At 59.6% G+C, this 44,704-nt stretch carries 58 protein-coding genes, 2 other RNA genes and 1 pseudogene; 11 read left to right on the forward strand and 50 right to left on the reverse strand.

Annotated elements, in window-relative coordinates:
• Positions 1-191: 191 nt before the first annotated feature.
• The 50 genes from ACW9IB_RS21525 to ACW9IB_RS21770 form a co-directional block, all read right to left on the reverse strand.
• Positions 192-608 carry a tail fiber assembly protein gene (locus tag ACW9IB_RS21525; RefSeq protein WP_457415437.1) on the reverse strand — a complete coding sequence of 139 codons (417 nt, stop codon included), beginning with the start codon at positions 606-608 and terminating at the stop codon, positions 192-194.
• On the reverse strand, positions 608-1,654 hold the full coding sequence (locus ACW9IB_RS21530; protein ID WP_457415439.1) for a hypothetical protein: 1,047 nt from the start codon (positions 1,652-1,654) through the stop codon (positions 608-610). Before ACW9IB_RS21530 ends, ACW9IB_RS21525 begins: the two co-directional genes overlap by 1 nt.
• Entirely contained in the window at positions 1,654-2,229 is a 576-nt protein-coding gene (locus ACW9IB_RS21535) for a YmfQ family protein (RefSeq protein WP_457415440.1), read from the reverse strand. The genes ACW9IB_RS21530 and ACW9IB_RS21535 overlap by 1 nt, the downstream gene beginning before the upstream one ends.
• Positions 2,226-3,296, reverse strand: coding sequence for a baseplate J/gp47 family protein (locus ACW9IB_RS21540; RefSeq protein ID WP_457415442.1), 1,071 nt, complete (start codon positions 3,294-3,296; stop codon positions 2,226-2,228). The genes ACW9IB_RS21535 and ACW9IB_RS21540 overlap by 4 nt, the downstream gene beginning before the upstream one ends.
• Before the next feature lies 1 nt (position 3,297).
• A complete protein-coding gene (locus ACW9IB_RS21545) occupies positions 3,298-3,564 on the reverse strand; it encodes a phage GP46 family protein (RefSeq protein ID WP_457415443.1) in 267 nt (88 codons plus the stop codon).
• 554 nt (positions 3,565-4,118) lie between these two features.
• Positions 4,119-4,679: a phage baseplate assembly protein domain-containing protein gene (locus ACW9IB_RS21550; protein WP_457415444.1), complete on the reverse strand. Its 561-nt coding sequence runs from the start codon at positions 4,677-4,679 to the stop codon at positions 4,119-4,121.
• A complete protein-coding gene (locus ACW9IB_RS21555; protein WP_457415445.1) occupies positions 4,679-5,800 on the reverse strand; it encodes a phage baseplate assembly protein in 1,122 nt (373 codons plus the stop codon). The genes ACW9IB_RS21550 and ACW9IB_RS21555 overlap by 1 nt, the downstream gene beginning before the upstream one ends.
• Positions 5,790-7,115: a DNA circularization protein gene (locus ACW9IB_RS21560; protein WP_457415447.1), complete on the reverse strand. Its 1,326-nt coding sequence runs from the start codon at positions 7,113-7,115 to the stop codon at positions 5,790-5,792. Before ACW9IB_RS21560 ends, ACW9IB_RS21555 begins: the two co-directional genes overlap by 11 nt.
• On the reverse strand, positions 7,112-9,334 hold the full coding sequence (locus tag ACW9IB_RS21565; RefSeq protein WP_457415448.1) for a phage tail tape measure protein: 2,223 nt from the start codon (positions 9,332-9,334) through the stop codon (positions 7,112-7,114). Before ACW9IB_RS21565 ends, ACW9IB_RS21560 begins: the two co-directional genes overlap by 4 nt.
• A 177-nt stretch (positions 9,335-9,511) precedes the next feature.
• The gene (locus ACW9IB_RS21570) at positions 9,512-9,898 is read right to left on the reverse strand and encodes a hypothetical protein (RefSeq protein ID WP_457415449.1); all 387 of its coding nucleotides are present in this window, start codon (positions 9,896-9,898) and stop codon (positions 9,512-9,514) included.
• A gap of 4 nt (positions 9,899-9,902) precedes the next feature.
• Positions 9,903-10,274, reverse strand: a complete 372-nt coding sequence (locus tag ACW9IB_RS21575) for a phage tail protein (protein ID WP_457415450.1) — start codon at positions 10,272-10,274, stop codon at positions 9,903-9,905.
• 12 nt (positions 10,275-10,286) lie between these two features.
• Positions 10,287-11,387: a phage tail sheath subtilisin-like domain-containing protein gene (locus tag ACW9IB_RS21580; RefSeq protein WP_457415452.1), complete on the reverse strand. Its 1,101-nt coding sequence runs from the start codon at positions 11,385-11,387 to the stop codon at positions 10,287-10,289.
• On the reverse strand, positions 11,384-11,575 hold the full coding sequence (locus tag ACW9IB_RS21585) for a hypothetical protein (RefSeq protein ID WP_457415454.1): 192 nt from the start codon (positions 11,573-11,575) through the stop codon (positions 11,384-11,386). The genes ACW9IB_RS21580 and ACW9IB_RS21585 overlap by 4 nt, the downstream gene beginning before the upstream one ends.
• Positions 11,575-12,141 carry a phage protein Gp37 gene (locus ACW9IB_RS21590; RefSeq protein WP_457415455.1) on the reverse strand — a complete coding sequence of 189 codons (567 nt, stop codon included), beginning with the start codon at positions 12,139-12,141 and terminating at the stop codon, positions 11,575-11,577. Before ACW9IB_RS21590 ends, ACW9IB_RS21585 begins: the two co-directional genes overlap by 1 nt.
• Positions 12,141-12,632: a phage protein Gp36 family protein gene (locus ACW9IB_RS21595; RefSeq protein WP_457415457.1), complete on the reverse strand. Its 492-nt coding sequence runs from the start codon at positions 12,630-12,632 to the stop codon at positions 12,141-12,143. The genes ACW9IB_RS21590 and ACW9IB_RS21595 overlap by 1 nt, the downstream gene beginning before the upstream one ends.
• Positions 12,629-13,156, reverse strand: a complete 528-nt coding sequence (locus ACW9IB_RS21600; protein WP_457415459.1) for an HI1506-related protein — start codon at positions 13,154-13,156, stop codon at positions 12,629-12,631. The genes ACW9IB_RS21595 and ACW9IB_RS21600 overlap by 4 nt, the downstream gene beginning before the upstream one ends.
• Before the next feature lie 9 nt (positions 13,157-13,165).
• The gene (locus ACW9IB_RS21605) at positions 13,166-14,059 is read right to left on the reverse strand and encodes a Mu-like prophage major head subunit gpT family protein (RefSeq protein ID WP_457415461.1); all 894 of its coding nucleotides are present in this window, start codon (positions 14,057-14,059) and stop codon (positions 13,166-13,168) included.
• 28 nt (positions 14,060-14,087) lie between these two features.
• A complete protein-coding gene (locus ACW9IB_RS21610) occupies positions 14,088-15,062 on the reverse strand; it encodes a phage protease (RefSeq protein WP_457415462.1) in 975 nt (324 codons plus the stop codon).
• A gap of 251 nt (positions 15,063-15,313) precedes the next feature.
• The gene (locus ACW9IB_RS21615) at positions 15,314-15,877 is read right to left on the reverse strand and encodes a phage virion morphogenesis protein (RefSeq protein ID WP_457415463.1); all 564 of its coding nucleotides are present in this window, start codon (positions 15,875-15,877) and stop codon (positions 15,314-15,316) included.
• Positions 15,878-15,887: 10 nt separating this feature from the next.
• Entirely contained in the window at positions 15,888-17,150 is a 1,263-nt protein-coding gene (locus ACW9IB_RS21620; protein ID WP_457415465.1) for a PBECR2 nuclease fold domain-containing protein, read from the reverse strand.
• 2 nt (positions 17,151-17,152) lie between these two features.
• Positions 17,153-18,709 carry a DUF935 domain-containing protein gene (locus ACW9IB_RS21625; protein WP_457415466.1) on the reverse strand — a complete coding sequence of 519 codons (1,557 nt, stop codon included), beginning with the start codon at positions 18,707-18,709 and terminating at the stop codon, positions 17,153-17,155.
• Positions 18,709-20,262, reverse strand: a complete 1,554-nt coding sequence (locus tag ACW9IB_RS21630; RefSeq protein WP_457415468.1) for a hypothetical protein — start codon at positions 20,260-20,262, stop codon at positions 18,709-18,711. The genes ACW9IB_RS21625 and ACW9IB_RS21630 overlap by 1 nt, the downstream gene beginning before the upstream one ends.
• Complete coding sequence (locus tag ACW9IB_RS21635; RefSeq protein ID WP_457415469.1) at positions 20,259-20,771, reverse strand: DUF3486 family protein; 513 nt, start codon at positions 20,769-20,771, stop codon at positions 20,259-20,261. The genes ACW9IB_RS21630 and ACW9IB_RS21635 overlap by 4 nt, the downstream gene beginning before the upstream one ends.
• 4 nt (positions 20,772-20,775) lie before the next feature.
• A complete protein-coding gene (locus ACW9IB_RS21640) occupies positions 20,776-21,084 on the reverse strand; it encodes a hypothetical protein (RefSeq protein ID WP_069557235.1) in 309 nt (102 codons plus the stop codon).
• Positions 21,084-21,392: a hypothetical protein gene (locus ACW9IB_RS21645; RefSeq protein ID WP_010564659.1), complete on the reverse strand. Its 309-nt coding sequence runs from the start codon at positions 21,390-21,392 to the stop codon at positions 21,084-21,086. The genes ACW9IB_RS21640 and ACW9IB_RS21645 overlap by 1 nt, the downstream gene beginning before the upstream one ends.
• A complete protein-coding gene (locus tag ACW9IB_RS21650) occupies positions 21,389-21,610 on the reverse strand; it encodes a TraR/DksA C4-type zinc finger protein (protein WP_457415472.1) in 222 nt (73 codons plus the stop codon). Before ACW9IB_RS21650 ends, ACW9IB_RS21645 begins: the two co-directional genes overlap by 4 nt.
• Positions 21,597-22,241 carry a DNA-packaging protein gene (locus ACW9IB_RS21655; protein WP_457415474.1) on the reverse strand — a complete coding sequence of 215 codons (645 nt, stop codon included), beginning with the start codon at positions 22,239-22,241 and terminating at the stop codon, positions 21,597-21,599. Before ACW9IB_RS21655 ends, ACW9IB_RS21650 begins: the two co-directional genes overlap by 14 nt.
• Positions 22,238-22,834: a transglycosylase SLT domain-containing protein gene (locus ACW9IB_RS21660; protein WP_457415475.1), complete on the reverse strand. Its 597-nt coding sequence runs from the start codon at positions 22,832-22,834 to the stop codon at positions 22,238-22,240. Before ACW9IB_RS21660 ends, ACW9IB_RS21655 begins: the two co-directional genes overlap by 4 nt.
• 43 nt (positions 22,835-22,877) lie before the next feature.
• Positions 22,878-23,129, reverse strand: a complete 252-nt coding sequence (locus ACW9IB_RS21665; RefSeq protein ID WP_457415476.1) for a putative holin — start codon at positions 23,127-23,129, stop codon at positions 22,878-22,880.
• Positions 23,130-23,167: 38 nt separating this feature from the next.
• Complete coding sequence (locus tag ACW9IB_RS21670; protein WP_457415477.1) at positions 23,168-23,512, reverse strand: hypothetical protein; 345 nt, start codon at positions 23,510-23,512, stop codon at positions 23,168-23,170.
• A gap of 117 nt (positions 23,513-23,629) precedes the next feature.
• Complete coding sequence (locus ACW9IB_RS21675; protein ID WP_457415478.1) at positions 23,630-24,124, reverse strand: DUF4339 domain-containing protein; 495 nt, start codon at positions 24,122-24,124, stop codon at positions 23,630-23,632.
• Complete coding sequence (locus ACW9IB_RS21680) at positions 24,124-24,570, reverse strand: Mor transcription activator family protein (protein WP_457415480.1); 447 nt, start codon at positions 24,568-24,570, stop codon at positions 24,124-24,126. The genes ACW9IB_RS21675 and ACW9IB_RS21680 overlap by 1 nt, the downstream gene beginning before the upstream one ends.
• Positions 24,567-24,983, reverse strand: a complete 417-nt coding sequence (locus ACW9IB_RS21685) for a gp16 family protein (RefSeq protein WP_457415482.1) — start codon at positions 24,981-24,983, stop codon at positions 24,567-24,569. Before ACW9IB_RS21685 ends, ACW9IB_RS21680 begins: the two co-directional genes overlap by 4 nt.
• A complete protein-coding gene (locus tag ACW9IB_RS21690; protein WP_339457224.1) occupies positions 24,980-25,258 on the reverse strand; it encodes a hypothetical protein in 279 nt (92 codons plus the stop codon). Before ACW9IB_RS21690 ends, ACW9IB_RS21685 begins: the two co-directional genes overlap by 4 nt.
• An RNA gene (locus ACW9IB_RS21695) (hammerhead ribozyme type II) lies at positions 25,259-25,329 on the reverse strand.
• Positions 25,328-25,999 carry a DUF2786 domain-containing protein gene (locus ACW9IB_RS21700; protein ID WP_457415484.1) on the reverse strand — a complete coding sequence of 224 codons (672 nt, stop codon included), beginning with the start codon at positions 25,997-25,999 and terminating at the stop codon, positions 25,328-25,330. The genes ACW9IB_RS21695 and ACW9IB_RS21700 overlap by 2 nt, the downstream gene beginning before the upstream one ends.
• A 47-nt stretch (positions 26,000-26,046) precedes the next feature.
• Complete coding sequence (locus tag ACW9IB_RS21705) at positions 26,047-26,244, reverse strand: hypothetical protein (RefSeq protein ID WP_457415485.1); 198 nt, start codon at positions 26,242-26,244, stop codon at positions 26,047-26,049.
• A 17-nt stretch (positions 26,245-26,261) separates the two neighbouring features.
• Positions 26,262-26,332, reverse strand: an RNA gene (locus ACW9IB_RS21710) — hammerhead ribozyme type II.
• The gene (locus ACW9IB_RS21715; RefSeq protein WP_457415487.1) at positions 26,331-26,552 is read right to left on the reverse strand and encodes a hypothetical protein; all 222 of its coding nucleotides are present in this window, start codon (positions 26,550-26,552) and stop codon (positions 26,331-26,333) included. The genes ACW9IB_RS21710 and ACW9IB_RS21715 overlap by 2 nt, the downstream gene beginning before the upstream one ends.
• An 8-nt stretch (positions 26,553-26,560) precedes the next feature.
• The gene (locus ACW9IB_RS21720; protein ID WP_457415488.1) at positions 26,561-26,977 is read right to left on the reverse strand and encodes a hypothetical protein; all 417 of its coding nucleotides are present in this window, start codon (positions 26,975-26,977) and stop codon (positions 26,561-26,563) included.
• A gap of 2 nt (positions 26,978-26,979) precedes the next feature.
• Positions 26,980-27,192 carry a hypothetical protein gene (locus ACW9IB_RS21725; RefSeq protein ID WP_457415489.1) on the reverse strand — a complete coding sequence of 71 codons (213 nt, stop codon included), beginning with the start codon at positions 27,190-27,192 and terminating at the stop codon, positions 26,980-26,982.
• Position 27,193: 1 nt separating this feature from the next.
• Positions 27,194-27,388 carry a hypothetical protein gene (locus ACW9IB_RS21730; protein WP_457415490.1) on the reverse strand — a complete coding sequence of 65 codons (195 nt, stop codon included), beginning with the start codon at positions 27,386-27,388 and terminating at the stop codon, positions 27,194-27,196.
• Position 27,389: 1 nt separating this feature from the next.
• Positions 27,390-28,010 (reverse strand): DUF3164 family protein, encoded by a 621-nt coding sequence (locus ACW9IB_RS21735; RefSeq protein WP_371359892.1) that lies wholly within the window; start codon positions 28,008-28,010, stop codon positions 27,390-27,392.
• Positions 28,011-28,021: 11 nt separating this feature from the next.
• Positions 28,022-28,345 carry a hypothetical protein gene (locus tag ACW9IB_RS21740; RefSeq protein WP_457415492.1) on the reverse strand — a complete coding sequence of 108 codons (324 nt, stop codon included), beginning with the start codon at positions 28,343-28,345 and terminating at the stop codon, positions 28,022-28,024.
• The gene (locus ACW9IB_RS21745; RefSeq protein WP_457415493.1) at positions 28,329-28,709 is read right to left on the reverse strand and encodes a hypothetical protein; all 381 of its coding nucleotides are present in this window, start codon (positions 28,707-28,709) and stop codon (positions 28,329-28,331) included. Before ACW9IB_RS21745 ends, ACW9IB_RS21740 begins: the two co-directional genes overlap by 17 nt.
• Entirely contained in the window at positions 28,706-29,290 is a 585-nt protein-coding gene (locus ACW9IB_RS21750; RefSeq protein WP_457415504.1) for a hypothetical protein, read from the reverse strand. Before ACW9IB_RS21750 ends, ACW9IB_RS21745 begins: the two co-directional genes overlap by 4 nt.
• A 30-nt stretch (positions 29,291-29,320) precedes the next feature.
• Positions 29,321-30,040, reverse strand: coding sequence for an AAA family ATPase (locus ACW9IB_RS21755; protein WP_301050512.1), 720 nt, complete (start codon positions 30,038-30,040; stop codon positions 29,321-29,323).
• Positions 30,041-30,064: 24 nt separating this feature from the next.
• Complete coding sequence (locus ACW9IB_RS21760; protein ID WP_457415494.1) at positions 30,065-32,116, reverse strand: DNA-binding protein; 2,052 nt, start codon at positions 32,114-32,116, stop codon at positions 30,065-30,067.
• Positions 32,109-32,549, reverse strand: a complete 441-nt coding sequence (locus ACW9IB_RS21765) for a hypothetical protein (protein WP_170059853.1) — start codon at positions 32,547-32,549, stop codon at positions 32,109-32,111. The genes ACW9IB_RS21760 and ACW9IB_RS21765 overlap by 8 nt, the downstream gene beginning before the upstream one ends.
• 2 nt (positions 32,550-32,551) lie before the next feature.
• A complete protein-coding gene (locus ACW9IB_RS21770; RefSeq protein ID WP_170059854.1) occupies positions 32,552-32,890 on the reverse strand; it encodes a helix-turn-helix domain-containing protein in 339 nt (112 codons plus the stop codon).
• Between the two features lie 242 nt (positions 32,891-33,132).
• Between ACW9IB_RS21770 and ACW9IB_RS21775 the strand changes: the two genes are divergently transcribed.
• The 11 genes and pseudogenes from ACW9IB_RS21775 to ACW9IB_RS21825 all read left to right on the forward strand — a co-directional run bounded on the left by ACW9IB_RS21775 (position 33,133) and on the right by ACW9IB_RS21825 (position 44,556).
• On the forward strand, positions 33,133-33,789 hold the full coding sequence (locus ACW9IB_RS21775; RefSeq protein WP_170059856.1) for an XRE family transcriptional regulator: 657 nt from the start codon (positions 33,133-33,135) through the stop codon (positions 33,787-33,789).
• A gap of 991 nt (positions 33,790-34,780) precedes the next feature.
• Positions 34,781-34,877: pseudogene (locus ACW9IB_RS21780) on the forward strand (transposase); the annotation flags it as partial.
• Between the two features lie 268 nt (positions 34,878-35,145).
• Entirely contained in the window at positions 35,146-36,726 is a 1,581-nt protein-coding gene (locus tag ACW9IB_RS21785; RefSeq protein ID WP_457415495.1) for a ShlB/FhaC/HecB family hemolysin secretion/activation protein, read from the forward strand.
• Between the two features lie 24 nt (positions 36,727-36,750).
• Positions 36,751-38,550, forward strand: coding sequence for a DUF2341 domain-containing protein (locus ACW9IB_RS21790; RefSeq protein WP_457369049.1), 1,800 nt, complete (start codon positions 36,751-36,753; stop codon positions 38,548-38,550).
• 11 nt (positions 38,551-38,561) lie between these two features.
• Positions 38,562-38,987 carry an ExbD/TolR family protein gene (locus tag ACW9IB_RS21795; protein WP_065905942.1) on the forward strand — a complete coding sequence of 142 codons (426 nt, stop codon included), beginning with the start codon at positions 38,562-38,564 and terminating at the stop codon, positions 38,985-38,987.
• A gap of 3 nt (positions 38,988-38,990) precedes the next feature.
• Positions 38,991-39,695 (forward strand): energy transducer TonB family protein, encoded by a 705-nt coding sequence (locus tag ACW9IB_RS21800; protein WP_457415496.1) that lies wholly within the window; start codon positions 38,991-38,993, stop codon positions 39,693-39,695.
• A gap of 55 nt (positions 39,696-39,750) precedes the next feature.
• Complete coding sequence (locus ACW9IB_RS21805) at positions 39,751-41,451, forward strand: putative porin (protein WP_457415497.1); 1,701 nt, start codon at positions 39,751-39,753, stop codon at positions 41,449-41,451.
• An 18-nt stretch (positions 41,452-41,469) separates the two neighbouring features.
• Complete coding sequence (locus ACW9IB_RS21810) at positions 41,470-42,096, forward strand: DNA repair protein (protein WP_457369052.1); 627 nt, start codon at positions 41,470-41,472, stop codon at positions 42,094-42,096.
• A gap of 20 nt (positions 42,097-42,116) precedes the next feature.
• Positions 42,117-42,590 carry a YbjN domain-containing protein gene (locus ACW9IB_RS21815; RefSeq protein WP_457415499.1) on the forward strand — a complete coding sequence of 158 codons (474 nt, stop codon included), beginning with the start codon at positions 42,117-42,119 and terminating at the stop codon, positions 42,588-42,590.
• Positions 42,587-43,528, forward strand: coding sequence for a peptidylprolyl isomerase (locus tag ACW9IB_RS21820; RefSeq protein WP_457415501.1), 942 nt, complete (start codon positions 42,587-42,589; stop codon positions 43,526-43,528). Before ACW9IB_RS21815 ends, ACW9IB_RS21820 begins: the two co-directional genes overlap by 4 nt.
• Positions 43,529-43,578: 50 nt before the next feature.
• The gene (locus tag ACW9IB_RS21825) at positions 43,579-44,556 is read left to right on the forward strand and encodes a LysR family transcriptional regulator (protein WP_457415502.1); all 978 of its coding nucleotides are present in this window, start codon (positions 43,579-43,581) and stop codon (positions 44,554-44,556) included.
• The last annotated feature ends 148 nt before the right edge of the window (positions 44,557-44,704 follow it).

Below are 44,704 nucleotides of genomic sequence, written 5' to 3' on the forward strand. Positions count from 1 at the left end.
TCTAACTGATCCACCGCTTTCGCGAGCAAGCCCGCTCCCACAATTTGGATCTCCTGTATCAGGCAGATATCAATCGGCTCTGTGTAAGCGAGCGCCGAATTTGGCACCGCTTAGCGAGAAAATTGGCACTAACGAAGAATCAAAAAAGCTAATTCTTTAGCGATTAATTTGGCACCTTGAGGAACAGAGGATCAAGAAACATCCCCACCAGGAGCGGTCGGCCAGTCAATCGCTAATGGAAAGCCATCCTGTAGATCTATCTCGTTGAGATCGACGCGATAACCTTTCCACTGCTTGAGCTTGACGATTACCTCTGGTGTCGCCCTGCCAAGATCAACAGCATCCTGTAATGGCGCTATACGGATAGTGGCGACAGATAGTAATTGATCACGCTTAGCCAACGCGAAATCCGCCAACTCTGCGGGAGTAGGTTCTGGGATTGGTTCCGGCTGCGGCATTGAGGGCACCGCGACTTTGAATCCACCTTCAATTGTGACCACCAAACCAGAACACACGCCTTCAAGCGCCTCAGCATACTGCTCCGCAGTGATCTTAATTGAACCCGGAAATTCATCCTCGGCAATTACATCATTGGCTGCATAAGGCATCATTTGATCCTCAAAAAATAAGTAACAGCAATAGACTTAACCCTGGTTTCAGCGGCAGTTCTCGCCACCCGACTCGCATCAAAGTCAACGGACACTGATCCCCACGCTCCTCCGCCAGCGATACCTGTAGGCACCCCACCTCTCGCATTAGCTTTAAAGGCACCAGATCCGCTTGTTGGAGACGTGTTCCCCATAGGGAACGTCGATGACTCACCCGTAATATTTTGAAGAGCATCTTGTAGAAGCTCACCTGCTACCACACCCGCTCGCAGCACCCTTTGCTCCGTATTGATCAAATTGACAGCTCGTCCGTGTAAAGGACTACCGGGTGAATTAATCACTGCTGTCGCAGTGACTAGTGGAAATGAGCCTGATACGACCTCGCTTGTCAGGACGCCAGTGTTGTAACTGTCACTCGCAGTCAGCGTGATATAGCGGTAACTCTTGTTCAAAGGTGGGATCTGCGTCGCACCGTCAAGGAGCAAACCTATCGGCACTCCAATAGGCTGCAACCCCCATGAGTCAAAGCCTTGGAGAAGCGCGTCCACCTGGGCTCGGGTGTAGGCATCCAATATGCCGTATCCCGCGAGTGACGTAGCCTTAGCGGCCTTGCTCGCAAGAGCATTTGTTACTGTGGTGGCAAAGTGCGGATCATTGCCCAGCGCGTCGGCCAGTTCTTTGAGCGTATCTAACGCCTCTGGAGAGGCCCCGACCAAGGCCGCTACGGCTTGCTCAATGGCTACCGCTGTTTCCATCCTTGTGTAAGCGTCAGTAATCCCAAACCCAGATATGGTGGTCGGCTTACCGGAGAGCTTCGACCAAGTACTCGCAGCTTCTTGTAACGCCTTAATAGCTTTCAATACCTGGGCATCATCCGCAGGATCCAACGGCTGCCCCGTAGCCTGCGCAACGTTGGCTAGCTCCCGTTGCACTGAGTTTAGCCAGGCCGCCATGATCATGGTTGCGTCAATACCGGAGCCAGGCTGGCCCGAGGTGAACTCACCCGCACCATTCGCCGTAGAAGTGCTGTGTCCGATTTTCTGCATCAGTTGTCTCCATAACCAAATAGCAAAGTGGACTCGGCCGGTTTCATCTGGCTAAGTCGACATTCAAGTATTTTATTGCCCCACGACGCCAAGGGATCGCCTGCGGCGGTTAGCCCCGCCCTGGCATAGTTGACGGTTACGGCCGGGGCATTGACCCGCCAGGCATAGTCCCAATCACCTCCATAGAGCCTGTCGCCCGCACGGGAGATACCTGCACGCGCAGGACGAAAAGTGGTGATAGTGATGTCGTAGCCGAGGGCTTTCGCCAGAGCGATAAAGAATGGTCGGCTCTGTCCCCCACGTGCCTGGAGCTTGCTGACAACAGCCTGTACACGCTGACGCACTGATTGAGACACACCGACCAGGCATGGGTCCGGCAGTGCAAGCACGCGCTCCCAGTCAGCCAGCCCCATGCCTGAGTCGGCAAAGATCGCGCTGTAGACAGCCTCGGCCTGGGCGTCGGACTGCGTCAGAGCATTAGCCTCAGCCTCAATAACGGCAGATAGCAGCGGCGCCAGGCCGTCGTAAGAGACGGGAGGCAGCAGCAACCGAAGCTGGTCCGCGAGGGCAGTCATTCCAGCAGACCCAGAGTAATGGTGCCTGGCCGAATCCAGCCGATCAGGAGCGGATCGTCGGAAGCTTTGACGTTGCCCAGGGGCTCTGTAACCGACCTGTCAATGACGCCTGCCAAGTTGTTGATCATGGCTTCTATCTGAGAGCGTTTGAGTGTCTCGCGTGGCTTCATCGCACCCAGCAACGCGTTATAACCCGCCTGCGCAGCAGCCTGCACTTCTGCCAAGGTGTAACCGTCGGCCACTTCAACCAGTGCAACGGAGTCGACGCTACGTATGGTTGGGGCGAAGACCCACACGTCCGCAATGACCGAACACAGACTGAGCACATGCTCCTTGCAGAGGGCGATGACTTCGGCGGAGGGATTGCCGGTGCTGGCGGTGATGACGAGGTCAACGGTGCCACCGCCTCTACGGCCGGGAAGGACCAGGGCGTCTGCAACACCATCAACCTCTTTGGCCCAGCGCTTGAAGTCATAAACGGTGCCGCCCGCTGGTGGCGACTGGATGATGTCGAGCAGCCGGGCGAGTAGCGACTCAGGCTTCTCCAGATCCTCGCCACCGGTTGTTGCCTCAATGAAACTAGCGTTTGCGTCCATGCCCAACGGTGGGCTAGTGAGAACCAAGTCGCCGGTCAAGCCGTTGAGTGAGGCGCCCACGGTTTGAGCCCTAACCTGGACTGTCGCGGTGCCATCGGTGCCAAGTGTCGCGCTTACCAGGCTATTGAACTGTTCCCCGGTCGTGCGATGGGTCAAGGTCGAACCAAGCAGCAGCTCAACACCTTGAGCGCCCTTCAAGCCCACGGTGCCAGTGGCAGTAACCGGATCCTTGCGCGGAACACCACGAATACCAGCGGCATGCACCAGCTCTTCCTCATCGGCAGTGTCCGGGAAGATCTGGCGATAGAGCCAGGCCAGCTTCTGATAGAGGCCTTCGATAGCAGCGGCAATGGCCGCAGACCGGATGTAGTGGTCACTATCGCTGCCGATGTCGGCTTCATCGTTGAGCGCTTTAATGTCCCGCAGAATGCCTGCCAGGATGGTCTCAAGATTGGGAGCGGAAAAGGCCATGTCAAATCACCCTTACAGGTTGGCGGAACACCTGCGAATTGCCGGTGGCGTCGATGATGTCAATTTGCAGCGTGAGCCAGCCGTTATGGGGCTGCTCGGCAGTTACGGTGATCGCCTTGGCGCGGCCGTCATCCAGCAGGGGCTTGAGCGCTTGCTCGGCGTATTGCTTGGCAAGGATGCCCACCCGAGGGAGGTCTTTTTCACGGCGAAGTTCGTGCAGGCGGGAGCCCAGGGTGGGATCTTTCCACCAGGTTCCGAGAGGGGTCATAAGGCGTACGTAAACGGCGTTTGCCAGCGTTTTGATACGCTGGCCCGTCAAGTCGCCTGTAGCTGGGTTTATGCCTGCGTCCATAGGCTGGCATGTTGTCGCGCAGGCGCGATCATTTGAGTATCAGCGGGGTTTAAGGTTGCTGGCCTATTCACCGAATTATCGTCTAGGCTGCGACTGATCCATGCGATCAACGCCGCCTACCTTACCTTCGGAGTTACACCATGCGGTCCAACCTTTACCACGTAGGGCTTTTACTCTTAGTCTCTTCAAGCTCATGGGCTGATGAAGCGCCCCCAGTCTCTGGGACAGAGATGCTTGCTGCCGCAAAGCTATCAGGAGCTTGCGGTATCATCGGGCAAATGGCTAGCTTTCAGGACTCCACCAAAATGGCTGGTGGAACTGAATTTCTCAACAGATTCATGACTACCGAAGCTGCCAGACTTGGGTGGACGCTAGACCAATACGTCGAGCGCTGTCGTGGAGCACATCAGGTGTATCAGACTTTCTACGACGCGTTTGATCAGCGGGAAAAAGCGCATTGATTGCCACGGTTATTGCTGCTGCCCAGGTGCTGGGCCACCGCCGTGATTGTGACCGTTGTAAATTTCACGGTCTGCCTGCATCGACCGTGTATGGTCCTCGATCTCGCCATCAGCCTTGATACCGCCCTCAACATGCTGGTCACCCGACATCTCCACCATGGGCGTCTCAAACCGCACCTTGTTCTTGACCTTAAACACCAGGTCATCAGTCACAACCTCAATCATCCGGCCACGCTTCATGTGCACGTAGTCCCCCTCGTCGGTATAGAGCGAGACCTCGCCGTCCTTGAGCTGGAGCCGATAGCGGCCATCCTCACTGGCGATCACGACGCAGTGACTACTACTACCGCCGATGGGGATCACTACGTAGTCGGCACCAGGCAATGGCGCTGAGCTGAAACCATAGTGCTGGGCCAGCTCACCCGATACCGACTCACCGGCCAGCCCCTGCATCTCGACGCCGATCAAAGCCCCATGGGTGTTTCCGACGGCCGTCGCACGGAATGCCTGGCGAACCTTACTCATAACCTTCCACACCTGGTCGCGCACCAGTTGCGCCATGACGCTCATCAGGCGCCCCTAATAATTTGGATCAGATCTGCGTCCGGGTTGGACTTACCTTTGTGTTTCTTCAGTTTGTTGCCGTCCAGCACCCACATCTTGTCTTCACGGAATCGCAGTTCGGTAATAGCACCCTCGCTACGGGAAAGGCGCAAAGTCCTAGACATCAGAAAGTAGACATCATCGACGCCGTGAACCTCACTACGGATGATGACTCGCATGCCCGGATTCCATACCTTCCCGTTACCGGCTCGATGTCCCTGCACTACGATGCGGATCTCGAAGCCCTCCAGACGACTGTCAGCCAGTAGCTTTCGGGCGCGGGTGGTGGCCATGTCTTGGCTTTCACTGGAACTGTCTACAACCACCTTCGGCCGGAAGATCCCACGCCGGGCGAGCGTTTCGTCCTGGATCACAGAACGCAGGTGGGAGCGCTGGGTGTCGAGCCCGTCATTGGCATATTGGCCGTGCTGGCCAAGGACGGTTATTTGGCTGTACCTGTTGGCGATGGACCGCCTCACGCTCATTCGCTGTACATTATTACCTTCACCGTCCTCCCGCAGTATCAGCAAGCCCGATGGAGACGCGGTGTAATCCGGCCCGCCGATGATCAAGCGGCCATCCGGCTCGACCCAAGGCCATAGGCCATTGGCCTCTGCGACCTGGAGCAATGCCTCCCATGCGGTTTGCCCCGGTTCGATCTGGACACGACGACGGGTTTTAGCCTGGTCGGCGCGGATCTCGACCTGGTAAGCACCTAAAGGCTTAACTACCTGTTCCAGGATCTGCGCCAACGAAGCCTCACGCATGGAGACGAAAGGTGACGAGCAGTCCACCAGGGGCGCAGCCCGATCACGTCCGTTGATACGCATCGAGATGCCTTGGCGTGAAACGTCATGCTCAAACTCGTCGATCTGCCCTGTCAGCACCCGGTCGCCGTCGAGCGTCAACGTGCAGGGCGCCCCTTCCTTGATCACGTCGGGCAGGCGTGTTGCATTCTTCGTGTGCAGCTCCAGCTCGAAAGCGTCGGCCGGGGTCAGCAGATCTGACTCAACCGACCAGCCGTCCCACGTGTCGTGGGCCAGACCACCGATGGCAAGCTGAATAGAGGGAACAGGATCATTCAGCATAAGCACGCAATACCTTCCCAGTCGGGATGTTGTGGGGCGTTTTCAGGTCGGGATTGAGTCGGATCAATTCGATAGCGCGCTCGTGATCGCCATACCAGCGGTGAGCCAGTAGACGCAGACTGGCCGGGGATTCGACCTCACGCTCAATCATTGGCGGGCTCAACAGGATGACTTGACGGGCACGCGCCTGGATCAGTGCGGCGGTGTTACGTAGCGCCTCGATCACCGGCCGAGACGTTTCCAGGTCGAACAAGTGACGATGCAGCAGGATTGCTCCCTGGACCAATGAGCGCACCAAGTTAACCAGACCCTCTAATTCAACCGGGCTCAGGGTGGGCTTTTTGCTTTCGGCCTCGATGACGATGGCAACCGCCTGGGCGTGAGCTGCGGCCAGTTCGGTGATGACCAGAACGACCAGGGCAAACCCGCTGGCCTCGACGGGATCATCGGGCATACGGTCAGGCAACAGGCTTGCATCAGGCGCAACGCCTTGCCGGGCGCTAATAAGAAAGGCATTGGCTGCTCGCGCCGGTTCGGTGGTCAAACTATCCCCGCCCGGCATCGTTGCGGGAACACCTGCACGAGAAAGCAGCGCCGCCGAGGTACTGGGCGTGTTGTCCTGGATAGAACTGCGGATCTGCGTCGGCGTGCGGAATAGGTCGACCAGGGGATCGAACGCGGCCGATGGATTATTAGCCATCGAGATGACGCCGGACACTACACCGAGGATCTGGGAGCGCAGCTGCTGCACGCGCAGGAAGATACCCGGCAATCCCAGGGCCTTTTCGATCAGGCCCACCCAGCCGCCACCAATCCACGACTGAATCTCACTGACCAGAGAGTCGATGCGACCAAACAGGTCAAAGACGCCATCCTGCCAGCGGTACGCATCCTCTTGATCCAAGACGCCGATGTCGACGAACTCAAACTGTCGAGCGAAAAATGGCAGGTCCGGCGTGTCCTCGACGAACATCAGGGTGACCTGGGCGGAGTCAGGATTGTCCGCATCGTGCTTCACATCGACGTTGTGCGAGACGACGCTCAGGCTTCCATAGATCGGGTGGATCAGTTCACCAGGGCCACGCTGACCAAGAGCAACCAACAGGTTCTGTAGCTCAATCTCGTAGTTAACGCCGTAGACGATGATCTGCATGGGAAAGCGACGAGGGCCCCGGCCCAGATCGACCACGCTGTCACCGTCTCTAAAGGGCACGCCATGTTCGGACAGCGCTCGTTGCCACTGAAGGTTCTCGCCGACGACCTGGAGCGGCACCCCTCGATAGGATGCGTCCAGCAACGTTTCTGCCCAGCTCATCGGCCGCGCCTCATTTGGATATCGGTACGTCGCTCGACCTCGGCCTGGATCATGCTGGAATCCATGCGCAGTTCGATGACCAAGGGTTGATCAAGCAAGCGTTGTAGGCGAGCTGCCGCCGCTGGAGTTTCTGCCCCTGCGCTGACGGCACGATTAGCGATACCTGACGCCCACTGATTGGCGCCGTCGATTGGCAGGCCAGCGGCTGTCATGCCGGTTTGCTGGTGCGCCAATCGCTGGGCCTGGGACGACAACCAGTCGGAAGTTTGATTCGGGTTCTGCCCGGCCAGGTCGAGACGATTGCGATAGAACGCCGCCTGATAGGTACGTTCGCCGTCATTCAACAGCTTGCTTCGAAGGGCTGCGTCCAACCGGCCTTCATCAGAACCCGTAGTACTTGCACCACCGATTTGCGTGGATGTTGCCCCGATAGCTACCGGGCCCAGCCAAGGCGCGAAGAAGCCACCAGGCTTCCCTTTTCCTGCCGTGGGCCCATTGGGCAGATCGGGCATCCCACCGGGCATTGCACCACCAGGCCAATTGGTGACGAACACGGATGTAACGCCCGTCGCTTCTTCTAGAACCTTACCCACGGCGATGTTTTTCAACGTCTCAGGGCCGCCCATGAACTTGTTTAGCAAAGCCCCAGCGCCAGCTTTGGCACCGCGCCCGGCATAGTAACCACCGACACCTAGAGCAGCCCCACCGGCCAGCATTTGCGCGCCAGACAAATTCAGATCGTCCAGCAGGTAGGAGCCCATATCGGCAAGGCCCTTATTTAAAGGTGTTGCCATACGGTCCATGGCTTCGGCCAGTGTCGCCTTCATGCGTGCGGCAGTACCACTGCTACTTTCAGTGTTCTCTTTCAGGTCTTTGCTATAAATGGGCTCAGCGTTACCCAGCGTTTTAGCACCTGACTTTAAGTCATCCAGTCGGTCTCCAGTTAGCATACTGCGCCAACCACGCACGGTATCCTGGTCCATACCTTTGAAAACAACGCCCATGAACTTGGCACGCTGCTCATCGTTTTTCATCGCCTCATACTTACGCTTTATCTCTCCGAAAACTTCTTCCGGGTTACGTGAGCTTTTATCTTTGTTGTAAAAATTAACGCCTGTTACTTTAGCGACTTGGTCTCTGTATTGCTTATTGCTGAATACGCGCAATGTTGACTCGGCTAACGTTCCAAGCCTATCGGGTTGTAGTTCAACCTTGGAAAGCGATTCCGTGAATGCCAAAGCCTGCTCGATTGACATGCCCGCTGCCGCTGCGGCGCCTCCGATTTTTGGAAACAAGTCAGACAAGTTTTCAAGTTCAGCATTACCAAGCCTTCCGGCGACCGTCATCTTTTGGAGCAAATCAAGCGCGGCACCTTCTTTATTCAAATTAATGTTGAATGCGCCAGATGCAGCAACAACTGCTTTGCCTAAGATCGCTGGGTTTGCACCAGTAATAGCGTTAGCCTGACCGATGGCATCGCCAGTTTTCTTTGCCGCATCGTAGTTCACACCAGATGCAATCAGCGTATTGAATCCAGTGTCTACATCTGCACGACTAGCGCCGTAGGTTTTAGCGATTCGCCATCCTTCTGTATGCCACTCTTCTTTTTCCTCGTTGGTCATACCCGCCGTCTGTTTGGTACGGATTAGCACGCGCTCCAGTTCGGAGTTGGCTTTCAATCCAGCAACCACTCCAACGCCCACACCAAGCCCGGCAAGTTTTCCTTGCATGCTGCCGCCCAGGCCCTTGATGCGGTCGAATTCCTGACGCACGCCCATCGCGATAGTTTTCAAGGTGCGCAGACTACGACCGCTGTTCTGCGCCATGCGCCGGAAAGATGCCTCTGTCTTGTCAACACTCTGACGCAAAGGTTGCACACCTTGCCGGTCGGTATTCTGCAACTCGGTTTTCGCATCGCGGGCGGCCTTGCGAGCAGCGTTGGCCATGTCCTTTAGTTCGGCAGTGGTCTTGCTGACCTCGATGCGCGTGCCGGAACCGGCCCTAGCTGTTTCACGCATGGCACTACGGATGACTTTATAACTGTTGGCCCCGACCTGGCCGACCTTGCCAATGGCCGAGGAAGCTTTCCAGCTTTCATCAGCCAAGGATTTAGCGCCTTCCTTGCCCGCTTTGCGTAGGTCACGGTTGATCTGCTCGATCTCCCGCCGACTGTTGCCTGCATGGGCCTGGAAACGAAGCGCGACGCGCAGATCGGACATGAGCAACTCCCAGTAACGGTCTTACAGGAACAAGAAAGGCCCGGTGTCGAGCCTATCCTTTGGGTTTTGGCAGCGGCTTGCGCTGGCGCTGACTGACATAGCGGGTGCCTTTGACCTTGCCGATGATCAAATCAACACGAGCATCGATCTCGGCCCTGGTCATCTGGCGCAGCTCTTCTAGCCGGTAGCCGTGACGGACGAAGGCGTGTTCGATTCGTCGCCAGTCGGCGTTGCCGCGCTCGGCGGCGCGAGCTTTTTTTCCAACTCGGCATCGGCGTCGGCAATGATGGCCAAGTCGCTTTCGGTCAATTCGCCCAGGAGCAATTCAGTGGTCAGCGCCTCGGCGGGGATCTCGCCCAGGGACAACAACTGACGGCGATAGACCTCCAGGGTAATCAGTTGAAACGGCGCACCAGGGTGCAGCTCCTGCGCCGCGACCAGGTCGCCCGCAACAGGCACACGCAAGGTGAAAGTCTTGTGACGCAGGCCAGAGTAATAAACACCCATCTGGAGTTCGCGGGTGATGCTCAGGCCTTCCCAACGCTTGCTTGATTGGTCAGTCATTGCATTACTCCGTGTAGTAGTTGAGGGCCGCGATGGTCAGATCGCGGGTGGCTTCACCTTCAACCTGGTACTTGCTGCCCATTTCCATCAGGGAGCAACCGGTCCAGGTCTGACGCTTGCTGCCGCCGTCCTGCGGATAGATGGTCAGCTTGGCGTCCATCAGGGCGCGCCAATCCGGCTCGCCGGTTTTCGGGATGGGCACCGAGATTTTCAGCTCGTGCTCTTCAATGCCCTTCGCTGTGCCTGTAGCGCGGCCAGTGCGGTTCATGGTCTTGACCACCTTGCGACCGGTCTTGAGGCTCGGCTCAACGCTGGCCACCTCGTAGTCGGTGCCGTTGATCTCCAGGACGATCTGCCCTACGTAGTTATCAGACATCTCAGTTCACCTTTAAAGGAGCAGGTCGATGCGACCGGCGAACACATGCAGGCCGTTTACGACATCGGTGGGAATAGTTGCGTTAACGCGGTTCACATCCTGGGGCGAACGCTCGACCACCAGCCCGGCCGCGTTGGCTTCAACCTCTTCGACGATCTCCAGCTCTTCCAGCTTAAGCAGCACGTCCATCAGCTCGCCGCGCACTGCTTCCGGGGTTTTCTTGGAGAGCTTGGAGCGTGGGAAGCGCAGGCGGATACGGTCACGACAGGCCATCCGCACGTAATACAGAGTGCGGATGGTGGTCAGATCCAGCAGGGACACGTCCGTGGCACCGGCTGCGGACTTGGTGTAAGTGGTCACTGCACGGACGATCTGGATGACATCACCGGCCGCGACTTCCAGTGGCGTGACGCCATTGGCCAGGGCGGTCTCTTGCTCCGTGCGGCCAAGGCGCTGGGTGACTGGCGGCACTTTGATGCCAGTCAGCACTAGGGTATTGAGTGGCCGCGCTGGATCTTCTTCGGAGGCGATCATCGCGGCATAAGCGGCGGCGACCTGGCGCGCAGACGATGCAGTGCCTGGCAGCACTGCCAAGCTGATCGCGCCGGAGTTGATCGACGTGGCCAAGGTGGTCGCGGCAGACAAGGTGCCGGTCAGTGCCGCCACACCGATGATGCCCTGTTGCTCCATCGAGCTGGTGTAGGTCTGAATGTGCGTGCGCAGTGCGGTGAGCGCGACCTGGCTGAACCAGGCAGGTACCAGGATGGTGAAGCCACCCATGGCCGTCGAGTCCAATGCGGCCTTGATGTCGGGCTCTGCATCACCTGCCACCACCACGCCCACAGCAGAGACCGAGGCATACCGATAGGCTGTGATGAAGGCGTCAGCCATTTCCTCAGCGACGGTTCCGCCGAACAAGGCCTTGGCTTCTGCCGCACTGTAGAAAGGTGTCGGCACATGGGCCGCTACCGTCGCACCTTCGCCCAAGGGAACGATCAGGCAGACGTTCTGCTTGTTGGTCGGCAGTGTCCGTACCGCCAGGCTGGTATTGAACTCCATGTAAACGCCCGGCTTGCGAATCGAAGCCGGGATGGTGTCAAAGGAAATGCTCATTCGGCGGATTCCTGTGCGGGTTGTTTGGCACCGTCGCGTATTTTCTCGGCGGTCAGCAGTTCCCCAGTCGCCAACCGGCGCCGGTAGTAGGAGGTGTCCGGCACGTCGACCGGCTTGGCGTCTTCGATGTACTGGTACGGATCTTCTTCCGTGGGCACCCGATGACCAGGTGCGGCTTTAACGCGCATTACACGTCCCTCAATTCAATGTTGTCGGTGGCCACCGGCTCGGGGTTTTCCGATGGAGTGTGGTACTGCATGTCGATGCCGAGCAGATCTGGCAGATCAAGCGCAGGCTTTTTCCAGTCCAATTCGATGACGAATGACTGCCCCAGGACAGACATGTGGTCACTCTCAAACTTGCCGTTGACCAGGTTGGAAAGCTCGGTTGGACGGATAGCCGCACGATCTGTCCAGGGCTGCCATTCCACCAGTTGGTGCATGCAGGCTTCCCACAGGTCGTAGCTACCTATGTCCTTCGGGCCGCTGCCACGCCGGGTTTCCCGCTCGCCACGGGGGTGCCGTGTGACGATTACCAGGCGGAAAGTAATCGGCACTGTGTAGCGATCATGACTACGCCGCTGAAATGTTACTTTTGGCACCATGACCAGAACGGCCGGACAGCGCTTGAGCAACCCAGACAACAGGTCCGGGTCGCTCAGTTCACCGCCATAGCTTTCCACGACCAGGCGCGGGATCTTGGCGACCAGTTCCTTCAGGCGCGCCTCAATCAGATCCTCCAGTTCGCCCAACATCAGAGCGACCTCAAGGTGGTGCGAGACATAAGCCGGGGCTGGCTGCTGAGCTGCATGCCCGACCGACCCGCCTCGGCGGCACCACGTTCTTTGTCTTCCTTGGCCAGGGTCTCAAGGCGCTTGAGTACATCCTTGTAAAGCACGCGCACCGTCGACTCTTCCTTACCAGCGTCGTCATAGAGGTGGTAACGGGCGATCTCGGCCAGATCATCGGTCACCCACTCCGGCGCGTCCTCGCCAACTGGGCGGAAGCGCAGGTAAAACGAAATCTCACTGCGCGCCCGAGTCACGGCATCGGCAATCCGAGCCAGAGTCACGACTGCGATTGCCACATCTTCCGCGTCCCAACTATCAAGCGGCTCGCCAGCAGCGGCAGCTACTAACAGTTCTGGCTCAATGGTCCGCTTGTCATCAGGAACAGCTACCTGAGTGATATCACGGGCGCCGAAGCGAATCAGAAGTTGAGTGGCGGACGGCAGTGAGAGGTTCATTTACCGTCGCCCTCGACCTTGGTCGCCTTGGGTTTTCCGGTTTTGGCTGGCGGTTTCGATGCCTGCGCCTTGGCGCCTTCACGCGCCTGATCTTCCTGGAGGGCGTCGTCCCAGAGAGATTCAAGTGCTGCATCAGCCGATGCTTGCGCCTTGGCCACTTCACGCGCCCGGTCTTCCAGGAAGGCATCGTCCCAAAGGGCATCAAGGTTGCCAGCCACCGGGGCTACGGACAGAACCACTCCATCACCCAGCGCTGTAGTGCTTGCTTCCAGCGTCTGCGACTGATGGTTTTGTGCGGTGCCGGGCGCTTTCGATACATCGACTTCCTGGAGGTTTTCATCGCGGCGGTCCTGTACCTGGTCGAATTCATCCTCCTCATAAGCGAGGATCAACTGAGGCTCTTTTGACAGAGCCCGCAACTGCGCTTCCGAAAAGAAGTCATCCGGGTACCGCGCTGCCGTGCTGGAGTGGGCGATGCCACAACGGCGGAAACCGTCATGTTTCGAGGTGATCACGATGGTCATGACGCCCCCTTAACCCAGCCAGGCCGGTGCGAGTACTTCGGCGGTGCCTGCCCATTCGTTGCCATTGTCCGCATCCTTGACCAGGATTTTGCGAGCAGCGCCTTCCAGTTGGGATGGAACGACCAGGAGGCCGGGGTTAATGCCCAAAGGGCGACCGCCATCGGCCCGGAAGTTCTTCATGGCAGCACGGGCCAGGCCGTAGTTTTCAGCCGTCAGCGGGGCTTTAGAGCAGTAAGCAAACTGCCAGAAGCCGAAGCCCACGTTCACACGTGCATCTACGCCATAGCGGTATTCGTCGCGCATGAAGACACTTTCGTCGTCCATGGCGGTCATCGCTTTCAGATCGTAGTTGCGGCGGTTCTGAAAGATGATGGGCTTGAGTGCGCGGCTGACATCAAGCAGATACCAGGCTGGACCCGTACCATCCTGGTAGTTGCTGACGGACACGGCGGTGCCTGTCGCATCGGTCGACGGATAGACCGGGTGATCGGTGTCGAAAAAGTACTGGCCGTCGTAACAGGTGGTGGTCAAGCCAGCTTTCAGCAGCGCGAATACCAGCTCGTCCGGGTGCGCACTGGAGGCACGGCCCATTTCGGCAAACAGCGGTTTGTAAACGCCGATCTCGTCGTCTTCGATGGCATCACGTGGGACACCTACCGAGGACTCAAACTTCTTGTTGGTGATCGAGTAGCCATGCGCCGCCATGTTCTTGAGAACACGGTCGCCGATCCACTCACGGAACGTCGGGAACTGACCCAGCCAGCCATAGGTATTGCTGGCCGAAGAGGACGGGACCGGCGTGGCGATACGCTTCCAGTCTGTCGGCGTAGCGGCCTGGGCGTTTTGGAACTCGGCCTTGTACGCAACAAACAGCGCGTTCAAGACACTGGCGTTAATGATCATGAATCTCTTCCTTTATATAGAGGGGGAGTTACGCCTTGCCCTTGATGAATTCCGCTTCGCTCATACCCAGCAACGATGCGACCTTTTGTTCCTCGGCATTGAGGGCAGTACCGAGATTCGCCGGGTTCCTGTTGCCCAGGTCAGAGACCGCAGCCACCACAGGGGCCGCTGTAACAAATTCCTTGAAGCGCGCCAGACCTGCTTCGTCCTGGCACATGGCGCGGTGATACTCGACCGTGGACGGGGTGATCTTTCCGGCTTGGGTAGCCGAGGTGATGACCGCATCGACTTCCTTGTCATGCTCGGCCTTCTTCTGGCTGGCCAGCGCCTGTTCGGCATTGGTGGCACGGCCGACCAGGGCGTCGTAGTCCGCACGCGGAACGAACTGCGCCAGGTTAGGTTGCTCGCTGTTGGCAGCCTGGGCGGTAGTTTTAAGTTGGCTTGCGGCCGACATGGCCTGTTCTTCGGTGGCGGTGTCGGGCAGGCCGAGCAGTGCCAAAAACGCAGCTGAAAGTTTCACTGATGTGATCTCCGGGGCTTCTTGATTGAGGGCTGTCATGAGGAAGTTGGGGATGTTGGTCAGCGCTGCGCTGACCATGCGCACGATGCGGCGGTTATCGAGGTCGTAGTCGAACACAGGGGACAGGAAGCGATACTCTTTGGCCTCGACCTGAGCAGCACCGCGAGGCGTCCATTCAACTCGGCCCCACAAAGCGCCATTGCGGACTTCAAACTGCTTGACCCAGGCACCGGCTGGGGCCTCTTGGCCAACGGATGCGCGCAGCTGTGTGGCGTGCTCCCGGTCGATGACCAAATCAATTGCTCGGCCGATGAAATTGGACTGCACCAGTTCGGTGGCCATGTCATCGAACAGCCAGGCGCGGCCATCGCGACCGGTGACGGTCGGACCTGCGGGGATTAGTTCAACCCAGTCGGGGGCTTTCCCATCGGAAAGCTCGACGGAGCTGTAGATTTCTGAGTTAGCGGCGAGTTGAGTTTTCATGCCGCCAGTCTGTGCGGCCGGGCGGAGTTGGTGAGTATCAGCGGGGTTTAAGAATTTGCGCCTTGAGAAGGCGGCGAAGGGATGTAACGCAAACCTATTCTATACGCAGCGAATGGAGGTGGCGGTGTCGCGCAGATGTGATAAATACCGCTAGAACTAAATCTAACGCACGTCTAACGCTGCTCAACCACCCCGCACGCGGCGCATGTACCCGCAAGACGCGATCAGCGCGCCTGTGAGATTCTGCGCAGTTACTCTGCTATTGGCTCCATAAGGTAGTCCTGGATGATCGCCAGTATCTCGATATCGTCGTCTGATGACAGGCCCAGGTAGGGTCTAGCCTTGATCTCGGAGTCATGCGCGCCACGTGTAACCCACTGCGCAAAGTTGGACTTGCTCTTCTTTACAAAGCGGTTGCCGACCGATCCATCTTTACCCTGGCGAAAGTAGACCTGCTGTGACCTTGCCGCGTGCCGGACCTTGCCGCCAAACTGGTGGATGGCGCCATATGGGCGGTCGGTACCGAAGGCCAGCTCGTTGTTGCTGACGTTATGGCGCAGTGTGTCCTGCAGCGTGCCTTTCTCACGCAAGATGTGAGGGCCTTTCTTTCGGGCCAGGGTTGACGCAGCGAGCGGCGCCCACGGCGAACCGTCCGGGGCAACCTGCTGGCGAAAGCGGTCATCAGTGGATTGGTGCAGGTATTCCGCAATGTCGTTGAGCGGCGTTGTCAGGTCGCCCAGTCGCTCGACCAGATCGTCCAGGGCCTTGCCCACTGGGCTGGTATCGAGGGACACCTCAAGCATTGAACCGGCCATGTCATTCCCCCTATTCTGCACGTCGGTAAAGCAGGACGCCCAGGCGCAATGCCTCAAGGTACTGCTCACTATCGTCTACAAACCCGGTGACACCAGTCCAGCCATCTGCGCCCTGGTCGAATACAGCAACAGCCGGTTTTGACTTTCCCTTGACCTGGACGTGTGCCAGGTAACGACGGCGCAACACCGCTTTGCCTTGGTCTGGCTGCCATTCCAAGCGAGCCCAGATCTCATCAGGAGCCTTGATGGCTTCAGCTAAGAGAGGTAACTCGCGAGCCTTGACTTGTTGGGCCAACGCTATTGCGCCGGTTTTGGCATCGCTGAACATCTCTCGCCCGATAACCAGGACATCACCCGTCACATCTCGGAACACCGCTGGTTTGGCGTCGGTGGCGCCGAACTCGCCCAGGAACTGGGTCACAGCTTTAGGGGCGGAGGCTTTGGCGGGGAGCAAACGCTTTGCCGGGATCTGCCGAGCCTGCGGCAAAGGTCCGCTTGGCTGCCGGTTGGGCAAGCCGGTTGCCGGTGCCGGAGCTGCTGATGGTGCTGGAATCAGATCATGGGTGCGCAGCTGGGGCACGGAGTTGGCTAGGCGTGATTGACCAGGTGCATATTCAAAGCCTGGATCAATCCCCTTGGGCACCCGCACGGTGCGTGGACCACCAGGGCTGTTCTTGCCGATTACCCGATCTTCCCACTCTGTGGCCGGTGCTGGACCAATCGTCAGCCCCTGGCGCTCAACGTCCCTAGCCGAGAGCATGAACTTTTTGCACTTGCAGCCCCAGCCGTTTTGCGGGGTGTGAGTTGCCCACCAGGGGTCATCGAGCGGCAAGGTGATGCCGTTCCAAGATAGGTGCATGGGCCGTGGGTGCGCACTGTCGCCATGACGGTAAACCGCGTAGGGGCGACGCTTGCGCAACTCCGGGTCGGCCATCTGGGCTTCGCGGCCAGCGTTGTACGACTGGCGCAGGTTGGTCTCCCAGATGACATTGGTGCGCCAACCACGCTCGCCCTGGTACTGCCAGCCATGTTTGCCGACGACCTGGTCAAAGTCTTTGCGGAACTGCTCCAGGGTGGTGCCGCTGGCGATGGACTTCTCCACGGCCCCCCGCAGATCGGTCAGCAGATCCCGCTTCGCAGCACCCGCCACGACGAAGGCGTAGTCATGTTCAGCCGCGTAGGCATCGGTCCAGGCGCGGGTCGGCAGGTCGACCTTGCCACGGAAGTAGTCGATCTGTTCCTTGAATGGCAGGGAGCCGTGTGAGACCGCCATGGTTACAGGCCTCTCAGAATGTCATCGCGGCCAGCCAAGCTGGCGGCCGTTAGGCCATCGGCAATGGCATCCGCCAGTTGGCTAGTGGTCATCGCTGGATAGGCTTCGATCAGCCGATCTCGGAACTCTTCCAAGCTGCTGACGGTATCGAGTAGATCCTTGATCTGCTCGACCATGTCATCCATATAAGTCGCCACAGTCCGCTCCAGCGTCCGCACCTGGTTATCAACGATATCCGGCATTACCAACGGTTTGGCTGGCAGTTGCTCGCTGTTGATCGCCTGGGCAAGTACAGGCGTGGCAACAGGCGCCGGGATACCCAATAGCTCGGCGCCCTCGGCTGGTGACGGGATATTGAGCTTGTCGCGAATCACTGACTGTTCGACTTTGAGCCCCAGCGGCACCAACTTTTCCAGCGCAGTGATCAGCAGCTTAGTGTCTTCCGGCTGCGGTACGTCGATGATCAATCGCGGATATGGACGACCAGGTGCAAAGTTCAGATCGCACCAAGGCCGCACAAAGTAGCGGTTCAAGGTGTTGGATTCGGCCTTGGCATCGGCTTGAAGCAGGTCTATACGAACTTCGTTATGAATCGTTGCCTGGGCTTGGCTGGACCCGTCATCGGTGGACATGGTCTGACCAACCACGGCCTTACTGACTTGTTTATCCCACCATTCGGCGAGGCCTTTGAAGAAGTCACCAGCACCTGCCACATTGGCGGCCTGGGTGAAGTCGATGCGCATGCTGTCCGGGATCACCGCCGCCGCATCGCTGCCCAGGTTGGCCACCGCTGACATCAGGGTGCTGATGTCTTCCTTGCTCGCACCTGCGCCGTACCGGCCGACACGCATTGGCATGCCGAAGATGTCAGCAAAGCCCATCCAGTCCTTCCACGTCCAGGCCTTGCACATGTAGCCAACAGCAGCGAGGCGCGCCAGGCCACCCCGGATTGGCAAGCCGGAGCGAATACGGGGCAGATGCACAATGAACTTGTACGGTGCCAGCGCAACGCCGTTGATCGGATCAGCCTCATCGAGCAGGCGCAGCTCCCGGCCGGTTTCTCGGTCAAATTGGAAGAAACGCTGGTCGCGCGGCTCGAAACGCTCAGGGTTCCAGGTCTTACCACTACGGTCCCACATGATTTCGGAGACGGCATAGCCTTTACCCATGGCGTCTGTCAGGTCAGCTTGCAGTTCGCCAAACTCGGGGGAGTCAACCAGCTCCTTGAGCTGGTCGGCCCGACGCACGTCCTCGGGATCATCGCTGGCTGCCTCGACCCGAACAGACAACCCCGCTACTGCCATCTTGCGAGTGCCTAACACCGAGGCGTAATGCAGGTCTCGCTCTTCCATTTCCTCGGCAAGGGTGAGGTAGTCGCTGGCCGATCCCTCGGCAGCGGCCCGCAAAATACTCGCCAGGCGCTGGGGTGTCAGGCCGTTGGCCACCGACTGGTGCCAGATCTGGCGAATGCCGGTGGTGCGGGCAGCGGCCAGCTCTTCCGTGAGTTTGTCGTACTGGATCGGGCGACCGTACTGGTCGACGATTCGGGATTGAGCCATTACCAAATGCCTTTCTGAGAGCGCCACCCAGCGCCGAGCTTGATCTCACGATCATGCTGGGTGGCTGGCTGAACGCGGTGATATTCGAAGATTTCGACAGCCTGACGGGACGCATAGTCGGCTAGCACAGCCGCGATACCGGCGTCGCCGTGGCGCTTTGGCCCAGACTTTTCGCCCTTTTCGTTGGTGCGCTTTTCGGGGATGCGAGCCACGCCCTTGACCATGCGAAAGGCACGCACGTCGCTGACCACGTCCTTGTCGGCCGGAATGTCGTAAAAGGTGTCGTCTTCCAGCGCTGCTTTGAACGGCGGCATGTTGTCGCGATACCACCCCTCGGTCAGCATCACCCGCTCGATACGGTTAAAGCCGAACTCGACAGCAGTGTCTTCCGACAGTTGCGAGCCGTTACCCCTGGCGTCATCAGCCCCTTTGAGAAAGTTGGGTAAGCGACGGATGATGTAGAACTTGATCTGAAGTTGTTGCTTGAACGGGACGTTACGCAACTCGACCACAAAGGGCGTGCGTTTGCGCAGATTCTGTTCTTTGAGCAATGGCCAGAAGACCGAGAGGTCACCAGAACGCCCGAAGTCCATGCCATAGAAGCTCTGAACGTCCAGCGGGATCGCCGAGAGCAGCGGAAGCAAATGCTCTTCGCACCACTCTAGGGACTCGGCCAGGCGCAGGTGTTCCGCAATGGTCTCGTACCCCTGCGGATACGACAGACGCAATACCGGCACTTCTCGGTTACTGCGCTGCTCGACCAGAGCCAGGCTGAGAAACGCACCACCGCCCTGGGATGGCACGCAGTCCAGCTCTTCTTCGGACGCATCGCCGTAGAAGTCGTATACGTCCTGGACCCAGGCGGACTCTTCCTCTGGCTTGTATTCAATGCCTTTGCGTAGGCAGACCCGGTGGTACAGGCCATCCGCAACGGCTTCACGGAACGAACAACGAAACAGTTCACCCTTACGTTTGCCCGCTCGGATATCGTTGATCAGCTCATTGAAGGCGTTCTCTGTCCCGTCATGGGTGCTGATTACATGGACTTCACCACCCCAGATCAACAGTGCGAGTGCAGCTTTTAGCAGCTCGGGCAGATCCTGGTGGAACGCGGCTTCGTCGATCACGACCACACCCTGACGACCCCGCAGGTTCGACGGGCGACTGGTCAGTGCAACGATGCGGTGGCCGCTGGGGAATCCAATGGTGTAGGTCTTGATGTGCTTGTCGGGATCGCTGTCGGGCCAGATGCCTTCTTCTATTTGCTCGGCCGCGTAGTTGTAGGCCCGTACCCACATGGCACAGGCCTGGATGTACTCCACGGTCATGTCCTGGTTGTAGCCCAGGTAATAGACAGTTTGACCGCCCGCTGATTTCTCGGACGCGGCTACCAGGACGTTGTCTGCGGCCTCGGCCCAGGTGAGACCGATACGCCGGGATTTTTCGCCCACTTTGAGCGGAGCGCGGATGCCGATCCACTCTTTCTGATAGTCGAGTAGCACCGCTGGGGCAAGCAGCGTGGCGGTGCTGTCCAGGACGAGGGGCAGACTCACGATGCCATCCCGAGAATCTCGCGCCGGATTTCGTCGGCCGTTTTCTGACTCATGCCGCCTTTCTTGGCGATCTTATCAACGCGTGCCGCTGCCGTTTCGACCTTCTCCTTCCACTCGGCTTGCCATTTCTTCTGCACCACCGAGGCCTTGCCCAGCTCCGCGACGGCCTTGGCCACCTTGGGTAAGTCCATTTGGTCGCCATCGCTCATAAGCAGTTTGAACAGGTGTTCCTGGACAAGTCGCATTAGCGCTTCGTTGACCGCACCTTCTTCATCCGGTGCAGCGGCCACCACGGCACGGGCCTGCTCGCTGGCCATCTTCAACGCCGAAAGCTTGGACTCAAAGTCCTGGCCATAACGATGTAGCGCCGACTTGCTGATAGAGAAACCCTGGCTCGACAGTTCGCTGGCCAGGGCTTCGTAATCGCTGAAGTTGTTTTCGGCCAGGGCCTTGTCGAGCCAGGTCTTGACCGACTTGGGCAGGCTGGCAACCTTGCTGCGTGGAGGCATGGGGTCACCAGTACTTTTCTGGTCGGGCAACGCCTGGATTGCAAGCGATGGTGTATTCCGCAATGTCGACCCCGTAGTGGGTCAGACCGCAGATCCACACACCGTTGGGCTTTTTGTCGAGCGTCACCAGGCTACGGTCGGCCAGGTAGTCGAGTTCGCGGCGCAGCTCCATGGTGGTGGCGTCGGGATAGATGCCCTGGATGGTGGACAGCACGATAGCCTCATGGGGGTCCACGGGGCGCGAAGTGTCCAGGGTCTTGATGATGTACCAGCGCAGGGACTCCCGGCGCGTTTTGGCGGCGTCGATGTTCATTACTTCAGTCCTTTTAATTGAACGGTTTCTAGCTTGAGGGCCAACGCGTCGAGCTTGGCCTCGATCACGGTTTGGCCGCGTACATAGTCTTCCCGGCGCACGTAGTGCACGGGCATGTCACCCCGCAGCCGCTCAAAGGATATTTCCAGCGTGCGCAGGCGCTCGCTATCCTTGTCCGTTATTGCAAAGCGCTGATCCAGTCGACGCTCCATTTGCATGACCATAACCTTCACCAGTCCGGCAAAAGCGCCGAGGATGGTTACGGCGATGCTCACCAGTTGCCACGCGGGCATCTCAATAGTCGTCATCGGCGGCTCCGTTTTTCGCGATGCGTTTGGCACTGCGCGCAAAGCTGCACACCTGGTATGGCCACACGGCGTTGTTCCGGGATTGGCATTTCGCAATCCTCTCCTGTGCAGAACTCGGCCGAAGGGCCGGTCAATACTTCACGTTGTGCCAAATGTGCCGCCAAGGAGGATTCGTTGTGGATCGCCTCCAGGTGACTGGCAAAGTCAGTTACTTCCATTAAGTGTCCAATCGATCAGGCGGTTGAGCTGAGCCCGGCAGGAACTGTGCAGCTCGCCGTTGCGAATCTGGTTGGCAAGGACAAGAGGCTGGGTGACGCCTGAGTCGAGGCTGTCAGCGGCTCCGGCTCCGTCGGGCGACGTAGCAATTCCGCTGGTGGCTTGTCGGGTTTGCTGGGCGGGCACTGCGGTGCCGATTCCGTTGGCGTTGTTCCACACGCGGACAAAGCCAAGAGTGAACACGCCAGCAGGCAAAGGCTCAGGGGCCGATTCGAGGGTGCGGCGATACAGGGTCGTGACACGGGCAATCTCTCCCTTGAGTTGGTCGGTGTTCTTGCGAAAGGATTCCTTTGCGTCGGCGAGCTGGGTGGCGAGCAGGTCGCCCCGATTCCGCTGAGCGCGCAGATCCTCAACCGCCTGATTGGCGGCTTTAGCTGTTGCATCGGCGATACTTAGCTGTTCCTGGGAGTGTTCTAGGCGCAGCTTGGCAATGGCTGTTTCCCCTTCGCCCAAGGCTTTGGCGTAGCCCTCGTCGAAGCCGTCCTGCCTGTTGAGGTGCAGGCCGATCACCACTACCGCGATGATGCCCACGTACCAAGCGGCGGGTTTGAGTAGGTCGAGCAGGCCATTCATTGGCACACCCCTTGGCCCCAGCCATCAGCAACGTACAGGGCTTCCCAGCGCAACAGGATCAGGCGCGGGTATTGACGGTTTTCTTTAAAAGCAGCGGCCGAGCGGCCGTTGTTGAACCGCTCGACGGAGTTGAACCAGGTCAGCGGATCGGCACCCTTAGCCGATGCCAACTTACGGTCTTTGATCACCCAGCCTAGACCGCCGTTATAGGCAGAAAGGATCAACGCCCCTTGTTCGCAGGGGCCACGCGCCTGGATGCGATTAGCCAGCCAGCGGTCGTAGCTGACAAGCGCCTGCATGGACCAAACCGGGTTATACGGTTCGATCTTGCCGAGGGCCTTGGGAAACAGCTCGGCAAGCCAGGTGGCGGTCGAGGGCATCACCTGGCCCAAGCCTTGCGCACCGACGGGCGACTTAGCGTCGAACTTCCAGCGGCTTTCCTGGTGGATCTGGGCGGCGAAGGTAGACACCGGTGCATCCAGGCCCCATTCGGCCTGGGCGATGCGGGTCAGGTCACGTCGGTAGCGTTCTGCCTGGTCCGGGATTTCGGCCTTGGCCGGTGGGCTGGCGACCAGACATACCAGCAAGCCCATGCAGGCCGTTGCTATATATAGAAGAGAACGAGAGCGCCGCATGTCAGAGCCCCAGCGTCAGGCCGAGGACGCAGCCCAGCACCACCAGGGCACGACGGATGCCCGCCATGGATTGGTCGCAGTTCGGCACCATGTCAGGCCGGGCGTACGGGAACAACGCTCGATCCAGCCAGTAACCGAGCACGCAGCCCAGCGTAACCAGGGCACATTTATAGAGAACGACGGGCAGCTTGGTCGGGGCGAGGATGGCCAAGCAGAACAGCAAGGCGATGGTGATCAACGCCCAAAAGGTCATACGAGGCGTACGGGGACGCCGCTTCGGTGCGGTGGTGGTCATTGGGATACTCGCGGTGAGTGGATGGCGGCACGCAATGCGGCCAGGTGTTGAGCAGCGACCACGGCGTTGCCGGGTACATGGACGGGGGCCCGGTACTCGGTACAGGTCGGTGTGATGGTTCTTACAGCGGGGCGTAATTTCTCTTGTTGGCGCACATGCTGCTCGATGCGACCTTCAGCCTGTGCGATATGCAGTTGCACCAACTCCAGCCAATCGGCCGGAACCTTCGCCCACAGCACCGACCGCGAAGCATCATCACCAGCAGCGAGAATGAGCTGGGCGAACTGGCGCGGCCATCGAGGCCGGGAGACTTTGGGGGATGCGGGAGCGGAATGCATCATGCGAACCTGCCGTTGGGGGAACGGTGCCAGCTTCGCGTATGGGGGAGTTTGGTTGAGTATCAGCGGGGTTTAAGAAAAAGCCCCGCTCGGTGGCGGGGCTGGATGTCTAAGTTCTTATTATCGCTGTATGACGAACAATACTGCGTTAATCAGAATCCAGACAATCAACGGAGCGTAATTGCTCTGTAGACGCTTGGATCGAAAATAAAGATAGCCCGGAACAAATACGCACCACCAAATAGCCGGAGCCTGATGGCCCGCCCGTCGTAGCTTGCCAATATCCAAGGCACAGAGCACAACGGTTAGGAACCAGATCGCAACAAAACCTGCATTCAATACACTGGTGTCAACGGCTAACCACGCAATTGGCGAAACAGCTAACAACCATACCCACAAATCGGAAACACGATCTTTCCTTAACGGCGGTGGAGTGTTAGCCAGTTCGATATTTAGCTCGCTCGATTCGACTGGAACCCAGTCGGCCATACCGGTGCGCCACACAAGAGTGCCGTGGCCAATCTTGCTGACTTTTAATAGTCCCTTGATATCGCTTTCGGTGACAGGTCCTACGCGAGAACCGCTGTCGTCATAAAACCATTGCACCTGGGTCATCAGTGGACACTCCTTCCTTGATCTTCGTCGTAGCCAAATAGGTCAGGCTCATTCTTGCGATGCAGAGCCCGTTGTCGGCGAATGATGTCATAAATCGTCTGGTTCGCAAGGTCGTACTTGCTGACCAGTTCCGGGATCGGGGTATTGTTATCCTTCCAGTCCCGATAGATTTTGGCGTCTCGCAAAGCCCGCTTAAGCGCGTCACCCCGTGGCAGGTAGACCACCTTACCGCCCATCACCGAACAAATTGCAAAAACGACATGCCGCGCCAGCTCGGCGGCTTCCACCCCTGGCTTAACCTCAACCAGAAGCTTGGCCTCGGCAATTTCCACCATCTCCCTCAATGAGCCTTCCCAACGGGAAAGCACGGTGGGGTCTTGCATATTTGCCAACACCTTCTTGGCGTCCAGTTTATCAATGTCATCTGGGAACAATTCTTCGTTCATCGCTCAGGTCTCCCATGTCGGCGGGCGTCGTAAGTCAATGCAGCAACCATCTTCTGGAGTTGACCAGGATCAAGCCATTCCACGCGCTCGACCTTGAACATGCGCAACGCCATACCGTCGGCATACGCCCAGGAGCGTTTCGCCTCGGCGAGAAAGGCCTCGATCTTGCCCACCAGCTTTTCCCGGTCCGGTGCCGCAACAGGTGCTTTGCGGCCCGGCTTTTTAGCGGGTGCAGACTCCCAACCCAACCGGACGAATTCGGCCAGTACTGCGCCGGTCTGGCGTGGGGTCAGGTCTTTGGCCGAACGCACACCCGCTACGCGATCCAACAAGGCACGGTAGGTTTCGTCATCCAGCCCAAGGTCCTTCTTGGCGATGTGGATCTTGCTCAATTGCAGGTTACGTGTAGTCACTGTCTTCCTCCTTTTATCAGTACCTGGAACGCTGCCGGGTCGGTTCGGGACAGTGCGGCGACACCATGAATAGTCATCGTAAGCGCATGGTCTGTTTCGTCGAACTTACCGGCGGTGCGGATCTGTTCCAGCTCGTTTTGGGTGCCGCTGTAGATTTCCATCTTGAGCTTGCTGGCACCCATGGCCAGGCGCTTGTCGCTGTCGCGCTTGCGCTGGGCACGTTTACGCTCGCGTGCCAGGCGGGTTTTGCGCTGTTTGGGCGTTTCGTCTGTCATGGGTGGTTGCTCATCAGTACCGGACAACCACGTCCGGCAGACCGCCCCGGCTTACCAGGACGGTTTCGCTTAATGCAGGGCGAGTTGTTCTTGGCCGTTCACACCATGGTTCAGGCGGACATCGCCTGCCGCTAGAACACCGTGCATTGCGTCAGTCAGAGCCCGTACACCATTGCCCTTGCTGGCGTTGCGGTCGCGGCAATCAAGCTTTTCCGTATCGGAATGGTGCTTGAGCATGTACGCCGCTGTTGCCGGTGAAGGCTCATCGTTGCCAGCAAACGCCATGACCTGGCGACGCACGGCCGACACCCATGCACCACAGAACACATCAGCGCGCTTGGTCTTGGTAGCTGGTTTGCAACGCTTCAATTGAGTACTGATGAAGTCACGGCGGGACTGGCGAACCTGACGCAGTAACAAGGTCATGGTGTAGCTGGCCAGCTCGGCCAATTCGCCGATAAAGCGCCATTCACCAATACCCGCCATGAACAGGACTTTGCAGGCGTAAGCCTGAGTCACGGCGCCGACCAGGTTGGCTTCCCATTGCGGCGGGGTCATCTTTGAACCACTGCGGGCGGCGCTTTCGAATACTTCGGAGAGCTGAATATCCGACTCTTCCAAACGGTACTTTTCCATTAAGGCGCGGGCCTGGCGCATTGCAGTGGCGGCTTCGTGCGGGTTATCACTTGCTGCCAGGCGCAGCAGTTTCTTGATTTTGTCTAGGGCTTTGCTGTGGTCCATATCGTCAGGTCTCAAGGATTCGGGTGATACAGAAGTTGTGTTTAGGGTTAAGCAGTTAGGGCGGCTGGCACGGCTTCACGAAAGCGCGAGGGGCTCCAGTCGCAAGACTCGTCAGCCGGGATGTGGCCGAACATTGCGGTGCAGCGATCGCAGTGCACGCAGTCGCCGCAGGTTTTGCCCTCGGGCAGGTTCATCTGGTCAGCGTTGTCCGCCGACCGTGGATACGGCTTTCGTTGCTCGCTCATGATTTTCTCCATTTATCCCTCGGCTGCTCATCAGTACCAGGCAACCACGCCTGGCAGACCGTCCCGGACGACCGGGGCGGTTTCGCTTAGTGGCGGGTTGTCGTGCCGGGTTGCCAGCGACACGCAGGAATGGCGCCTAAAATCTTTTCGCTGGCTACCAGATCGAACAGCTTGTTGAACATCCGCACAGCCTCTGTCTGGTGAGGCGTTCCCAGGTGGGTAGTCGGTACACCAGTCATATCGACGGCGACTGAGGGTTTGCCGTTTTCTTCTCGGCGGTCTTCCAGGGTGATGGTTATCTTGGCCATGGGGCGTCCTACCGTTGAGTGTGGAAAGTGATGTTGTAATCGCGGGCGACCTGACGCACATGCCTCTCTGTCATGTGGTGTTTACGGGCGATCCACTTAGGCGAGTTGCCCATGGCCGCATCAGCCATGATCAATGCCGCATGCTTTTCAGCGTCTTGAAAAGAAGCTTCGACCTCGACAGGCACCACTGCCTCTCGGGCTGCTACTGGGGCCGAGGGCGCAAACAGATGGGCATAAACCGGCGGCCGCTCCGGGTTAATGGTGAACGTCGCCGGGGCGCTGCTCATCCGGTGACCGACGTGCTGGACCTTGCCGCCGCGTGCCAGGAACTGCGCAGTCAGGCGGTCGAGATTGGCGCGCTCGATGTCGTGTTGCGGCGAATGGATTGGCAATGGATCTTTGGCTGAGTCGTGATAGCGCTGCATGATCAGGCCTCCATTCGCTGTTTTAGGCGTTGGATTTCCTCGGCAATGGAATCAACCTGATCAGGTTCGCCATGGATCACCGCTACCACGTAGCTACGACCTGAGTTCAGCTCTAGGTGAATGACGTCGAAGGTGTCTTGCTCGCTTTCTTCCGCATCGTTGAGCATGTCCAGCAAGCTGGTATTCGGCCAGGTCATTGCAGTCAGAAGGCCCATGTCATACCCCCTCATCAACGGTTTCGAGCAGATCGGCGTGGACTTTGAGCAATTGTTCTGAGGTCTCGCCCAAAATGTTGGCGTTGTATTCGTCAACATCCGCCCAGGCCTCCGCCATTTTCAGTAGCTTGTTACTCATTGCCTTGAGACTGCGCCCCTGCGCAGCAGCGATTTGTTTTTTCGTCAACGTAGGCACATCACACCCCCGCAATATCAAGGCTGATGGGCTCGTATTGGTCGGTATCGCCAACACGCTGGTACACGCGGATGTAGGACTTGGACCCAACCACCTGGCAGGCATCGCCGATGGCTTGCATGGCGCGCTGCCAGCGCTCATCAGTGATTTCCATACGACGCAGCGCCAGGACGCGGGCTGTGCGGATGTCGCCCTTTTGGTCAGTCCGAAAGGCGTCATTAACCAGCGTGACCACTTCTGGACGCGCCCCTGTGGTCCAGTCCCGCAGGCATTCGTCAATTAATGCCCGCGCGGCTTGGAGGCGTTCGTCGAAAGCGATGCTTTCCTGTACCGCCCGCATGATCTTGAAACGCCCATCGAAGCTGATCAGGCTGACATTGCCCTTCTTGCCACCGATCTGGGCGCCATACTGCTCTGCGCTGAGTTCGACAAAGGCTTCGATATCACCGAAAGCCGAGGCCTTGAACTTCGCCAGCACGTCACTGGCGGCGCGGGCTTTTTCAACCAGGCCAAGCACCAGGGCATCCCGCTCCAGATCGATAGGCTTGATCATGCTTTCCGGGATCAGCCGCTTTTGCGCGTCGACGCGGTAGCCTTCGGGAATGGTTTGTTGTTGTGTCATTGCAAGGTTCCTCAGTGGATAGTCGGAAGCGACCAGTCAGCAGGACGGGAGGCGCTAATGGGTTCGCGCCATTCCAGGGTCACGCCCTGAAATTGCACGTTGAAACGGGTGCTGCCTGCCGAGGCGTGGCGCTTGAATCCTTCGCGGTGCCCCCGGCCAATCAGGCGCTGACCACCTTCGGAGCTGATGACCAGAAGGTTTTCGGCTGGGCAAAAGCCGAGTATGCGAATCCCATCTGCTTGCAGTTTTCGGGCAGCGGCGTTGAACACCCGCAGACGGTCGGCCAGCGTTGGGGTCAGGACTTTCAACGGCGTACGGTTAGTGGAGGCGAGCATGGGCGTTCTCCTGGTTGCAGCAGTCGGGATTGATTGGGCAGTGTTGGCAAGCGCGCCAGTGCTGCATCGCCTGCGGGTTGTGGGTGGGTGCCGGTTTTTCGCGATAGCTTTGGCACTGGTCCGTGGTGACGGTCTCGCCCAAGGCGACACATTCAATGCGCCCCAGGGTTTCCATTACCCGACGCTCGACACCAGACGTGCTGGGCGAGCTGTAGCGGTTGGCCAGGATCAGGCTGACGGCGGTGCGGCTCATGCCAATACGCTGGCTGGCCTTGGTTTTATTGCTGGCGGCAACTTCGGCGGCGAGCAAGCGCACGAACAGCGGCACGTCTTGGCCCCAGGCTGCAAGGTTGACCTGGTTCATTGGGTCACCTGCTGATCAGCCTTGCGCCATACAACCTGGTCCAGGTTGGGGTCATAGACCTGGTCGAAGTCGCGCTGGTAGATGGGGTGTTTGGGGCCGGTATACCTCGACGGCACCAAACAAAAGCGGGTTTTAACGCCTGGTGTTCCGCCTCTGCGAGTCACATAGCCGGCCTTTGCCAGGCCCGACAAATACACCTGAGCGCCGTACTCGCTTATGGAGACGCCGTTAACACTGGCAGCGACTGCGGCCTCTGCGGCCGTGAATTCGCCAAGGATGCGTAATGCGCGCCAGACGTTCTCGGCCCCTTCCCCAAGTTTGATAACTTTACCGCCACGAGTTATGCGAGGGGCTTCAACACCTTCGTCTTTAAGGAGTTTCCACTCGGCATCGCGGCGCGCAAGGTTGCGCACTTTGCTGACGATCCCGGCCTTTGCCATATCCCGGAAATAAGCGCGCACCGCTTGATCGTCCTGGCCCGATTTACGCGCAACAGAGTAGGTCGTCAGCTCTTTGGAACTGGCGTTGAGCTTGCGAATGGCTTCCCAAATATGCTGGCGTGGGGGCTTACCGCCCACCATCACCAGATCAGCTCTTGCTCTAGGCATAACTCAAGCCCTCCGCGACGGCGCTTCGCCGGTAAACCAGCCGCGAGAGCCCCAGCCTGCAAGGTCAATGCTGTCGATGGCCTGGGCTTGGGTTTCGCTGTAAACCCTGTACAAGTTGACGGCCACACGGCGAAGGCATCCGCCAACCTTGGTGCGCAGATCCTCCAGCAGGTCATCGGCAAAGCGAAGTGTTGGGTAACTGGCTTGGGTCAGGGCGCGTAAGTCATCAAGGGTGGCGCGCTGTGCAGGCACCCACTCCAGCACGCGGTTGTGTAGGCGTTCCAACTTGGCCAGGCTGCCTGGAACACCTTCTTCCCCGATCAACACGATGGTGCCTTGGCTGGCGTTGTAGATGTCGGTCAGCACGTTGGCGACAGCTTTTTCCAGCAGGTATTGCACGTCGTCGATCAGCAGCGGACGGCCACTACGGGAAAGCTGTTCGGCAATCTGATCAACCATCTGCGACAAGGTGCGCTCTGGTTGGATGCTCATTTCACGCAGGATCGCCAGCAGGAAAGCTTTCTTGCTCCAGGTGTCGCGGCACTCCACGTAATAGGCACGGTGGTGGTTGGCGGCAAAGGCTGCGCCCACGCTTTTACCCAGCCCGCTTGCGCCGTACATCACCACCATGCCAGGCAGACCCGCTGGGCGGGCTTGGGTGCGGGCGATGGCGGCGGACAAGAGGCCGACATTGGTCAGGGGAACGATTTTGGTAACACTCATAATGCGACTCCTAAAGGTCTTGGGTTAAGCGCGGGCCTGGTCGGCGAACGCGAACATTTGCTGAATAGATTTGAAATCCAGGTGTTGCGGGTAGCGGGCATGCCACTGTGTTTCCTCGGCCGTCAGCGATTCCCCGCTGGTGATGCGGGCGTCGATCTGGTGCCAGAGGCGGTAACGGGCGGTTGGATCGGTTGGTAATTCGAAGGCCGAGGCCTGCGGTGCAGCCAGTTGGGCAAAGCGCTGAGCCTCTGCAAGCTGCTCTGGCGATAGGTCGTATTGGCTCGACTGTGGAGCGATGACGCGCATTTCCACGTCTTGGCCGGTGATGGTCTTGGCCTTTTTCATCAGGCGGGACAGTTGGCCGCGTTCGCGTTTCTCGCTGGCTTTTTCCAGCATAGTTTTCGGCATGGCAGGGCTGGCGTTGCCATCGAGCAATGCCTCGCCGATCAGATCACCCTCAAGGGAGTGGACCCAAACACGGCTGGCGTCACGGAAGTCATAGGCCACACGGACCTGTTCACCGTGGAAACCGTCCAGATCTTTAAGGAAGTAGGTGCCGCTGTTCCATTGCACCTGGCAGCGGTGGACGGTGCGCTCGACCTGCGGCCGGGTCAGGCTTTCAATGATGTTGGCGTCAGCCAGCAGCGGCTCCCAGCCCTCGGCCTCGGCCGACTTCCAAGACTCCATCGGGCTTTGGTGGCGTTTGCGCATGGTCGCAGGGTCGCGAAACTTCGGCAGGCCACGATGTGGACGGCGGTTGTAGTCGTCGAGCGCCTGTTGCAGTGCAGCAAAGAACACAGAGAATTCAGGTACAACAGTCGGCGCGATGCCCAGCGCAAGCTGTTTACGGGACAGCTTGTGCGTTTTGGTGGCAGCCTCTTTGTCCATGTCGGCGCCGATGTAGCTGTCGAAGGTTTTGGCCAGCCTAACCAGGATGGTTTTGTGGGGCCGCTCAATCACGCCACGTGCCTGGGAGTTGTAGGGCAGCGAGTGCGTGATAGTGCCGCCGAGGCGGTCGTTCACTTCGTAGACGACAGCGTTGTCAAAGCCGCTGCCGTTATCGACGTAGAACACTTTGTACATGCCGCACCGACTTACACCGTCACGTAAGGTGTCCAGCGTGGCTAGGGTCGATTCAGCCAGGTTGACCGAAAAACCGACAATGCGGCGGGTGCCCCAGTCAATGACCATGGTGATTTCGGGGCGGAAGATCTGCCCAGTCAGTGGGTTGATTACCTCCGCATCAAAGGTATGGCCGTCAGCCACCCACACGTCATTCGGCCACAGCATGTCAGCCTGACGACGGTTATATGCCTTTAGACCATTCAACTCGTGCGGGCCCATGCGCCCATGCTCACGCACCGACGGGCTGAGTTTTTTCAGCCAGCGGCGTACCGCGTGAATGCTGGGGCAAACGCTGGCATTGATGTCCTGGTGCAACTGCTTGAACTGCTCATACGCAGCTTCAACGCTCGGCTTCTGCGGGCGCTGGTAGTGCTTGAGGAATGCTTGCGCCCAGGTCGGGACGCTCATGTCTTTTTGACGACGGGCCGGGGCTAGGCCTATTTCGCCGTGGGCACGGTAGTCCGCCAGCCAACGCTTGAGGGTGCGCTCAGACAGGGTGCGGTCTTCGGTCTTGCGGTCGTTGGCCCGGATTACTCGGTCATTCAGATACGGACTGAGGTCGCCGGTTTTCGCCAACCCAACCAAAGTAAGGATGGCGCGGTTTTGGCTGACTACCTTGCTCATGCGTTCGATTTCACGCACGAACGCAAGGCGCGCAGTCATTACGGAAGATTGTGAATCGTTTAAGCGTGACACTTTTTCTGAGTCACGCCCGGCTGTTACTACGTGTTTTTCAGCGACTGGTTCAACGGCGTTTTCTACGAGCGTTGCTGTCAACAGCGCTGCCTGGGTTTCCTTTGGCAGGACCGAAAGGGTGTACTCAATGGCCTTACTGCCAAGACGCTGCTGGCCTTCCCAACGCTCACGCTTGGCGCGTATTTGAATGGCGCGCTCTGTACCTGGCATTCCAGGCAAGCCAGCCAGCTCGCCGGCTGAATACCAATTACGCATGGCTGTCACCCAATGCACGCTTGAGTTCGCGGGCCTTGCGTCCGGCATCATCGCGCAGGCGTTCCAGCCGCCCCAGTTCCGCATTGAGTGCGTCACGACCGTAAGCAATACGTCCGCCGCGTTGTTCGGCCAGCCAGTTGGTCAGTGCGTGGCAACTGCATACTTCTTCTAACAGGGGGGCTCTGTAGAACGGCAGGTTGTGATCTGTCCGGGCCGGACTCGACCATGCATCAAGCATGTGCTTGCTTACATCGTCACCCGAGAGTCGAGACATACGAGCTGCAATTTCATAGCGGTCTAGATCTGAACCTTTAAGAATCTCGCCGATCAGTTCACTTACCTGGGCTGCATTGTTGCCGTTACCAGGTATAGCTAGAACCGGCTGTGGGACGGAGAAGATGTCTAACGTCCGGTCGTCTTTGACTTTGCGCATGTTTATCCCTCCGTACCTGTTTTACGGTGCCGAAGGTCATAAGCTGGGTTATGCTCTTGGCTATAAGTTGCGTTCTTCTCGGCACGTTGTGACCTGATCCGATATGGGGTGCCGTTGGCGTTCCAACGGTCCGGCCACAAGTCGATTGGCTGAAGGCCCAGAGCCTTGGCTATCGCTCGTTCCATACGCGGGTAAGCTGTGCGTTTAGCGTTTTTAACGGCAGTGTCAGAGACGTTGAGTTCACGCGCCAACATCGCCAGCGAAGTGCCTTTGGCACGTAGCTGGTACTTGATCCATTCCCAGCGTTGGGTCGGATTCAAAGGGATTTCGGTTTTGTTCATGCCATACGTCCAGTTTTAACCACCGGGAAGGGTGGTTTTTTTGGGGTGTCTAACGTCACTTACGGCATAAACATAGCCGCTTTGTTCTTAGTGGTAAAGCGAAAAGCGGCATTTCGCTTTGCCGGAACCGGCATTTTTATAAGCGGTGAAGCTATGCCATTGTTTTTAAAGGCTTTAATTGGAATGCGAAATTTCGTTTTCTTTTGCGGCAGGGTTTCGTTTTCTCCTTTGGAGAAAGCGAAATGAGTGAGGGGCTAGCGGCGCGCATCCGAGAATGCGCTGAGATAGCCGGAAGCGGCGACGAACTTTCGCGTCTAACGGCTATACCTCGACGAACTCTGGAGTACTACCTGACGGGACATAGGGAACCAAAGGTTGCCCGTTGCGTTGATATTGCAAAGGCCGTAGGTGTGGATATTGGGTGGCTTGCGTCAGGAGAGGGGGATAGACAGAGAGGCATGGTTGCTGCGGCACCTGACGAGAGTGCGTATGTCTACGTGCCTCTGTACGACGCCTATTGCAGCGGTGGGCATGGATCGTGGAACGATGGGGCGAAGGTACTGACTATGCTCGCTTTCACGGCCTACTCGCTTCGTAAGAAGGGCTTGGAGCCATCCAGGCTTTCTGCTATCCGAGTAGACGGCGACTCGATGCTCGGGCTTTTGAACGACGGCGATACGGTTGTCATTGACCACGGCCGCAACACCCTTGAGGGTGAGGCTGTCTACGTCATCCAGTTGGATGACCATCTCTACGCCAAGAGGCTTCAACGCCAGTTTGACGGCTCGATCCACATCATCAGCGAGAACAAGGCCTATAGAGATATGATCGTGCCCAAGGAAAAGCTGAATGATCTGCGGATCATTGGCCGCGTTGTATGGGCTGGTGGCTGGATCTAGTCACACCGCTATCGGTGCCAAAGAGCCTGTTAAATTGGGGCGCACTGCTCAAGACTGATTGATTTTGGTCTTGCAGCTCTTTGGCATCGTTCTTGAGCCGCCCCGTAGTGGATGTTCCCCGCAACGCCCCGTCTTGTCGGGCTCATCACGATTTGTCCTGCTTAATCCAGCTTCTTCCCACCAGATCCTCCCCAGTGCCAAAGCTGCCACTAACCCACACTCTGGCTCTGGCTCTGGCTCTGGCTCTGCTTTTGATTTTGATCTTGAGCGCCCCATCAAACACGCTGGCCGGAATCTGACGGGAATTTGGGGGGTAAACCGGCAGGGATGCCGGTTTAGCCGCCCCGCGCCATGGATGGCGCGTGGCGGCGGCCCCCCGAATTCCCGTCGGATTACGGGTACACCGAGCCACAGCGAGGTGCCGAGTGTTGGGGCAAGAGCGTTTTGGTTACTTTTGCGCTCTTCAAAAGTGACCCGCCGTAAGGGCGGAACCAATATCAGCCATCACCCAAGTAACGGATATGCCCCCACCCCAAGCCCCCCCAGAAATTGCCCCCCACCCAATCCCAAATGAAGCTTTCATGACAAAAGTTCGGTAGCTCCCGACCACTCCCGTCTTGCCTATGTAACGCGCTGGATACGACCAAAAGTCGTCTCCCAAGCCGTCAGCAGGACGCCAGGAGTGGGGCAGATGGGAACTATGGAACGTTACTCGAAAGTAGGCATGCAGGAGCTCGACCAGCGCCTGTCGAAGATCGTCGAAGCGGCGCGCAAGAAGCCGGTTTCGGTATACCGCTACGGCGCGCCGTGGGTATGGATCGTCTCCCAGGAAGACTGGCAGGGCGCGCTGAAGGAAGTGTCCAGCTACATCCCGGCGGGCCATTCACTGGTGCTGCTGCGTCCGCAGATCGACGAAGTGCTCGAGCAGAACCGCGACTGGCTGTTGCCCGAGCCGGGCATGCTGATCGCGCCGCACACTGTGGTGCACATCCTGCTGCTGCAGCTGCTGTATTCGGTGCCCAGCGAATCCCAACTGCATGAGCAGCTCAACTACAACCTGCTGTTCCGCTGGTTCGTCGGCCTGGACCTGAACCAGAAGGTCTGGGGCATTCACGTCTTGCAGCGAGACATCGCCACGCTGTTGAACAACCCGCGCGCGGTGCAACTCATCCAGAAAATCATCGGTGAAGTGTTTTGTGGCGCCTTGCTGCACATGCCGGAGTTCTCCTTGAACTTCGCCTTGCTGCATACCTGGCTGGCCCGGCACAGCCAACTTTCGACAACCCGCAATTGAGCAGGCCGAACGCTGTGCAATCGGCGAAGGCAGATCACTTTTTCAGAAAACCAGGGGGCGGTGTGGAGCATCTGTTCAAGTCAACGCTGGCGCTGTGCCTGACGCTGGGCGCCTTGGCGCAGCCCGCGTGGGCCGAGGAGGAGGGGGCGGCGCGCCGGGTGGACGTCAACGAGTATTTCGTGCGCGGCAATACCGTGCTGGATGCGGCGACGATCGAGGAAGCGGTGTACCCGTTTCTTGGCCCGCAAAAGACCCTCGACGATATCGAAGGCGCCCGTGATGCCTTGCAGAAGATCTACCAGGCGCGCGGCTATCAATCGGTGTTTGTCGAGCTGCCGGAGCAAAAGGTCGATGACGGTATCGTCTATTTGCAGGTCAGCGAAACAAAGGTCGGTCGCGTGCGTGTGGTGGGTGCCAAGCACTACTCGCCGGTGGAGATCCGCGAGCAGGTGCCGGCGCTGGAGGAGGGCGCCGTGCCGGACTTCGCCACGGTGCAAAACCAGTTGGCCGGGCTCAACCGGGGCGCCGGGCGCCAAGTCACGCCGCTGGTGCGCGAGGGCGCGCGTCCGGGCACCATGGACGTGGACTTGCAGGTAGAAGACCAGAACCCCTGGCACGCCAGTCTCGGCCTGAACAACGACTACAGCGCCGACACCGAGAAGCTGCGCTCCGTCGCCACCCTGGGCTACGACAACCTGTGGCAGTTGGGCCACAGCATTTCGCTGACGTATTTCACGGCACCCGAGGACAGCCGCAATGCCAAGGTCTGGTCGGGGTCTTACAGCGCACCGCTGAACGAGCGCTGGACCTTGCAGTTCTCCGGTTACCAGTCCGACAGCAACATCGCCACCATCGGCGGCAGCAACGTGTTGGGCAAGGGCCACTCCTACGGCGTGTCGGCGATCTACAACCTGCCGGCGGCGGGCGTCTGGGCCAACTCGTTCTCGTTCGGCGTCGACTTCAAGGACTTCGACGAAGAGATGAAGTTCGGCTCCAGCAGCGACCAGGTGCCGCTCAAGTACGCGCCGTTCACCCTGGGCTACAACGGCTACCGCTACACCGAGCAATCCCAATTGGGCCTGGGCCTGAGCCTGATTGTCGGTACCCGCGCGTTCTTCGGCTACGGCAGCGATGCCGAGGAGTTCGAGTACAAGCGCTACAAGGCCAGTGCCAGTTTTGCCGTACTCAAGGGCGACCTGAATTACACCTACACCTTCGCCAACGACTGGCAGTCGGCAAGCAAGGCCGGCTTCCAGCTGGCCTCGGGACCGCTGGTGTCCAACGAGCAGTATTCCGCCGGCGGCGCCACCTCGGTGCGCGGCTATCTGGCGGCGGAGCGCACCGGGGACGAGGGCTACTTGTTCTCCCAGGAGTTGCGCACGCCGTCGCTGGCCAAGTTCCTCGGCAGTTATGTGCAGGAGTGGCGCTTCTATGCGTTCGCCGAAGGTGCGCGTATGCGCCTGCACGACCCGCTGCCCGAGCAAGAAGACGAATACAGCCTGGCCAGTGTCGGCCTGGGCACCCGCGCCAGTTTGAGCAAGTGGTTGTCCGGCAGCCTGGATTTGGGCTACCCGCTGCTCGATGGACCGAACACCCAGAAACAGGACTCGCGACTGCATTTCAGTGTGCAGGCGACTTTCTGACTTTTTCTTCCGGAGACTTCACCCATGCAACGCCTATTTCTGAGCCTGTTGATCTGCCTGGGCTTCGCGCTCCCGGCCACCGCCCATGCCTGGTGGCAGGACGATTGGCACTACCGCAAACAGATTTCGATCGACACCACCGCCCAGGGCGCGGCGATCAACCAGGCGCTGGGCCGTACCGCCTTGCTGGTGCGCCTGCACACCGGCAATTTCACCTTTGACGGGGTCAAGGACGACGGTGCCGACCTGCGTTTCGTCAGTGCCGACGACAAGACCGTGTTCAATCACCAGATCGAAAGCTTCGACCCGCTGATGGGCATGGCGCTGATCTGGGTGGATGTGCCCAAGGTCGAAGGCGGCCAGCGCCAGGACCTGTGGATGTACTACGGCAACCAGAAGGCCCCGGCCACCGCCAATGGCCAGCTGACGTTCGACCCGAACTACATCGCGCTTTACCACTTCGACGGCGCCAACGGCACGCCGGCGCGGGACACCACGGCCTATGCCAACACCGCGCTGAACGCCACCGGCGCGAGCATCGACGGCGTGATCGGTCGCGCCCTGCAGTTCGGCGGCCAACCCTTGATGCTGCCGGCCAGCCCATCGCTGCAACACGCCGCCGGTGGCGCGTTCACCTTCAGTGCCTGGTTGCGCCTGGACCAGGCCAGTGGCGAACAAGTGGTGCTGGCTCGTCGCGACGGTGCCCATAGCCTGCTGCTGGGGTTGAACCAGGGCATGCCGTTCGTGGAGATCGACGGCCAGCGCGGCGTGTCGAGCCAGCCGCTGAACCCTGGCCAATGGCAGCACCTGGCGTTCACCGCCGAGGGCGAGAAGGTCACGCTGTACGTCAATGGCCGCGAAACCGCGACGCTCGCCGTGGCCTTGCCGGCCTTCAATTCCCAATTGGCCATCGGTGCCGATCTGCCGGAAGCCGGCAGCGCGCACCTGCCGTTTGCGGGTGCCATCGATGAGTTGCGCTTGTCCAAGGTCGCCCGTCCGGCGGCGCTGCTGCTGGCCGACGCGAGTGCCCAGGGCGCCGAGTCGAAACTGGTGGCCTACGGGGTGGATGAGGAACAGTCGGGCTTCGGTTTCGGCAGCCTGGGCTTTTTGCTCAACGCAGTGCCGGTGGACGCCTGGGTGATTATCGTGGTGCTGGTGGCGATGATGTTTCAGTCGTGGTTCATCATGCTGCGCAAGAACCGCCAGGTGGGCCGCGTCAGCAGTGCCAACGAGGTGTTCCGCGAGCACTTCGCCCAGATCGGTACGCGCCTGGAGATGTATGCCGACGACGCACTGCTGGCCGAGCGCCTGACCCACTCTTCGCTGTGGCGCCTGTACCTGGTGGCCGTCAAGGAAATCCGCACCCGCCGTGCCCAGGGCGCCGACACGTCGTCGGTCTCGGCGGCGACCATCGAAGCGATCCGTTGCTCCATGGACGGCGTGCGCACCCGGGAAAACCAGGCGCTCAGTGCCAAGCTGTCGACCCTGTCCAACGCCATCGCCGGTGGCCCGTATATCGGCCTGCTCGGCACGGTGCTGGGGATCATGGTGGTGTTCCTCGGCACGGCCATGGCCGGTGACGTGAACATCAACGCCATCGCCCCGGGGATGGCGGCGGCCTTGCTGGCCACGGCCATGGGCCTGTTCGTCGCGATCCCGGCGCTGTTCGGCTACAACCGCCTGATCACGCGCAACAAGGAAGTCAGCGCCGACATGCGCGTGTTCGTCGATGAGTTCATCACCCGCCTGGCGGAGATGCACGGCGAAAGCCAGTCCAGTGAAGCCGCGCACCGTCGCGAGCATCACGCTGCGGTTCCGGCCTGAGGAGAATCGCCATGGCTTCCGTGAATGCCTCCCACGACGATGACGATGACGCCGCCGTCGACAGTATCAACATCACGCCCCTGGTGGACGTGCTGATGGTGGTGCTGGTGATGTTTATCCTCACTGCCACCGCCCAGGTCTCGGGTATCCAGATTCATTTGCCCAAGGCCAGTGCCTCGGTGTCGCTGTCGGAGGCCAAGACCAAGGCCATTTCGGTGAACGACGGCGGCCAGGTGTTTCTCGATGCTTACCCGGTGACCCTCGGTGAGCTGGAAGAGCGCCTGCGTATCGAGAAAGCGCTGAATCCGGACTTCCCGGTGATCGTGCGCGGTGACGCGCTGGTGCAATACCAGAAGGTGATCGAAGTGCTCGACTTGCTGCGGCGGCTGGAGCTGTCCCAGGTCGGGTTGGTCACCGGCAAACCGAGCCAGGGCTGAGCCATGACCGCACAGATCCCGATCGCACCATTGCCCGTGAAGAAAAAAGCGTCGTTGCGCCCGCTGAAGTGGGGCGCCGGTCTGTTGCTGGGCGCTGTGGCTGCCTGGTTCCTGTGGCAGTGGGCCAATGACATGAGTGGCGTGCGCCGTGAAGCGCCCAAGGTGCCGACGATTATCCCGTTGCCGCCACCACCGCCGCCGCCCCCGGAGAAACCCAAGGAACCCGAGCCGCAGGTGCAGGAAAAGGTGCCGGAACCGGTGCCCAGCCCTGAACCCGAGGAGGTCAAGCCGGTGGAGGAGGCGCCGCCGAGTCCCGCCGACGACCTGGCCAACCCGATGCAGATCGATGGCGATGCGCAGTCCGGCAACGACGGTTTCAACATCGGCGCCGGCAAGGGCGGCGGCATGGCGGGCAGCGGTGGCGGCGGCTTGGGCACCGGTACCTACAAGCAGTACCTGGCGGGCACTTACCAGCGCTTGATGCGTGAGGACCCGGAGCTGCGCCGCAAGGCGTTTGCCATCCAGATCGACCTGTGGCTGGGCGCCGATGGCCAGGTCACGCGGGCGGTCGTGGCCAAGTCCAGCGGTGATAGCGAGACCGACGCCCAGATGCTCGCGCTGGTGCAGGCACCGCGCGCCATGCAGAAGCCCCCGGCATCGCTGACGTTGCCCATGCGCCTGTCCCTCAAGGGCCGGCGTCCGGATTGATCGAACAGGTTTTCAACGGCTGTTTTCAACGGTTTTTTACAGGAGTTGCGTACACATGATTTCCCCCGTGAATCGACTGACCCTGGCGGTCGGCATGGTCATCGCGACCCTGGTCGGCCAGGCGGCGGCTGCCCCGGTCGCCCCCTCGGAGAACGTCACCATCAACCTGATTCGTCTGTTGGTGCAGCAAGGCGTGCTGACCCAGGACACGGCCAACGGGCTGATTGCCCAGGCCGAGAAAGAAGCGCAGCAGGCCCGCCAGGCCAACGCCGCGCCGATGGTTGCCGGCGGCCCGACGGCGGCGCCTGGCGACGTACGTGTGCAGTACGTGCCGCAAGCGGTGCGCGACCAGATTCGTGACCAGGTCAAGGCCGAGGTCATGGCCACCGCCAAGCAGGAAAACTGGGCACAGCCCAACACCTTTCCGGACTGGGTCTCGCGCGTGACCTTCGATGGCGATATTCGCCTGCGGGACGAGTCGCGCTACTTCTCGGGCAACAACAGCAACGAGATCATCGATTACGCCAAGCTCAATGAAAGCGGCCCCTACGACACCAACAAAGACACCAACACCAAGCTGCCGCCGCTGCTCAACACCACCAAGGACCGCGAAAACCTGTTCCGTCTGCGCGCACGCCTGGGCATGAAAGCGGTGATCTCGCCGGAGTGGACGGCGGGCATTCGCATCGGCACCGGTTCCGACAACAACCCGGTGTCCACTACCCAGACCCTGGGCGGCGGTTTCGGCAAGAAGGACATCTGGCTCGACCAGGGCTACCTGAGCTGGAAGGCCTCCCAGGATGTGACCCTGACGGCGGGGCGCTTTGCCAACCCGTTCTATTCCACCGACATGATGTATTCGGGCGACCTGAACTTCGACGGTATCGCCGCCAATTTCAATCATGCCCTGAGCAACCAATGGGGGCTGTTCGGCACCCTTGGGGTGTTCCCGGTGGAGTACACCTCGGACACCGCCAGCAGCAACGGTTTCGACAAGGAAGACAGCGACACCAAATGGCTGTTCGGCGGGCAGATCGGCGCCAACTGGAAGCTCAACCGCGACAACAGCCTGAAGGGCGCGGTGGCCTACTACCACTTCGACGACATTGAGGGTAAGCGTTCCAGCCCCTGTACACCGTGGGCCGGTGCGCCCGGGTGCGATACCGACGGTTCGCGCCTGGCGTTCATGCAGAAGGGCAACAGCGTGTTCCTGCTGCGCAATATCTCGCCGAACCCGGCCACGCCTGGCTTGACGCCGCAACCGCAGTACGTGGGGCTGGCCTCCAAGTTCGATGTGCTGGACCTCAATCTGGCGTGGGATGCCGAGCTGCCGAGCGATTTCAAGCTGCGCACCCAGGGCAACTTCATCCACAACCTGGCCTACGACAAGGGCGAAATGCTCAAGCGCAGCGAAGGCGAGATCGTCAACAACATCAACAGCAAGGGCCAGTTCGAGAGCGGTGGCAATGCGCTGATGGTGCAATTCACCCTCGGCAGTGCCCTGGAGATGCGCAAGCGCGGCGACTGGAACGTCCTGGCCGGCTACAAGTACATCCAGCCTGACGCCTTGCCCGACGGTTTCAACGACTCCTCCTTCCACCTGGGCGGCACCAACGCCAAGGGTTATTTCATCGGCGGCAACTACGGCCTCGACAAGAACATCTACGCCAGTGCGCGTTGGTTGAGCGCCTCTGAAGTGTATGGCGCGCCGTTCGAAGTGGATGTGATGCAACTGGAACTCAACACGCGCTTCTGATGCGCAGGGAGATGCCACATGAACACGCGAATCTGCGGGCTGCTGTTGCTGTTCGTCGCCACGGCGGCGTCGGCCGAAGGCATGGAAGAACGCCTGCGTACTCAATTGCGCAGCACCACCCAGCAATTGCAGGCCCTGCAAAGCGAGCAGGCCCAGGCCGCTGCCGCGCGCATTGCCGCCGAAAACCAGGCCAAACAGGCCCAGGCGCAAATCAAGCAGCTGACGGCTGAACTCGCCCAGGCGCGTGGTACCGCCGAGCAACTGGCCGGCCAGCAACAAAGCCTGCACAGCCAGGCCCAGGCCCAGGTGGCGGCGAGCAACGAGCAGGTCGGCAAGTTCAAGAAGGCCTATGACGACCTGCTGGTGCTGGCCAAAGGCAAGGAGGCCGAGCGCGCCCGCTTGCAGGCCCAACTGAGCGAACGTGACACACAAGTGCAGCAATGTTCAGTCAAGAATCAACAGATGTACGGCGTGGCCCGTCAGTTACTCGCGGCCTACGAAAAAATCGACGTGGCCGAGGTGATGAGTATTCGCCAGCCCTTCGCCAGCAGCGCGCGGGTCAAGTTCGAAGAACTGGCCCAGGGTTTTGGCGACGATCTGTACAAGAGCCGTTTCGATGCCCCCCAGGCAACCGCCAATCACTGACAGACAAGGAAGCGATCACCATGAGCGAATTGATCACCAGCGTTACGCCCCAGAGCCTCACCGAGTTGTTGCAAGAGGCTGGCTACCGGGTCAACCAGACCGACCAGAACGGCATCGTGCAACTGCTCAGCGCCAGCCAGGGTATCGGCTTTGCCGTGCGCTTCGGCAACGCGGCGGCAGAGCAGGGCCATTACGTGGACTTCACTTACAGCTGCGCGCTGCGGGTGCAGGGCGATTTGCCCGAGGGGCTGGCCCAGGTGTGGAATGCCTCGCGGCGTTTTGCGCGGCTGTCGGTGCAGGGTGAGTTCCTGTTGATGGAAATGGATGTGGTGGTGGCCGGCGTGGGCGCCACGCACCTGCGCAGCCAGCTGGAATTGTGGGACCGCCTGTTGCAGGAGTTCATTGTCTACTTGCGCGAGTACAGCCAGCACGCTGCGCAGTTGCAGGCGCAGACAGAGGCCGCACCGCTTGGCGAAGAGGCACCGGCCCTGTGAAAAAACCTGCCTTGATGCTTAGTGCGGGCGCGCTGGGGTTGCTGGTGGTGGCGGTCGCGTTGAGCCTGCGCCCGGGCAGCGACCCGGTGGCGGCCCAGCAACCGTCGCCGATGGCCAGCGTTGCACCGGCGGGCCCGGCGGTGGCGCGCCTGGGTAACCAGCAGGTCGACGTTGCCGAACTGAAAAGCGTGTTGGCCAGCCTGCCGGCGGAGTCCCGTGAGCAACTGCGGGGTAATCGTGGCGCGCTGGAAACGTGGATTCGCTCGCGCCTGGCGCAAAAGGCCGTGCTCGAACAGGCCGATGCCCAGGGCTGGCGCCAGCGACCCGAGGTTGAGCAACAGACACGCGCCGCCACCGAGCAGATCGTGTTTCGCGATTACATGCTGTCGGTCAGCCAGGTCCCGGCGGATTACCCGAGTGCCGCTGAACTGCAACAGGCCTACGACAGCGGCAAGGCGCAGTGGGTGACACCGCCGCTGTACCGGGTCAGCCAGATTTTCCTTGCGGTCAATGACCCGCAAAGCGCCGATGCGGTGCGCCGCCAGGCCCAGGAACTGAGCCGTCGCGCCCAGGCTGCGCCGGGTGAATTTGCAGCACTGGCCACGCAGTTTTCCCAGGACCCGGACACCGCCGCACGTGGGGGTGATTCGGGCATGCAGCCGCTGCAACAACTGGTGCCGCCGGTGCGTGAAGCGGTGTCGCGTCTCAAGTTGGGCGCTGTGTCGGACGTGGTGCAAAGCGCCGCCGGGTTCCATGTACTCAAGCTCACCGGCCAGCAACCGGCCCGTACCGCCAGCCTGGATGAGTTGCGCGAACGCCTGACCCAGGCCCTGCGCGCCCAGCGCCAGGAGCAGATCGCCAAGGCTTACCTCGAAGGCATGCTCAACACCGCGACCTTGAGCATCGACGGTGCCGAACTGAACAAGGTGCTGGAGTAAGTTGCATCAACCCGCATTGGATGCACAGACCACAAGACAGGGAGTCTCCCATGGCATTTCTTGAACCGTCCGGCCCCCAGGGGCCTGCCGTTTATCGCGCACCCGCCGAGCCACGCAGTGCCTGGCGGGCATTGGCCGCTGACATTGACCCGGAAGTGGCCCGTTACTTTCTGGTGAGCGCGCGCTGCGGTTGTTTCATGCAGGCAGCGCGCAGTTTGAACATCAAGGCCACCTTGCTGCGCAAGCGTCTGGCGCAACTGGAGGAACACCTGCGCCATAGCTTGTTCAGTTACCAGGGCAACGGCCTGGTGCTGAGCCGTGATGGCCAGCAGTTGCAGGCCCAACTGATCGCCCTGGCCCATGAGCGGCGCTTGCCGGTGGTAGAGCAGCCGCTGATTCGCCTGGCGGTGGCCGAGCCGATCCTGCACGACATCCTGGGACGTGACCTGATCGCCTTGCTGCGCCGCAATGCCAGCGTGCGCCTGGAGATCATCTCCATCGACAGCCAACTGTCCCTGCAAGCAGTGGACGTGGATGTGGTGCTATGGCTGTCGGAAGGAGACGGCCCGCTGCCCGGACCGAGCTTCGCCACCGGATCGCCCCGGGCGTTGGCGCGCCTGCAGTACCTGCCGCACATCGCCAAGCGCTATTCACGGCAGACATCCCGCCCGGACAGCGTCGAAGACCTCAATGACTACATGCTGGTGCAATGGCAAGCGGATGCCCGGGTCGATGCCTTGCAACCCTGGAACCGCGTGGTGGAACAACGCCTGGCGGCGGTGGTGCAGGTACAGGCCTATTCGCTGATGCTGGAGATGATCCGCTGCGGTGCGTGCATCGGGTTGTTGCCGCACTACATGAGCAGCTTCGACCGAGGGTTGGTGGCGTTGCCGGGATTGCTGGCCGAAAACATGCAGCGCCAGGTGTGGCTGGCGGTGAATGCGCACGTGCAGCATGCCGAGGCGGTGGGCATGATCGTGGAGTTGATCGTCAGCACGTTCGAGGGACGCAGGGAGTGGTTCGACTGAGGGATTGGATGACCTGTCGAACTGCTGGCAAGAAACGCCCGACGCGATGGCCCTGCAGGCAGTGTTTTTTCAGCTACTGCAAGACCCCTGTGGAAGCTGTCGAGCCCCGGCGAGGCTGCGAAGGCGGTGGGGCAGGTGGCATCTGTGT

This window comes from Pseudomonas sp. SDO524_S393, from assembly GCF_054071875.1.

Excerpts from the sequence above, each read along its gene's own strand:
- ACW9IB_RS21700 (WP_457415484.1), bottom strand. The coding sequence starts at position 25,999 with ATGGACCACAGCAAAGCCCTAGACAAAATCAAGAAACTGCTGCGCCTG.
- ACW9IB_RS21755 (WP_301050512.1), bottom strand. The coding sequence starts at position 30,040 with ATGAGTGTTACCAAAATCGTTCCCCTGACCAATGTCGGCCTCTTGTCC.
- ACW9IB_RS21570 (WP_457415449.1), bottom strand. The coding sequence starts at position 9,898 with ATGACTGACCAATCAAGCAAGCGTTGGGAAGGCCTGAGCATCACCCGC.
- ACW9IB_RS21675 (WP_457415478.1), bottom strand. The coding sequence starts at position 24,124 with ATGACCCAGGTGCAATGGTTTTATGACGACAGCGGTTCTCGCGTAGGA.
- ACW9IB_RS21670 (WP_457415477.1), bottom strand. The coding sequence starts at position 23,512 with ATGATGCATTCCGCTCCCGCATCCCCCAAAGTCTCCCGGCCTCGATGG.
- ACW9IB_RS21655 (WP_457415474.1), bottom strand. The coding sequence starts at position 22,241 with ATGAATGGCCTGCTCGACCTACTCAAACCCGCCGCTTGGTACGTGGGC.
- ACW9IB_RS21770 (WP_170059854.1), bottom strand. The coding sequence starts at position 32,890 with ATGAACAAAACCGAAATCCCTTTGAATCCGACCCAACGCTGGGAATGG.
- ACW9IB_RS21575 (WP_457415450.1), bottom strand. The coding sequence starts at position 10,274 with ATGTCTGATAACTACGTAGGGCAGATCGTCCTGGAGATCAACGGCACC.
- ACW9IB_RS21815 (WP_457415499.1), top strand. The coding sequence starts at position 42,117 with ATGAGCGAATTGATCACCAGCGTTACGCCCCAGAGCCTCACCGAGTTG.
- ACW9IB_RS21745 (WP_457415493.1), bottom strand. The coding sequence starts at position 28,709 with ATGAACCAGGTCAACCTTGCAGCCTGGGGCCAAGACGTGCCGCTGTTC.
- ACW9IB_RS21565 (WP_457415448.1), bottom strand. The coding sequence starts at position 9,334 with ATGTCCGATCTGCGCGTCGCGCTTCGTTTCCAGGCCCATGCAGGCAAC.
- ACW9IB_RS21690 (WP_339457224.1), bottom strand. The coding sequence starts at position 25,258 with ATGACAGACGAAACGCCCAAACAGCGCAAAACCCGCCTGGCACGCGAG.
- ACW9IB_RS21545 (WP_457415443.1), bottom strand. The coding sequence starts at position 3,564 with ATGACCCCTCTCGGAACCTGGTGGAAAGATCCCACCCTGGGCTCCCGC.
- ACW9IB_RS21725 (WP_457415489.1), bottom strand. The coding sequence starts at position 27,192 with ATGGGCCTTCTGACTGCAATGACCTGGCCGAATACCAGCTTGCTGGAC.
- ACW9IB_RS21580 (WP_457415452.1), bottom strand. The coding sequence starts at position 11,387 with ATGAGCATTTCCTTTGACACCATCCCGGCTTCGATTCGCAAGCCGGGC.
- ACW9IB_RS21680 (WP_457415480.1), bottom strand. The coding sequence starts at position 24,570 with ATGAACGAAGAATTGTTCCCAGATGACATTGATAAACTGGACGCCAAG.
- ACW9IB_RS21605 (WP_457415461.1), bottom strand. The coding sequence starts at position 14,059 with ATGATCATTAACGCCAGTGTCTTGAACGCGCTGTTTGTTGCGTACAAG.
- ACW9IB_RS21645 (WP_010564659.1), bottom strand. The coding sequence starts at position 21,392 with ATGACGACTATTGAGATGCCCGCGTGGCAACTGGTGAGCATCGCCGTA.
- ACW9IB_RS21665 (WP_457415476.1), bottom strand. The coding sequence starts at position 23,129 with ATGACCTTTTGGGCGTTGATCACCATCGCCTTGCTGTTCTGCTTGGCC.
- ACW9IB_RS21590 (WP_457415455.1), bottom strand. The coding sequence starts at position 12,141 with ATGTTGGGCGAACTGGAGGATCTGATTGAGGCGCGCCTGAAGGAACTG.
- ACW9IB_RS21640 (WP_069557235.1), bottom strand. The coding sequence starts at position 21,084 with ATGAACATCGACGCCGCCAAAACGCGCCGGGAGTCCCTGCGCTGGTAC.
- ACW9IB_RS21740 (WP_457415492.1), bottom strand. The coding sequence starts at position 28,345 with ATGCTCGCCTCCACTAACCGTACGCCGTTGAAAGTCCTGACCCCAACG.
- ACW9IB_RS21720 (WP_457415488.1), bottom strand. The coding sequence starts at position 26,977 with ATGCAGCGCTATCACGACTCAGCCAAAGATCCATTGCCAATCCATTCG.
- ACW9IB_RS21775 (WP_170059856.1), top strand. The coding sequence starts at position 33,133 with ATGAGTGAGGGGCTAGCGGCGCGCATCCGAGAATGCGCTGAGATAGCC.
- ACW9IB_RS21585 (WP_457415454.1), bottom strand. The coding sequence starts at position 11,575 with ATGCGCGTTAAAGCCGCACCTGGTCATCGGGTGCCCACGGAAGAAGAT.
- ACW9IB_RS21560 (WP_457415447.1), bottom strand. The coding sequence starts at position 7,115 with ATGAGCTGGGCAGAAACGTTGCTGGACGCATCCTATCGAGGGGTGCCG.
- ACW9IB_RS21790 (WP_457369049.1), top strand. The coding sequence starts at position 36,751 with ATGCAACGCCTATTTCTGAGCCTGTTGATCTGCCTGGGCTTCGCGCTC.
- ACW9IB_RS21650 (WP_457415472.1), bottom strand. The coding sequence starts at position 21,610 with ATGGAAGTAACTGACTTTGCCAGTCACCTGGAGGCGATCCACAACGAA.
- ACW9IB_RS21795 (WP_065905942.1), top strand. The coding sequence starts at position 38,562 with ATGGCTTCCGTGAATGCCTCCCACGACGATGACGATGACGCCGCCGTC.
- ACW9IB_RS21750 (WP_457415504.1), bottom strand. The coding sequence starts at position 29,290 with ATGGTGGGCGGTAAGCCCCCACGCCAGCATATTTGGGAAGCCATTCGC.
- ACW9IB_RS21705 (WP_457415485.1), bottom strand. The coding sequence starts at position 26,244 with ATGAGCGAGCAACGAAAGCCGTATCCACGGTCGGCGGACAACGCTGAC.
- ACW9IB_RS21765 (WP_170059853.1), bottom strand. The coding sequence starts at position 32,549 with ATGCGCAAAGTCAAAGACGACCGGACGTTAGACATCTTCTCCGTCCCA.
- ACW9IB_RS21625 (WP_457415466.1), bottom strand. The coding sequence starts at position 18,709 with ATGGCTCAATCCCGAATCGTCGACCAGTACGGTCGCCCGATCCAGTAC.
- ACW9IB_RS21620 (WP_457415465.1), bottom strand. The coding sequence starts at position 17,150 with ATGGCGGTCTCACACGGCTCCCTGCCATTCAAGGAACAGATCGACTAC.
- ACW9IB_RS21615 (WP_457415463.1), bottom strand. The coding sequence starts at position 15,877 with ATGGCCGGTTCAATGCTTGAGGTGTCCCTCGATACCAGCCCAGTGGGC.
- ACW9IB_RS21760 (WP_457415494.1), bottom strand. The coding sequence starts at position 32,116 with ATGCGTAATTGGTATTCAGCCGGCGAGCTGGCTGGCTTGCCTGGAATG.
- ACW9IB_RS21600 (WP_457415459.1), bottom strand. The coding sequence starts at position 13,156 with ATGACCATCGTGATCACCTCGAAACATGACGGTTTCCGCCGTTGTGGC.
- ACW9IB_RS21800 (WP_457415496.1), top strand. The coding sequence starts at position 38,991 with ATGACCGCACAGATCCCGATCGCACCATTGCCCGTGAAGAAAAAAGCG.
- ACW9IB_RS21535 (WP_457415440.1), bottom strand. The coding sequence starts at position 2,229 with ATGACTGCCCTCGCGGACCAGCTTCGGTTGCTGCTGCCTCCCGTCTCT.
- ACW9IB_RS21635 (WP_457415469.1), bottom strand. The coding sequence starts at position 20,771 with ATGCCTCCACGCAGCAAGGTTGCCAGCCTGCCCAAGTCGGTCAAGACC.
- ACW9IB_RS21550 (WP_457415444.1), bottom strand. The coding sequence starts at position 4,679 with ATGAGCGTCATGGCGCAACTGGTGCGCGACCAGGTGTGGAAGGTTATG.
- ACW9IB_RS21825 (WP_457415502.1), top strand. The coding sequence starts at position 43,579 with ATGGCATTTCTTGAACCGTCCGGCCCCCAGGGGCCTGCCGTTTATCGC.
- ACW9IB_RS21525 (WP_457415437.1), bottom strand. The coding sequence starts at position 608 with ATGCCTTATGCAGCCAATGATGTAATTGCCGAGGATGAATTTCCGGGT.
- ACW9IB_RS21810 (WP_457369052.1), top strand. The coding sequence starts at position 41,470 with ATGAACACGCGAATCTGCGGGCTGCTGTTGCTGTTCGTCGCCACGGCG.
- ACW9IB_RS21540 (WP_457415442.1), bottom strand. The coding sequence starts at position 3,296 with ATGGCCTTTTCCGCTCCCAATCTTGAGACCATCCTGGCAGGCATTCTG.
- ACW9IB_RS21735 (WP_371359892.1), bottom strand. The coding sequence starts at position 28,010 with ATGACACAACAACAAACCATTCCCGAAGGCTACCGCGTCGACGCGCAA.
- ACW9IB_RS21595 (WP_457415457.1), bottom strand. The coding sequence starts at position 12,632 with ATGAACCTCTCACTGCCGTCCGCCACTCAACTTCTGATTCGCTTCGGC.
- ACW9IB_RS21555 (WP_457415445.1), bottom strand. The coding sequence starts at position 5,800 with ATGCTGAATGATCCTGTTCCCTCTATTCAGCTTGCCATCGGTGGTCTG.
- ACW9IB_RS21610 (WP_457415462.1), bottom strand. The coding sequence starts at position 15,062 with ATGAAAACTCAACTCGCCGCTAACTCAGAAATCTACAGCTCCGTCGAG.
- ACW9IB_RS21715 (WP_457415487.1), bottom strand. The coding sequence starts at position 26,552 with ATGGCCAAGATAACCATCACCCTGGAAGACCGCCGAGAAGAAAACGGC.
- ACW9IB_RS21805 (WP_457415497.1), top strand. The coding sequence starts at position 39,751 with ATGATTTCCCCCGTGAATCGACTGACCCTGGCGGTCGGCATGGTCATC.
- ACW9IB_RS21530 (WP_457415439.1), bottom strand. The coding sequence starts at position 1,654 with ATGCAGAAAATCGGACACAGCACTTCTACGGCGAATGGTGCGGGTGAG.
- ACW9IB_RS21660 (WP_457415475.1), bottom strand. The coding sequence starts at position 22,834 with ATGGGCTTGCTGGTATGTCTGGTCGCCAGCCCACCGGCCAAGGCCGAA.